51 protein-coding genes, 1 pseudogene and 1 riboswitch (2 of these 53 only partly in view) are annotated in these 56,552 nt (G+C 70.6%); of the genes and pseudogenes, 27 read left to right on the top strand and 25 right to left on the bottom strand.

The genetic code is table 11. The features are described 5' to 3' along the window. The 3 genes in view from JGU66_17385 to JGU66_17375 are tightly spaced (each overlapping or abutting the next) and all read right to left on the bottom strand, a layout consistent with a single transcriptional unit that may run on beyond the window. On the bottom strand, window positions 1-661 hold the 5' portion of the coding sequence (locus JGU66_17385) for a glutaconate CoA-transferase (protein MBJ6762547.1). 83 nt of this gene lie to the left of the window's left edge; the window shows 661 of its 744 coding nt (coding positions 1-661); the start codon lies at window positions 659-661; the stop codon falls past the left edge of the window. Further along, window positions 658-1,458, bottom strand: a complete 801-nt coding sequence (locus JGU66_17380; GenBank protein ID MBJ6762546.1) for a CoA transferase subunit A — start codon at window positions 1,456-1,458, stop codon at window positions 658-660. Before JGU66_17380 ends, JGU66_17385 begins: the two co-directional genes overlap by 4 nt. Further along, on the bottom strand, window positions 1,455-2,129 hold the full coding sequence (locus JGU66_17375; GenBank protein ID MBJ6762545.1) for a TetR family transcriptional regulator: 675 nt from the start codon (window positions 2,127-2,129) through the stop codon (window positions 1,455-1,457). The genes JGU66_17380 and JGU66_17375 overlap by 4 nt, the downstream gene beginning before the upstream one ends. A gap of 176 nt (window positions 2,130-2,305) precedes the next feature. Here JGU66_17375 and JGU66_17370 point away from each other — a divergent pair, with 176 nt between their 5' ends. From JGU66_17370 to JGU66_17350, 5 genes are all read left to right on the top strand, one after another. Further along, on the top strand, window positions 2,306-4,420 hold the full coding sequence (locus JGU66_17370) for a PAS domain-containing protein (GenBank protein MBJ6762544.1): 2,115 nt from the start codon (window positions 2,306-2,308) through the stop codon (window positions 4,418-4,420). Further along, complete coding sequence (locus JGU66_17365; GenBank protein MBJ6762543.1) at window positions 4,410-5,786, top strand: sigma-54-dependent Fis family transcriptional regulator; 1,377 nt, start codon at window positions 4,410-4,412, stop codon at window positions 5,784-5,786. The genes JGU66_17370 and JGU66_17365 overlap by 11 nt, the downstream gene beginning before the upstream one ends. 84 nt (window positions 5,787-5,870) lie before the next feature. After that, window positions 5,871-6,440: a hypothetical protein gene (locus tag JGU66_17360; GenBank protein ID MBJ6762542.1), complete on the top strand. Its 570-nt coding sequence runs from the start codon at window positions 5,871-5,873 to the stop codon at window positions 6,438-6,440. Window positions 6,441-6,554: 114 nt separating this feature from the next. Beyond that, on the top strand, window positions 6,555-6,935 hold the full coding sequence (locus JGU66_17355) for a DNA-binding response regulator (protein MBJ6762541.1): 381 nt from the start codon (window positions 6,555-6,557) through the stop codon (window positions 6,933-6,935). Continuing rightward, the gene (locus tag JGU66_17350; GenBank protein MBJ6762540.1) at window positions 6,932-7,426 is read left to right on the top strand and encodes a hypothetical protein; all 495 of its coding nucleotides are present in this window, start codon (window positions 6,932-6,934) and stop codon (window positions 7,424-7,426) included. The genes JGU66_17355 and JGU66_17350 overlap by 4 nt, the downstream gene beginning before the upstream one ends. On the opposite strand, the gene JGU66_17345 is transcribed toward JGU66_17350, so the two are convergent. The 10 genes from JGU66_17345 to JGU66_17300 form a co-directional block, all read right to left on the bottom strand. Continuing rightward, window positions 7,404-8,432, bottom strand: a complete 1,029-nt coding sequence (locus tag JGU66_17345) for a sulfotransferase family protein (GenBank protein MBJ6762539.1) — start codon at window positions 8,430-8,432, stop codon at window positions 7,404-7,406. The genes JGU66_17350 and JGU66_17345 overlap by 23 nt on opposite strands. After that, window positions 8,429-8,635, bottom strand: a complete 207-nt coding sequence (locus JGU66_17340) for a Nif11 family protein (GenBank protein ID MBJ6762538.1) — start codon at window positions 8,633-8,635, stop codon at window positions 8,429-8,431. Before JGU66_17340 ends, JGU66_17345 begins: the two co-directional genes overlap by 4 nt. Continuing rightward, the gene (locus JGU66_17335) at window positions 8,625-9,206 is read right to left on the bottom strand and encodes an aspartyl/asparaginyl beta-hydroxylase domain-containing protein (protein ID MBJ6762537.1); all 582 of its coding nucleotides are present in this window, start codon (window positions 9,204-9,206) and stop codon (window positions 8,625-8,627) included. Before JGU66_17335 ends, JGU66_17340 begins: the two co-directional genes overlap by 11 nt. A 98-nt stretch (window positions 9,207-9,304) precedes the next feature. Further along, window positions 9,305-11,098 (bottom strand): diguanylate cyclase, encoded by a 1,794-nt coding sequence (locus tag JGU66_17330; GenBank protein MBJ6762536.1) that lies wholly within the window; start codon window positions 11,096-11,098, stop codon window positions 9,305-9,307. Window positions 11,099-11,176: 78 nt separating this feature from the next. Next, complete coding sequence (locus JGU66_17325; GenBank protein MBJ6762535.1) at window positions 11,177-12,598, bottom strand: CHASE2 domain-containing protein; 1,422 nt, start codon at window positions 12,596-12,598, stop codon at window positions 11,177-11,179. Next, complete coding sequence (locus tag JGU66_17320; protein MBJ6762534.1) at window positions 12,595-13,755, bottom strand: FecR domain-containing protein; 1,161 nt, start codon at window positions 13,753-13,755, stop codon at window positions 12,595-12,597. The genes JGU66_17325 and JGU66_17320 overlap by 4 nt, the downstream gene beginning before the upstream one ends. Before the next feature lie 11 nt (window positions 13,756-13,766). After that, window positions 13,767-15,548, bottom strand: coding sequence for an OmpA family protein (locus JGU66_17315; GenBank protein MBJ6762533.1), 1,782 nt, complete (start codon window positions 15,546-15,548; stop codon window positions 13,767-13,769). Window positions 15,549-15,630: 82 nt separating this feature from the next. Further along, entirely contained in the window at window positions 15,631-16,005 is a 375-nt protein-coding gene (locus JGU66_17310; GenBank protein ID MBJ6762532.1) for a response regulator, read from the bottom strand. Between the two features lie 110 nt (window positions 16,006-16,115). Then, window positions 16,116-17,480 (bottom strand): sigma-54-dependent Fis family transcriptional regulator, encoded by a 1,365-nt coding sequence (locus tag JGU66_17305; protein MBJ6762531.1) that lies wholly within the window; start codon window positions 17,478-17,480, stop codon window positions 16,116-16,118. Further along, window positions 17,477-19,597: a PAS domain-containing protein gene (locus JGU66_17300; protein MBJ6762530.1), complete on the bottom strand. Its 2,121-nt coding sequence runs from the start codon at window positions 19,595-19,597 to the stop codon at window positions 17,477-17,479. The genes JGU66_17305 and JGU66_17300 overlap by 4 nt, the downstream gene beginning before the upstream one ends. 217 nt (window positions 19,598-19,814) lie before the next feature. On the opposite strand from JGU66_17300, the gene JGU66_17295 reads away from it, so the two are divergent. Together JGU66_17295 and JGU66_17290 are read left to right on the top strand one after the other, a co-directional pair. Continuing rightward, complete coding sequence (locus JGU66_17295) at window positions 19,815-20,990, top strand: SRPBCC family protein (protein MBJ6762529.1); 1,176 nt, start codon at window positions 19,815-19,817, stop codon at window positions 20,988-20,990. 93 nt (window positions 20,991-21,083) lie between these two features. After that, complete coding sequence (locus JGU66_17290; protein MBJ6762528.1) at window positions 21,084-22,133, top strand: GHKL domain-containing protein; 1,050 nt, start codon at window positions 21,084-21,086, stop codon at window positions 22,131-22,133. Here JGU66_17290 and JGU66_17285 read toward each other — a convergent pair. From JGU66_17285 to JGU66_17265, 5 genes and pseudogenes are all read right to left on the bottom strand, one after another. After that, entirely contained in the window at window positions 22,130-22,393 is a 264-nt protein-coding gene (locus tag JGU66_17285; protein ID MBJ6762527.1) for a FruA-associating protein, FapA, read from the bottom strand. The genes JGU66_17290 and JGU66_17285 overlap by 4 nt on opposite strands. A 176-nt stretch (window positions 22,394-22,569) precedes the next feature. Beyond that, entirely contained in the window at window positions 22,570-25,914 is a 3,345-nt protein-coding gene (locus JGU66_17280; protein MBJ6762526.1) for a DUF4082 domain-containing protein, read from the bottom strand. 181 nt (window positions 25,915-26,095) lie between these two features. After that, window positions 26,096-26,551, bottom strand: a pseudogene (locus JGU66_17275) (hypothetical protein). 109 nt (window positions 26,552-26,660) lie between these two features. Then, entirely contained in the window at window positions 26,661-28,007 is a 1,347-nt protein-coding gene (locus tag JGU66_17270; protein ID MBJ6762525.1) for a universal stress protein, read from the bottom strand. A gap of 46 nt (window positions 28,008-28,053) precedes the next feature. Then, on the bottom strand, window positions 28,054-28,482 hold the full coding sequence (locus JGU66_17265; GenBank protein ID MBJ6762524.1) for a CBS domain-containing protein: 429 nt from the start codon (window positions 28,480-28,482) through the stop codon (window positions 28,054-28,056). Between the two features lie 198 nt (window positions 28,483-28,680). Next, window positions 28,681-28,792: riboswitch (TPP riboswitch) on the top strand. A 37-nt stretch (window positions 28,793-28,829) separates the two neighbouring features. Here JGU66_17265 and thiC point away from each other — a divergent pair. Next, a complete protein-coding gene (gene thiC / locus JGU66_17260; GenBank protein MBJ6762523.1) occupies window positions 28,830-30,704 on the top strand; it encodes a phosphomethylpyrimidine synthase ThiC in 1,875 nt (624 codons plus the stop codon). A gap of 127 nt (window positions 30,705-30,831) precedes the next feature. Beyond that, complete coding sequence (locus JGU66_17255) at window positions 30,832-31,224, top strand: DUF4870 domain-containing protein (protein ID MBJ6762522.1); 393 nt, start codon at window positions 30,832-30,834, stop codon at window positions 31,222-31,224. A 69-nt stretch (window positions 31,225-31,293) separates the two neighbouring features. On the opposite strand, the gene moaA is transcribed toward JGU66_17255, so the two are convergent. Genes moaA through thiO form a run of 3 tightly spaced genes read right to left on the bottom strand, consistent with a single transcriptional unit; the run spans window position 31,294 to window position 34,753 of the window. Continuing rightward, window positions 31,294-32,292 (bottom strand): GTP 3',8-cyclase MoaA, encoded by a 999-nt coding sequence (gene moaA / locus JGU66_17250; protein MBJ6762521.1) that lies wholly within the window; start codon window positions 32,290-32,292, stop codon window positions 31,294-31,296. A 37-nt stretch (window positions 32,293-32,329) separates the two neighbouring features. After that, entirely contained in the window at window positions 32,330-33,574 is a 1,245-nt protein-coding gene (locus tag JGU66_17245) for a response regulator (protein MBJ6762520.1), read from the bottom strand. Window positions 33,575-33,634: 60 nt separating this feature from the next. After that, complete coding sequence (thiO, locus tag JGU66_17240; GenBank protein MBJ6762519.1) at window positions 33,635-34,753, bottom strand: glycine oxidase ThiO; 1,119 nt, start codon at window positions 34,751-34,753, stop codon at window positions 33,635-33,637. Window positions 34,754-35,046: 293 nt separating this feature from the next. Between thiO and JGU66_17235 the strand changes: the two genes are divergently transcribed. The 10 genes from JGU66_17235 to JGU66_17190 all read left to right on the top strand — a co-directional run bounded on the left by JGU66_17235 (window position 35,047) and on the right by JGU66_17190 (window position 42,888). Beyond that, window positions 35,047-35,907, top strand: a complete 861-nt coding sequence (locus JGU66_17235; GenBank protein MBJ6762518.1) for an ATP phosphoribosyltransferase — start codon at window positions 35,047-35,049, stop codon at window positions 35,905-35,907. Next, window positions 35,904-37,205 (top strand): histidinol dehydrogenase, encoded by a 1,302-nt coding sequence (hisD, locus tag JGU66_17230; GenBank protein MBJ6762517.1) that lies wholly within the window; start codon window positions 35,904-35,906, stop codon window positions 37,203-37,205. The genes JGU66_17235 and hisD overlap by 4 nt, the downstream gene beginning before the upstream one ends. After that, window positions 37,202-38,248, top strand: a complete 1,047-nt coding sequence (locus tag JGU66_17225) for an aminotransferase class I/II-fold pyridoxal phosphate-dependent enzyme (GenBank protein ID MBJ6762516.1) — start codon at window positions 37,202-37,204, stop codon at window positions 38,246-38,248. The genes hisD and JGU66_17225 overlap by 4 nt, the downstream gene beginning before the upstream one ends. Next, window positions 38,239-38,832: an imidazole glycerol phosphate synthase subunit HisH gene (gene hisH, locus JGU66_17220; protein ID MBJ6762515.1), complete on the top strand. Its 594-nt coding sequence runs from the start codon at window positions 38,239-38,241 to the stop codon at window positions 38,830-38,832. The genes JGU66_17225 and hisH overlap by 10 nt, the downstream gene beginning before the upstream one ends. Then, entirely contained in the window at window positions 38,829-39,545 is a 717-nt protein-coding gene (locus JGU66_17215) for a 1-(5-phosphoribosyl)-5-[(5-phosphoribosylamino)methylideneamino] imidazole-4-carboxamide isomerase (GenBank protein ID MBJ6762514.1), read from the top strand. The genes hisH and JGU66_17215 overlap by 4 nt, the downstream gene beginning before the upstream one ends. Further along, entirely contained in the window at window positions 39,542-40,096 is a 555-nt protein-coding gene (locus JGU66_17210) for an imidazoleglycerol-phosphate dehydratase (GenBank protein ID MBJ6762513.1), read from the top strand. Before JGU66_17215 ends, JGU66_17210 begins: the two co-directional genes overlap by 4 nt. After that, entirely contained in the window at window positions 40,078-40,839 is a 762-nt protein-coding gene (gene hisF, locus JGU66_17205; protein MBJ6762512.1) for an imidazole glycerol phosphate synthase subunit HisF, read from the top strand. Before JGU66_17210 ends, hisF begins: the two co-directional genes overlap by 19 nt. Further along, a complete protein-coding gene (gene hisN, locus JGU66_17200) occupies window positions 40,836-41,615 on the top strand; it encodes a histidinol-phosphatase (GenBank protein ID MBJ6762511.1) in 780 nt (259 codons plus the stop codon). Before hisF ends, hisN begins: the two co-directional genes overlap by 4 nt. Next, entirely contained in the window at window positions 41,615-42,220 is a 606-nt protein-coding gene (gene hisI / locus JGU66_17195; GenBank protein ID MBJ6762510.1) for a phosphoribosyl-AMP cyclohydrolase, read from the top strand. The genes hisN and hisI overlap by 1 nt, the downstream gene beginning before the upstream one ends. Window positions 42,221-42,441: 221 nt before the next feature. Then, entirely contained in the window at window positions 42,442-42,888 is a 447-nt protein-coding gene (locus JGU66_17190; protein MBJ6762509.1) for a DofB protein, read from the top strand. Window positions 42,889-42,948: 60 nt separating this feature from the next. Here JGU66_17190 and JGU66_17185 read toward each other — a convergent pair whose 3' ends face one another. Further along, a complete protein-coding gene (locus tag JGU66_17185; protein ID MBJ6762508.1) occupies window positions 42,949-44,133 on the bottom strand; it encodes a hypothetical protein in 1,185 nt (394 codons plus the stop codon). A gap of 17 nt (window positions 44,134-44,150) precedes the next feature. On the opposite strand from JGU66_17185, the gene lpdA reads away from it, so the two are divergent. The 6 genes from lpdA to lipB all read left to right on the top strand — a co-directional run bounded on the left by lpdA (window position 44,151) and on the right by lipB (window position 51,810). Then, window positions 44,151-45,548, top strand: coding sequence for a dihydrolipoyl dehydrogenase (lpdA, locus tag JGU66_17180; GenBank protein MBJ6762507.1), 1,398 nt, complete (start codon window positions 44,151-44,153; stop codon window positions 45,546-45,548). A gap of 126 nt (window positions 45,549-45,674) precedes the next feature. Next, complete coding sequence (locus tag JGU66_17175; protein ID MBJ6762506.1) at window positions 45,675-46,646, top strand: hypothetical protein; 972 nt, start codon at window positions 45,675-45,677, stop codon at window positions 46,644-46,646. Between the two features lie 163 nt (window positions 46,647-46,809). Continuing rightward, window positions 46,810-47,739, top strand: a complete 930-nt coding sequence (gene lipA / locus JGU66_17170; protein ID MBJ6762505.1) for a lipoyl synthase — start codon at window positions 46,810-46,812, stop codon at window positions 47,737-47,739. Window positions 47,740-47,787: 48 nt separating this feature from the next. Next, window positions 47,788-49,044 carry a 2-oxo acid dehydrogenase subunit E2 gene (locus JGU66_17165; GenBank protein MBJ6762504.1) on the top strand — a complete coding sequence of 419 codons (1,257 nt, stop codon included), beginning with the start codon at window positions 47,788-47,790 and terminating at the stop codon, window positions 49,042-49,044. Window positions 49,045-49,183: 139 nt separating this feature from the next. After that, the gene (locus tag JGU66_17160) at window positions 49,184-50,722 is read left to right on the top strand and encodes a hypothetical protein (protein ID MBJ6762503.1); all 1,539 of its coding nucleotides are present in this window, start codon (window positions 49,184-49,186) and stop codon (window positions 50,720-50,722) included. Then, window positions 50,719-51,810, top strand: coding sequence for a lipoyl(octanoyl) transferase LipB (lipB, locus tag JGU66_17155; GenBank protein ID MBJ6762502.1), 1,092 nt, complete (start codon window positions 50,719-50,721; stop codon window positions 51,808-51,810). The genes JGU66_17160 and lipB overlap by 4 nt, the downstream gene beginning before the upstream one ends. Here lipB and JGU66_17150 read toward each other — a convergent pair. The 3 genes from JGU66_17150 to JGU66_17140 form a co-directional block, all read right to left on the bottom strand. Further along, entirely contained in the window at window positions 51,800-52,720 is a 921-nt protein-coding gene (locus JGU66_17150; protein MBJ6762501.1) for an MBL fold metallo-hydrolase, read from the bottom strand. The two genes, lipB and JGU66_17150, sit on opposite strands and share 11 nt — an antisense overlap. Continuing rightward, window positions 52,674-53,348, bottom strand: a complete 675-nt coding sequence (ribA, locus tag JGU66_17145) for a GTP cyclohydrolase II (protein MBJ6762500.1) — start codon at window positions 53,346-53,348, stop codon at window positions 52,674-52,676. Before ribA ends, JGU66_17150 begins: the two co-directional genes overlap by 47 nt. Window positions 53,349-53,468: 120 nt before the next feature. Next, the gene (locus JGU66_17140; GenBank protein MBJ6762499.1) at window positions 53,469-54,698 is read right to left on the bottom strand and encodes a molybdopterin molybdotransferase MoeA; all 1,230 of its coding nucleotides are present in this window, start codon (window positions 54,696-54,698) and stop codon (window positions 53,469-53,471) included. A gap of 193 nt (window positions 54,699-54,891) precedes the next feature. Between JGU66_17140 and JGU66_17135 the strand changes: the two genes are divergently transcribed. Both JGU66_17135 and rnr read left to right on the top strand, forming a co-directional pair. Further along, window positions 54,892-56,304 (top strand): protease inhibitor I42 family protein, encoded by a 1,413-nt coding sequence (locus JGU66_17135; GenBank protein MBJ6762498.1) that lies wholly within the window; start codon window positions 54,892-54,894, stop codon window positions 56,302-56,304. A 127-nt stretch (window positions 56,305-56,431) separates the two neighbouring features. Next, window positions 56,432-56,552, top strand: partial view of a ribonuclease R gene (gene rnr / locus JGU66_17130; protein MBJ6762497.1) — the 5' portion only. 2,876 nt of this gene lie beyond the right edge of the window; only the first 121 of its 2,997 coding nucleotides appear in the window; its start codon is at window positions 56,432-56,434; its stop codon lies beyond the right edge, outside the window.

Below are 56,552 nucleotides of genomic sequence, written 5' to 3'. Positions count from 1 at the left end.
TGACGGGCAGCGTGTCCGGCACGGTGAACTCGAAGCCGGTACGCTCGGCGATGGTCTCCACCTGGGCCCAGGGGTGCCGCGCCAGCAGCTTCGCGCCGTCGCTGCCCAGCTCGAACACGCCCAGGTCGGAGATGAGGCGCACGGGCCGGCGCGGGTCGCGCGTGGTGGCCACCTGCACCTCGGGCACCAGGTTGCGCCGCGACTGCCGGGGGACGAGCAGCACCGGCCGGCGCACCCACTGGCGCAAGGTCGCCGCGCCCGCCACGCCCGGGAACTTGCTGCGCGGGCGCTCCAGGCTGCCCGACGCGGTCATGTTGGTGCGGCCCGTGGCATCCACCTCGGCCGCGCCGAAGAAGACGGTGTCCACGCGCCCGCGCCGCGCATGGTCGAAGAGGTCCGGGATGGACACCTCCGCCGAGCGGCCATCCAGGTAGCCCAGGTCCTCGGACGAGGGGAACAGCGAGGGCAGGTCGGGATCCAACGAGCCCACGCAGGCGATGTACGTGAGCCCCGGCGCGTGCGTGGCCTTCGCCACCGCGATGGCCAGGATGGGCAGGGGAGAGGCCACGCCCGTGGCGACCACCGCGTCCTCTTCAATCTCCCGCGCCAGCAACGAGACGACCGTCTCCGCCGGCGTCGCATCCATCATCAAGGCCGTCATGCCGCGCTCCGGGTGGTCCGCATCGCTTGGAGGAACTCCTGCTCCTGGCCGTGCTCGGCGAGCGCCAGGTAGCGCGCGAGGGCCTCGTCGTCATGCGGGTACAGGCCCGTGCAGCCGGTGGGCAGGGCGCCGCCTCGCGCGAGCGCCACGCGCTCCACCTGGAAGCCGGGAATCGTCACGCGCGGCAGGCGCTCCACGCGCTCCTCCGCGGTGGCGATGACTCGCCGGGCCGCGCCCGCCACGAGCAGGTCCGTGGTGGGGTCCTCGATGAAGAGGTTGCCGCGCTCGTCCGCCGCGCGGGCGTGGATCAGCGCCACGTCCGGGTAGTACGCGGGCTCCACCGGAACACTCTCTCCGGTGAACGGATCCACCACGCGCAGCGGCGGCTCCGCGTCCGCGAGCGCGGACACATCCGAGTCCGGCGCGGGCAGGAACGGCACGCCCATGGACGCGGCGCGAAGCCGCTGGACGATGCGGTAGCCGTCATGCTCACGCCACGCGACGGTGCCCTGCTCGATGGCGCGCTTGAGGCACGGCATGGGGCGCACGCGGCCCGCGAGGCTCAGCGCGCCGAAGGGCAGCTCCACGCGCGCCAGACACCCGCCGGCCATGAGGAACTCGGCGGGCAGGGGATTGGGAAGGGAGATGAGGCTCAGGCCGCGCTTGCCCTGGGCGATGAGTTCCATCACCAGCGCCATGGGCGCCCGGCCCAGCATGAATCCACCCGTGGCGAGCGACGCGCCGTCCGGGATGGAGGCCACGGCCTCCGTCAACGTGCACCAGCGAGGCGACTTCACGACGCGTCCCCCGTGGCGGTGCGGGGCACCATGCGAAGCGGCGCGACTCCAGAGTCCGGAGCGGGGGCGGCGGCCTGTGCGGAGAGCCCGGGCAGGAGCAGGTCCACCATCCCGTCGGCGATTTGATCGTCCGTCAGCCGGCCGTCCGGCTTGAACCACTTGTAGACCCAGAGAATCATCCCCAGGAACGAGAACGCCGCCACCGTGGGGTCCACCGGGCGGATGAGGCCCTGGCGCGCGGCCTCGGCGAAGGCCTCCTCGAGGAACCGCACGTAGCGCTTCTTGCGCCGGTCGATGAACTCGCGGGGCTCACCGGTCAGGGTGGCGTGCTCGTGGAGGATGATGATGACCTCCTTGCTGCACCCGCGCGTCACCAGGTGGATGTTGTGCCGCATGCACCCGCGCAGGCGCTCCAGCGGATCCGCCACGTCCTGGACGTGCGCGAGGACCTGCTCCTCGAACACGTCCATCCCGTAGTTCATGATGGCGAAGAGCAGCTGCTCCTTGTTCTGGATGTGGTGGTAGAGCCCCGCCTTCGTCATCCGGCACGCGGCGGCGATCTCCTGCATCGACGTGCCCTCGTAGCCGCGTTCGCAGATGAGGCGCGCCGCCGTCTCCAGGATGGCCCGGTACCGCTCCCCCTCATCTGGCCTGCGCCCCGACTGCGTCATGTGCGTGTCCTCCACTCCCACCGGGCGTTTGCCCCGTGGTGACCAACCGACCGGTAGGTTACCGACCGGTAGGTAGCACTGGCTGACGCGAACCGTCAACGTCCCAATCCGGTGACATGTCGGCCTGGAAACGGGAGAGCAGGCGAGCGGGGTGGTGCGGATAGGCTGCGCGTTCCATGCGGTCGGCGCTGATTCCCGTGTTGCTGTTGTGCGTGGCGCTCACCAGCGTGGGGGCGGGAGTGTTCACCGTCTTGCAGCGCAACCGGGCGGCCCTGGTCCACCAGCTTGCGGTGGAGCGCCGGGCCCAGCTCGACGAGGCGACGCGGGGGGTGGCCGAGGCGCTGGAGGATGTGGGTGACAAGCTCCGCTTCGCCGGGGAGCTGATGTCCCAGCCGGGCAGCGCCGCCGAGCACAAGCGGGAGCTGCGGGCGCTCCTGGAGGCGGTGGGCCAGTACCGGGCGATCGCCACCTATGACGGGGCCGGCACGGAGAAGCTTCGGCTGGTGGACCGGCGCGCGGATGCGCTGGTGAGCCGGGGGACCTACTTCGCCGGCATGGCGGACACGGCGCGGCGTGCCCTCCAGCGGCCTCCTGGTGACGTCACCACGTCCGGGTCGCTGGAAGGGGATGCGGGGCGGCTGCGGGTGCTCGCCACGGCCCTGCCCGCGCCCGAGGGGCGGCCCCAAGGCGCGGTGGCCGTGCTGGTGGATACCGCGGCGTTCTTCGCGCCGCTGCGCATCGTCTCGTCGGATCCGGACGTGCGCCTGTTGTGGGTGGGGACGCACGGCCTGCCCGCGTCGTCGAGCGATCCCTCCCTGGCGGATTGGTTTCGCCGGGTGGGGGAGGGAGACGCGGGCGTGCCTGCGTTCGCGGCGCTGGTGGCGCGTCTTCGCGCGGGGGAGCGCGGCACGGCGCAACTGGGCGAGCGGGAGGCGGAGAAGCTGGGCCTGGGCCGCGCGGACGCCGTGGCCGTCTTCACGCCCATCCGCATGCGGGGCGGTACCACCTGGACCGCGGCGATGCTCGTGTCCACCGCGACGTTGCGCACGCATGAGCGAGGCCTCGTGTGGCGCCTGGCCTTGGCGGCGGCGCTCGTCTCGCTCTTCCTGGTGGCCTTCGCGGTCTACGTGGTGCGTGCGCAGCGTCGCTCCGCTGCCCTGCGCGAGAGCCGCCGACACGCCGAGCAGCTCGCGCACCTGCACGACAAGACGCAGAAGATCCTCGACAACATCCCCACCGGAGTCCTGGCGCTGTCGGCCGATGGGCGCATCAGCACCGTCAACCAGGCGCTGCGCTCGCGCATGCCTCCCTTCGCCACGGGCGCTCCCCTGGAGGCGGCGTTTCCCCAGGCGCCGGAGCCCATGTTGGAGCGGCTGCGCGCGCTGGTGCGAGCGGCCACGGGCGAGTCCCGGCCACGCAGCCTGTTGGGCGAGCCGCTGTCTCTCTTTGGCGAGGAGGCGCCGTACAACGTGCACGCGGTGCCCCTGGAGGTGAGCGACCCCGAGGTGCGCGTGCTGCTGGTGGTGGAGGACCTGAGCGACGTGCGCGCGCTGGAGACGCAGCTGCTGCGCGCCGAGAAGCTCGCGACGGTGGGCGTGCTCGCCGCGGGCATCGCGCATGAGATTGGTACGCCGCTGGGCGTGGTGCGCGGCCGGGCCGAGTACGTGCTGGGAAAGCTGGGCGCGGAGCATCCGCAGTCGCCGGGGGTGGCGGTCATCATCGAGCAGATTGATCGCGTGAGCCGCACGCTCCGGCAGCTCCTGGACTTCTCTCGACTGCGGCCCACGATGCTGCGGCCGGTGTCGCTGGGGCCCATCGCTCGCGATGTCCACGAGCTGCTGCGCGTGGAGGCCGAGCGCCGTCAGCTTCACCTGGAGCTGGAGGTGCCCGAGGCGCTGCCCTCCCTGGCCGCGGATCCGGATCAGCTCCAGCAGGTGCTGGTGAACCTGGCGCTCAATGCCTGTGACGCGTGTTCGGCGGGCGGGACGGTGCGGGTGTCCGCGTCGGTGCCGGACGGCGCGGATGAGGGACCCTGGGGCTTGGTGGCGCTGCGCGTGAGCGACAACGGCTGCGGCATCCCCCGCGAGAGCCTCAATCAGGTGTTCGATCCGTTCTTCACGACGAAGAAGCGCGGGCAAGGCACGGGGCTGGGGCTCACCATGGTGGCCCACGTCGTGCGAAACCATGGGGGCCGCGTGGAGCTGGAGAGCGAGCCAGGTCGGGGCACGCAGGTCAGCGTGTTCTGGCCCGCCGCGCGGCCGCCCGATACCGAGGAACGACATGCCGTCTGAACAGCGCATCCTGGTCGTGGACGACCACGTCGAAATGGGTCGCATGCTCCAGGAGCCGCTCCAGGACGCGGGCTACCGCGTGGAGCTGGCGACCGGCGGCGCCGAGGCGCTCAAGCTCTTGCGCACGCGTCCCTATGACGCCGTGTTGTCCGACCTGCGCATGGCCCAGGTGGATGGCCTGGACGTGCTGGATGGCGCGCGCGCGGTGGACCCCGAGCTGCCCGTGCTGCTGATGACGGCCTTCGGCGGCGTGGAGAGCGCGGTCGAGGCCATGCGTCGCGGGGCCTATCACTACTTCACCAAGCCCTTCCGATTGGACGAGGTGCTGCTGTACCTGCGTCGCGCGCTGGAGGACCGTCAGCTGCGCGCGGAGCACCGGGCCCTGAAGCAGGCGTCCACCGAGCGCCGCGGCGTGGGCGCGCTGGTGGGCAAGGGCGCGGCGATGCGGGGGCTGTACGCGCTCCTGGACCGCGTGGCGCACGCGAGCGCGCCGGTGCTGCTGCGCGGCGAGAGCGGCAGCGGCAAGGAGCTGGTGGCCCGCGCGCTCCACTCGGAAGGCGAGCGCGCGTCGGGTCCATTCGTGGCCGTCAACTGCACGGCGCTGCCCGCGCAGCTCCTGGAGAGCGAGCTGTTCGGCCACCTCAAGGGCGCCTTCACCGGAGCCACCGCCGCGCGGCGCGGCCTCTTCGTGGAGGCCGACGGCGGCACCTTGTTCCTGGACGAGATCGGCGACATGCCCACCGAGCTGCAGGCCCGCCTGCTGCGCGTGCTGGAGAACGGTGAGGTGCGCGCGGTGGGCTCCGACACCAGCCGCACCGTGGACGTGCGCATCGTCGCCGCGACCCACCAGGACCTGGAGACGCGCGTGCGCGAAGGTCGCTTCCGCGCCGACCTCTTCTATCGCCTCAATGTCGTCACGCTCCGCGTCCCACCGCTGCGTGAGCGCAAGGAGGACATCCCGCTTTTGGTGGAGCACTTCATCGCGCGCTCGCGTGCCCGCAATCCGCGCTCCCTCGTGGCGGCGTTCTCACCCGAGGTCGTGGCGCTGCTCGGCGCTCAGTCCTGGCCCGGCAATGTGCGCGAGCTGGAGAACCTGGTGGAGCGGCTGGTGGTGCTCGTGCCGCAGGAGACGGTGGACGTGGACACGCTGCGCCTGCACGCCCCCTCGGCGGGACCGGAGTCCCATCCGCTCGCCGTCGCGCAGGACGAGCTGTGGCCGCTGCGCCGCTTGGAGGGGGAGTACATCGCGTGGATGGTGGCGCGCTGCGGCGGGAACAAGACGCGCGCCGCCGAGGTGCTCGGCATCGATGTCTCCACCATCCACCGCCGAGAGCGGGAAAAAGGGGAGGTCCCGGGGGGCCGGTAGGCGTGGCCGTCGCTCGTCCTGGCGGGTCGATGAGGGTGCAATCTCATGCAGCCACGTCCCGTCGTGGCGGAGGCAGACCCTGTCATGCGTTTTCGTTCGCTCGCGGTCCTCGTCGTGGGGGCGGTGTTGGCGGTTGGCTGTGGAAAGGACCCCGTGGGGACGTCGTCCTCGGTGGGCATCAACCTGAAGTCGAAGGCCAGCGACATCAAGAGTGGCACCATCGAGCAGGACAAGAGCATCACCTCGGAGTCGAGCAATCCCTATGGCGCGTTCGTCAATGACGCGCGCGCGAAGCTGGATGGGCACGACCCGTCGCGCATCACGGTGTCCTCGCTGACGCTGCTCCTGGGAGCCCAGTCCACCGGCGTCACGGCCCTGGAGCAGGTGTTCTCGGGCAAGGTCGAGGTCCTCTTCGTGATGAACGACACCAACAACACCTTCCCGGTGGGCAGCATCCAGGCCCCCACCGGCACTGGCCCGGTGTCTCTCACGGTCGCCTTCGACTCGGACACGATGGGCGCCGAGGACCGCGCCAAGCTGCTGAACGGGAGCTTCAAGACGGTCATCCGTGGGCCGGCCACCGCGGGCTTCACGTCCAGTGGCTCGGCGGTCGCGGACCTCCAGCTCAGCTTCGTCTTCGAGGCGTTCGAGTAGGCCACCCTGGCAAAGCACCACGCCTGCCCTGGCGGAATGCCAGGGTGGGTGGGGTGCCGCCCCCGTCGCTCCGACGGCGAGGCTCCGGGCACGAGGGTTGCTGTACCCCGGCCCGTGGAGCCCGCCCGCAGCGCCCGCGCCCTGTTGCTGGGTGCGGATGACTCACTTGCCGCCCTGATGTCGGATGTCCTCGCGGACCTGGGCATCGCCCTGGCTCCGCGCGAGGAGCCGTCAGGGGGCGGGTGGGATGTGGTGCTCGCGCATGTGGAGCGGGGGGCGGCCATCCTCCCCGTCCTGCAGCGAGCGCGGGCCCAGGCGGCCCAGGCCCCGGTGCTCGTCCTCGTGCCCTTCTCGGATGAGCGGCTCGTGCAGCTCGCGCTCCGGCTCGGGGCGCGGGGGTGCTTCGCGCTGGGGCGTCCCTTGCAGGAGCTGCGCGACATGTTGCGCGCAGAACTTCCCGTTCTCTCTCCGTCCCCGTCCGGAGGCGCACCGTGATTGAACACACCGCCGTTCCCGTGTTTCCCGCCCTGCCATCTTCCGAGCGTCGTGTCGCTCCTGTCGCGGAGCGCGCCGAGGTCGCGCTGTTCCAGGCCCTGGACCTGCGCGTGACGTCGGAGCGGCTCGTGGTGCAGGGGCGTGCCTGGATGCTGGGGGACGTCTTCCAGGTGGAGACCGTACGCCGCTCGCCGCGCATGTGGCCCCTGCTGGTGGCGATGCTCTTCTGCGGCGCGGTGGCGCTTCCCCTGGTCGTGGTCCTGGGGCGCTGGGAGCTGGTGACGGCGGGGGCGCTGGAGGCCGCGCGAGTCCTCGTCGCGCTGACGTTCTTCTCGTCGCTCGCCCGCCTGTTGCTCGCGGAGGACACCTATTCGCTGGTGCTCACGCTGCCGGGGGGCGCGAAGTCCGTGTTCAGCAGCCGGGACTCGCAGCTCGTCGCGCGTCTGGCCGCCGCGGTGAACGAGGCCCTCACGAGCCGTGGGCGCCGCTGAGGCGCGGGCCTCGGCTTCGCCGGCGCTCGGCTTCCAATCGCTCGTAGATGGGGCGCAGGTGGCGCTCTGTCTGCGCGCGAGCCTCAGGGGAGAGGCCTCGCGCCTTCTCCTCCCGGTTCTCCTCGAAGGGCAGCACGGGGTTCTTCGCGTCGCGTCCCGCGACCTCTCGCAGGTGCTCGCGCTCCTCGGTCGTGAGCTTCAAGTCGAACAGCTCGGGCAGCAGGTCCGCCGCGGACGCGTGGAGCTGGGCGAAGTCGACCAGCCTCGCGGGGGCGTCGCGTCGTTGCTGGAAGGATTGGAGCCCGGCTTCGCAGATGCGGGCCAGCATCCGCGCGCCGTACTCGTCCATGGACGTCGTGGGCAGGCCCGAGGCTTCGAGCAGATCCTGCCCCAGCGCGCCCGGCAGCATGTGCGCGCCGCGATGCTTCGCGTGTGAGGCCATCACCTCCAGCGGCTCGCGATAGAGGAACAGCCAGGGCACTCCAGGGAACGCGCGCTGGAACAGCGGCAGCTCCAGCGCATGCCACGCATCCAGCTTGAGGAACACCGCCGACTCCTCCGGGTGACGCCGCTGGCCGAGCGCCGCGACCACCGCCTGGAGCCAGAGGATCCGCTGGTCCTCCGTGATGCCGGGCAGGTCGTGGTGCGCACGCAGCACGGTGTCCACGGGGCCTGCCTCGGAGAGGACGACATGGCGGGGCAGCGCCGCGAGGAGCTGCGCGAGGAGCGTCGAGCCACAGCGGGACATGTGGAAGACGAGCCCGCGCACGGGCAGCCCGGGGCGCACGCGTCGACGCTCGACCAAGGCGTCGATGGACGTCCGGTGCTGGAAGAGCAGGGCGAAGGGATGGCGCAGCCGGTCCTCGATGCTCTGGTCGAAGAACGGGGCCGTGAGGCGCTCGGAGCCCAGGTGGCACCAGTCCACCTGGAGTCCCCCCGCGCCCGCGTGGACGCGGATGGGGGCCCAGTCGTCGTCCAGCGGTGGCACGGTGGCCTTCGGGGTCATATCCACCGCTCGCGCCAGGTGCGGCGCGCTGTGTCCATGGCGTCTCTCAAATCCGACTCGGTGAGAGGACAGCCCTGCTCGGCGCTCAGGCGTTGGGCGAGCACGAGGAACGTGGCGAGGTCCGGTGTGTCCCGCAGGGCGCGCTGAAGGGCGGGGTCCGCGAGGACGCGTGCGTGAAAGTGCTCGAAGGCCTCACGCGACACGGAGGCTCTCGGCGCGGGCCTGCTCGAAGATGCCGCGCAGCCAGTCATCCACGACGCAGTCGAGCACGAGGTGCACGCGGTCCGTGTCGCTGGGGTTGTCCACGCGATGGGGGAGGTTGAGATCCATGTACCAGCACTCGCCTGGCAGGAGGCGCACGCGCTGCCCCGCGACGAAGAAGGCCACCTCCGGGTGCGTGACGATGGGGACGTGCAGGCGCACCTCGCCGTCATCGAAGCCGAGGTTGTAGTCGGTGTGCTCGCGGATGTGCGCGCCCGCCGCGAGCTTGAGCAAGCGCGCCGAGCCAATGGGGCAGGAGAACGCGGAGAGGACATCCTGGAACGCGGGGCATGCCGCCAAGAGCGGCGTGTCCTCGTAGCGCTCCAGTCCCGTCGGGTCCGGGTAGAGGGCCTGCGCGGAGCCCGCCACCGCGCGCAGGGGCACGCCGCTCCACTCCCCCTCGTAGTTCATCGTGTTGAAGTGACGGACCCATGTCCCCACGGGGAGGCTCGCGAGATCCGCTTGGAGCCGAGCGACATCGAACTGGAACGGCAAGCGCAGGCGGTCCGGCATCGTGCGCGACGACGACATGAGGCGGCGCTCCTTTCCGGGCATGCCCGGCGTCCCCGCGTTCTACACCGGGCCGGCCCGCGCGAGCCATGGGTGGAGCCTCAGTCCCCCGAGCGCCCGCGACGCTCCGCCTTGGCCTTGGCCAGCGCCGTCTGCGCGCGCGCCAGGGTGCCTTGGGGATCCTCCTCGCCGTTGAGGCTCACCGCCGCCGAGACGAGTCCAGGTCCACCGGGGGCGTCGTGGAGTTGCTGCCGCACCGCCTCGGTACCCACCGCGTCCACGCCGGGGAGCGCGACCAGCAGCGTTCCTCCCTCCCAGCGCACCGCGAACGCGGGCGCCTGGGACAGGGCCTCCGCGCGCCGCGCGACGTCTCGCAGCGCGGCGTCTCCCGCGTCGAAGCCGCGCGCCGCGTTCAGTCGTCCCAGGCCCACGAGGTCCACGAGCACCACACTGATCGGCAGGCCCTCTCGGCGGCACCGGCCCATCTCCTTCAGCAAGCGCTCCTCGCCCGCGCGGCGCTGGGCCAGCCCTGTCAGCGCATCCACGCGCAGCAGCCGCTCCCGCTCCTCGCGCAGCCCGTGCGGCGCGGCGGCGTCCACGAGCGACAGCAGCTGGGCCACCCCACCCGGGACGAGGAAGGGACGGGCCACCCAGCGCACCACGCGCGGTTGGGGGCGCTCCAGGGCCAGTGTCAGGTGCAACCCGCGCGAGGACTCGGAGGCCAGGTCGAGCTGTCGCACCGTCGCGCTGGGATCCGCGGTGAGATCGGCCACGTGACGACACAGCGCCTCGAAGCCCATGCCCACCAGCCGCTCCGCCGGAAGGCCCAGCAACTCCGCCAGCGCCGAGTTGGCGGCGTAGGGCTTGCGCCCCGGTCCCACGAGGAGCGCGGGCACATCCAGCGCCTGCACCGCGCCACGCACCAGCGCGAGCGCCGTGGCCTGCGTGAGCGGTGGCTCCGTGCGCGCGGGGGCCGCGTCGGTGGGACGTGAGCGCGTGCTCCGCGACTCCAGGTCTCCGGCCACGCGCGCGGCCAGCTCGCGCAGCGCGGCGAGATCCTCCGGCCCGAGCGTCAGCGGGCGCGTGTCCACGACGCACAGCGAGCCCAACACCACGCCTTGCGCGGTGACGAGCGGCGCGCCCGCGAAGCTGCCGAGGACGCCCTCACGCACCAGGGGCTGGTCGCGGAACACGGGGTGTCGCGGGGCATCCGAGACCACCATCGCCTCGCGGCCCTGCACGGCCTGATGACAGAAGGACCAGTCGCGCGGCGCGCCGCGTTCTCTCGCCAGGTTCGCCGGCAGGTCCACGTGGGCCTTGAACCACTGGTGCTTGCCCAGCACGAGCGTCAGCAGCGCCACGGGCACGCCGAAGGCACAGGCCACCTCGGTGACCAGCTCCTGGAGGTGCTCCTCCGGAGGCAGGTCGTCCTCCATCCGCAGGGCCTCGAGGCGGGCTCTCTGCCCGTCGACATCGTCGGGTGCACCGTCCTGCGTGGGCGGCTCGGTGGAGCGTGGCCCTCCCGTCAAGGCGTGGCGCACCGCCTCTCGCACCGAGTCCATCGGGGCCCGGCGCCCGAGCAGCCCGTGGATTCCGAGCGAGTCCTTGAGCTGCCACGCGCGCACGCGCAGCTCGTCGAAGGCGGTGACGACCACCGCGGCGGTGTCCGTCGAGTCCGAGCGCTCGCGCAGCCACGTCAGCAGCGCGAAGCCATCCAGGCGGGGCAGGGCGAGGTCCGTCACCAGCAGGGCCGGTGCCCCGCGCTGCTGGATGGCCTCGCGGGCCTCCTCGCCGTCGCGCGCCACATGTCCCTCCATGCCCTCGCTGGTGACGAGCGAGAGGAGGCTGGCGGCACGATGCGGATCCGGTTCGGCGATGAGGGCGTAGCGCGCCATGGGCTCCTGTCCTGCTTCCACGGACATCGGACTGCTTCGCGACTTCCCCGCCGCCTCGGGTGAGCAGTGGGGGCTCGACTAGCGGACGTCCTCCCGCGCGGGAGGCACGGCCGTCTCCGGGGCCGCTTGCGGATAGCGGACGAACAGCCGCTTGAGGGCGCCGCGCTGGCGCTTCAGGTCCTCGCCCCGAGCCACCGCCTCGGCGCACGACACCAGCGCCAGTCCCACGCACGCCGGCACGAAGGGAAGGACCCAGCCGAGATCCGCCGCGAGCCAGCCCACGAGCGCCGTGTGCAGCGCCCACCCCAGGCCCGCCCATCCCAGCGCGCCGGCCAGGGTCCTCGCGCGGCGGCCTCGCCACAGGAAGAGGCCCAGCAGCGCGGCCGTCTCCAGCAAGCCCGCCGCGGCGACGGCCCCGGAGGAGCGCATCACCCGGCCCGAGCGCAGGTTGTCCAGGGCGAAGGCGTGAATCTCCACGCCTGGCACGGCGATCTGCCCCGGCAGCGTGCTCTGTCCGTGCAGGCCCGTGGCGGTGACGCCCAGGAAGAGCGTCTTGCCGCGCAGGGCAAGGTCCAACCCCACCGACTTTGGATCCGCCTGGAGCACGTCCGACAGGCTCACGCGGGGCAGCCAGTCCACGGTGGGCAGTCGCATCAGCGGAGCACCTGAATCGACCGAGGCCGCGCGCAGCAGCGACTCCGTGCGTTCGGGATACAGATGCAACGCGGTGGCGAGTGCCAGCGCGGGCCACGCTCGGTCCTTCGCTCCCTGGAGGTACGGATACCGGCGAATGACGCCGTCCGGATCCACCAGCATGTTCAGGGTGCCGCCGCCGGCCGAGGCCATGCGCAAGGGCGCGATGCTCGTGGCCATGTCCTGGAACTGAAGTCGCAGCCCCTGCGATGAGAGCGGGAGCGGTTGGCCAGGAGGGCCGTTGGAGGATGCGGAGGGCGGCGCGGGTTCCTGGAGCCCGATGGCGCCGAGGATGACGGTGCCCGTCTCGGAGAACGCCTCCGCCAGCCGTGCGTCTCCGTCCTGGGCACGCAGCCGGGTCTCCAGCTCCGCCGCCAGCGCGGCCCCCGCGGGCGACTGATCCAACCCGGTCGCGCGCAGGCGCTCCAGGATGTCGTCGCCCAGCTCCAGCGCGTCTCGCGGGCCGGGCTGATCGAACAGGATGTCCACCACCACCGCGGAGGGATGGCGCGCGGCCAGTGCCTGGAACACCCGAGCCCAGGTCGCGCGGGACAGGGGCCAGCGCTCTCCCACCGCCGCGAGCGCCCGGTCATCGACCTCCACCAGCACGAGGTCCGCCGTGGGAGGCACCGAGGGCAGGAGCCGGCTCGCGGCGAGGTCATACAGCGCCCGCTCGCCCAGCCCCGGCGCGCCTCCTGTCGCCCACGTCACCGCCGCCAGTCCCACGCCCACCAGCGCGCCCAGCCACCGCAACAGGGCGGGGGAAGGACGCGCGAGGCCGGCGCGAGGGGACGGGGACTGACTCATGGATGGACGTCGAAAGTGTAGATCTTCGAGGGGTAGCCGATGAACCCATCCGCGTCCACTGCGAGCACGCGCCAGAACCACTTGCCCGTGAGCGCGGGGGGCACCGTCAGCTCCAGGCCGGGGGCGACCTGGACCTCGGTCCCCGTCGCGAAGTCCGCGGCGCGCGCCAGCTCCACGCGGTAGCTGCTCGCGCCCTGCACGGCCTTCCACGTCAGCTTCGGCGCGGTGGGGAAGGTGCCCCCGCGTGGCGTGCCGAGCAGCGGCGCGGCCAACAGCGCGCGAGGCGCCTCGGGGGCATGGTCGGGCTTCGCGCGCGAGCCGAAGCCTCCGTTGACGTCCACCTCGCCGCGCTCCGCCGCCAGGGCCACCTTGCCCTCCAGCGTCTCCAGGCGACTGGTGCCGTCTCCCTGCGCCGACACGCGGAAGCGCGTGCCACGGACACCGGCCACCGCGCCGCGCGTGCGCACCTCGAACACGGAGCCCACGCCGCCCTTGGCGGCCTCCGTCTCCACCGTGCCGTGCAGCAGCTCCAGCTGCACCTTGCGCTGCATCTGCGCCGTCAGCTCCAGCGTGCCCAGTCGCACGAGGCTCTCCTGCGCCACGCGCACCACGCTGCCGTCCGCGAGCGCCAGCTCCGCCTGCGCGCCCTTCGCCGTGTTCACCAGCTCGCCCGTGTAGAGGGCATCTCCGGTGACGCGTGGGCGCAGCTCGGCGGGGTTGGGGCCCACCGCCACGTCACCGCTCGCCGCGCGCAGTCGAGCCACGGCCGGCAGCGGCGCCCGCTCGATGTACGCGAGCTGGAGCTGGCCGGGCGCATCGGGCGCGGACGGTGGCGCCACCACGGACACGCGCGTGCGCGGCACGCCCGCGTTCACCAGCACGTCCGCCGCCGCACGGGCCACCGCGAGCCCCTGGCCTTCCAGGCGCTCGGCATCGGGGAGGCGGGCGGCCACCGTGACGGAGCGGATGGCGGGGCGCGCCTTCAGCGCCTCGGCGATCTCCTTCAGGCACGCCTCGGTCTGCGGGCCGCGAGGAGCGAGCACGCTGCCCGTCTCCAGCCGGCCGTTCTCGAAGCGCAGCCCGCCGCATGCGCCCGGAACTGGCGCGGCCAGCGCGGGCGTGGCGAGCAGCCCCAGGGCCAACCCGGCTCCCACCAGGAGCGTCGTCTTCACGGGGTCCCTCCCTCCGCCGAGGGCTCGGCGGTCTTCACGATGTTGAACTCGACGCGGCGGTTGTTCTCACGTCCGCGCGCCGTGGCGTTGGTGTCCACCGGCTTCGACTCGCCGTAGCCCACCGCCTCCAGTCGCTCCGGCGCGATGCCCGTCTTCAGCAGGTGCGCCCGCACGTTGTTGGCGCGCCGCTGCGACAGGTTGAGGTTCTTCGCGTCATCACCCTGGCTGTCCGTGTGGCCCTCGACGCGCACCTTCTCCAACTCCGGGTGGGCCTTGAGGACGGACGCGACCTGCGAGAGCAGTCCGTAGGAGCGCGGCAGGATGACGTCCTTGTTCGTCGCGAAGTACACCTTGTCGAGGATGAGGATGCGCGAGCCCTCGAGCCGCACCTTCGCCTGACCCTTGTCCGGGCACCCGTCCTCGTCCGCGACGCCGTTGATGGTCTCGGCCTCCAGCGGGCACTTGTCCTGGGCGTCGGCGATGCCGTCGCGATCGTTGTCCGGCTCGGGGCAGCCGTCCGCATCCTCGAAGCCGTCCATGTCCTCGGGCACGTTCGGGCAGCGGTCCTCCGAGTCGAGCAAGCCATCCTTGTCGGAGTCCACCGGCGCGGGCGGCAGCGCCATGGGCGGCGGGGCGCTCGTCGAGGCCGACGCCTCGGGGGGCGCTTCGTCCGGGCACCCGTCCTCGTCGCGGTAGCCGTTGCGCGTCTCGGGCTCGGTGGGGCAGATGTCCTCGGTGTCGGGGATGCCGTCGCCGTCGTCATCCGGATCCAGGCAGCCGTCGTCGTCCTGGAACCCGTCGTAGTCCTCGGGGCCCAGCGCGCAGGCGGGCGCCGTGCGCGGAGCGGGAGTCGCGGGCGACCAACCCAGGCCCGCGAGGACGCGGAAGCCCGGGGTGCCATAGCCGCGCGTGAGTCCCGGGCCCGCGCCCAGGTGCGCCGCCAGTCCGTTGGCGAAGCGGTACTTGAGCGCGCCCAGCACCTCCAGCGGGCGCTCCTCGGTGTCCGTCTCCTGGAAGCCCAGCGAGCCCGCGACCGTGGCCGCCGCGGTCAGCGCTTGCGTCAGCGGCACCTCCGCGCCCACGCCGTACGCGAACTCATTGCCCACGTGCAGGTTGCGCAGCTGGGCCTCCTTGCGCAGGTTGACGCCCACGTTGGCCAACAGCCGCACGGACTCACCCAGCCACTCCGCCGCGACCCGCGGCTGGAAGGACGGGCCATCCGAGCCCAGGAAGTTCGAGCCGCCCGCGGTGGGCAGCGTGAAGGGGAGGGCCAGGCCCAGGTGCAGGCCGCTGTCGGTGGACAGCAGCGCCACCTTGGGCACCACACGCAGGTCGCCCACGCCCGTGGCGCCCACGCCGCTCGAAAAGTCCGGCGACACGGCCCCGGAGGGCTGCGACGACGTGGTCGTCACGGGCAGGGACAGGCCCAACTCCACCCGACCGAACAGCGAGACGGAGCCCAGCAGGTCCAACGAGAGCTGGCTCTTCACGATGCGGTACGTGAAGGCGTCCTTGCGCGGATCCAACACGTTGAGCGGATGGTTCGCGTAGTTGAGCGACGCGCCCACGTTCCAGGCGAGGTGCTCCCTCACGCGCGCGCCATGGAGGCTCAGCACGTCGTAGGCACCGGGGCCCGGCTTGTACTGCTGCACGTCAATGGCCTGGGACGCCGTGACTTGCGCCGCCGCGGGGGCCGCCACTCCGAGCGCCGCCGTCAGCGACAGGAGCACCCACCCCCGTGCGCGCCCTCGCTTGTCCAGTGAGCCGTAACCGTTCATGTCCTCGGTCCCATTGAAAAGGCCTGCACCGTCGGCGTTCCCCACGCGCGGCTTGCGTTCCATGTCACTTCGCCCCCCGTGCTCATCGTGGCGCGAGCAGCGCCGAGACATGCTGCGCCAGTGCCGGAAGCGGCTGGGGCTTGGGCAACACCAGGTCCACCCCCGATGCCCGCGCCCTCACCCCCAGCTCCGGGGTGGTGAAGGCGGTGAGTAGCACCACCCGCGTGCGAGGGGTGGACTTCCGCGCGAACTCCGCGATGGCCAGCCCCTCCTCGGATTGAGTCCCGCTCAGCCGCAAATCACTGATGATGAGGTCGTACTGTCCGCGCGTCATCAGTCCCAGTGCCTCGTCCAAGCCCTCGGCCGAATCGACTTGATAGCCCGCCCCGGCGAAGAAGCGCCCCAGCACCCATCGCAGTGACGTCTCATCATCGACAATCAAGAGGTTGAGGGACACGGGCCGGGCGCACCAGCAAGGCCAGGGCCAGCGCGGTGTCTTCCACGCTCCCCCAGGAGATCCGAATACTTACACACGAGGACATGTCCCCGCCTCGGGGGCTGTCCGGATCATGGATCCGATTTCTGGAATCCAGACCGATTGATGCCCAAGCGCTTGAGCCGCTCGTAGAGGGAGGAGCGGGGGATGCCGAGCCGAGTGGCCGCGCGCTCGACGTGGCCATTCTCCCTGCGCAGCACGCGCTCGATGTGTCGGCGCTCCAGCTCCTCCAGGGTGAGGTCATCCTCGGCGGAGGACTCGTCCTCGGAGTGGGGCTCGAAGCGCAGGTCGCCGCGCGACAGGGGCCCGCCGCCCGACAGCAGCACCGCGCGCTCCAGCACGTTGCGCAGCTCGCGGATGTTGCCCGGCCACGGGTAGCGGATGAGGGCGGCCTCGGCGTCGGGTTGGAGCCCCACCTCGCGACGTCCCCGCGGCGCGCCCATCTCCGCGAGGAAGTGGCGCGCGAGCACGGCCACGTCCTCGGGGCGCTCGCGCAGGGGCGGCACGTGGAGGATGAGCGTGCTGATGCGGAAGTACAGGTCGCTGCGGAAGCGCTTCTCGCGCGCGGCGGCGGAGAGGTCCTGGTGCGTGGCGGCGATGAGGCGCACGTCCACGCGGCGATCCCTCACGTCACCCAGGCGGCGGAAGCGCTTCTCCTCCAGCACCTTGAGCAGCTTGGGTTGGACGGCGACGTCCATGTCGCCAATCTCGTCCAGGAACAGGGTCCCCCGGTCCGCCACTTCCAAGAGGCCCTGCTTGGCCGTCACGGCCCCCGTGAACGCGCCCTTCTCGTGACCGAACAGCTCCGAGTCCAGCAGCTCCTTGGAGAGCGCCGCGCAGTTGAGATCCACGAAGGGCGCGTCTCCCCGCGGGCCGCCTTCGTGCAGCCAGCGCGCGAGCACGCTCTTGCCGCTGCCCGTCTCGCCCGTGACGAGCACCGGGCTGTCGCTGCCCACCACGCGCTCGGCCTGCGCTCGCAGCGCCTGGATGGCGGCGCTGGTTCCCAGGAAGGGATCCACCGTGACGCGCTCGTGTCGCGAGCGATCCGCGGCCTGCCGCTGTCGCTCCCGGCGCTGCGTCACCAGCCGCTCCAGCACGACGCGCAGCACCGCCAGCTCCACCGGCTTGGTGAGGAACTGCTCGGCGCCTTCCTTCACGGCCTGCACGGCCAGCTCGATGGAGCCATGGCCCGTGAGGACCACCAGGGGCACCGCCGCGTCGATCTCCTTCAGGCGCGGCAGCAGCTCCAGCGCGGTGCCGTCCGGGAGGCGGTAGTCCACCACGGCCGCGTCGGGGCGATGGGTGCGGAAGGCTTCCTGTGCTTCAGCGAGGCTGGTGGCCTCGTCCACGTCGAAGCCGTGCGCGGTGAGGTAGCCCCGCATGCCCAGCCGGACACCGGGCTCGTCGTCCACGAGAAGGATGCGGGTGCGCGTCATGAGGCCAGGGAGTCTAGGGGCTGCGCCGTGGGATGCGAGGAAACAGCGGGCAGGAGCAGCGTCACCTCGGCGCCCCCGGCCGGATGGTTGCGCAGGCGGATCTGCCCCTGGTGCTCTTCCAGGATGCGCTGGACGATGGCCAGCCCCAGCCCCGTGCCGCCTCGGCGCTTGCTGAAGAACGGCTCGAAGACGTGCGGCAGGTCCTCCTCGCGGAACCCCGGCCCGCCGTCGTGCACCGTGCAGCGCACCCACGCGCGCCCGGCCTCCTCCGCGGTCTCCAGCGCCACCCAGACCGTGGCCCCCGAGGGAGAGTGCTGCACCGCGTTCTCCACGACATTTCGGAACACATGGAAGAGGCGCCGCGAGTCCATGCGCACGGGCGGAAGATCGGGCGCGAGTTCGCGGGCGAGCGCGACGCCCGACTTCTCGCTGACGAGCGCGCAGGCGGACACGGCCTCGGATACCACGGGCTCGACGGGGCCGTTCATCCACTCGCCCTGGCTGGGGCGGCCGTACTCGAACAGCTCCTGGGTGAGGTGGTTGAGGCGCTTCACCTCGCCGCGGAGCACGTCGAGGTAGGGCTGAAGCTCGGCGCGGGTGCCGAAGGTGGCCTCGATGGCGTCCACCACGGCGGAGATGGAGAAGAGGGGATTGCGCACCTCATGGGCCACGCCGCCCACGATGGCGCCCATGGCGGCCATCGTCTCGTTGCGCCGCAGGTTCGCTTGCAGCTCCAGGACGCGGGTCACCTCCGTGACGACGAAGATGATGCGCGCATCCTCGCTGCCGGCCTCATCCACCCAGGCGGCGGACAGCTCCCAGGTGCGTCGCGAGCGAGGATCCTGCACCTGGCGCGCGGTGTTGCCGTGCGTCTGGAGCAGCTCGTCCACCATGGGCAGCGCGCTCGTCCAGGGCTCCACATCGGCCACGGTGGACAGCGGTTGGCCAGAAGGATCCAAGCCGCCGAAGAGGATGCAGGCCGCGGCATTGAGGCGCTGGATGCTGCCGTCCGCGCCCAACACCACCAGGGGGGAGCTGACCGCGTCGAAGGTGCGACGCCACTCTTGAGCCGAGCGACGGAAGCTCTCGCTCAGTCGCTGGCGCAGCTCGTCCGCGAGGCGGCGATCGGTGATGTCGGTGACGACGCAGCCCACGTGCAGCTCGCCGTGGGCGTCGGCGGCGGAGGCCGCCGCGCGGCTGCGAACCCACCGCATGCGGCCGTCCGCGCAGACGAGCCGATGCTCAATCTCCACCTCGGCACCGGGCGCGAGCCCCTCGATGCAGGCGCGGTAGCGGGCCCGGTCACCGGGATGCACCATGTCCGCCCACAGCGGGGGCGGTGAGCCATCCGGGCCCGGTTGGGCGAAGGCGCTCGCGGGATAGCCGGTGGTGCGCTCGATGACGGGCGTGCAGTAGAAGTCGCGCAGCAGCCCGCCGCGCAGCTTGCCGCCCCACAGGTAGTCCGGCAGCGAGCGGGTGAGCACATCCAGGCGGCCCTCGTGCTCCTGGAGGGACTGCTCCGCGCGCATGCGCTCGGTGACTTCGGAGAGCGCCGCGATGACGCCGAGCACCTGCCCTTGTGCGCCGCGCACGCGCGAGAACGTCCCGAACCAATAGCGAGACTCGCCAGGAGCCGCGGGCGTCTCCACGCGCAAGCCCGCGTCCTGCACGGGGCCGTCCGAGTCCAAGGCCCGTCGCAGGCGCGCTTCCAGCACCGTCCCGAGCGCGGGCAGCACCTCGCTGACATGGCGGCCCAGGTGCTCGGCCACGGACACGCCATGCATGGCGGCGAGCGCGGCGTTGACGTGCACGTAGCGCAGCTCCCGGTCGTAGAAGGCGAAGCCCAGGGAGGCGATGTCCATGAAGCCGTCGCGCAGCGTGTGCGAGTCGCGCAGGTTTCCCAGCGCGGCGTCCCGCTCCTTCCGCGCCCGCCTCAGCTCGGTCAGGGCGACGAAGCCACCCGCGCCCGCCATCATGACGAACGCCGCGAGCCACGCGGCGGAGTCGGGCACGGACACGAGGCCGACGAGGCAGGCACCTCCCACGGAGGTCACGGCCAGCGACGCGAGCGTGGCGAGGTCCAGCGGCAGGGAGCGGGAGACGTCCAGTCGTTGCATGAGGGCAGCCGGGCAGCGTACCCGGTTTTGGCGCCGCGACGAGAGCGTCCAGCGGGGAGGGCGGGCGCGCGTCCTGGCGCCCTTCGCCCGAGTGCCGTGCCGAGCGGGGTGCCGAGCCCCTGTCCTCGCAGCGGCGTGGGGTGGCTGTCCCGTGCGAGGTCCGCCGTCACGTTCCCGAGATGGGATTGCACGCGCACGCCAACACGGAGGCCGAACCATGAGAGCAGGCTGGTGGGGACTTGGAGGCCTGGGCCTCGGACTGGGCTTGATGTACTGGACGGATCCACGCAACGGCCGCTGGCGCCGCGCGCATTGGCAGGGCCGCGCGGTGCACGCTGGGCACGAGGCGAGCGATGCGGTGGGCATCGTCTCGCGCGACCTGTCCCACCGCACGCGAGGACTCCTCCGTGAGGCCGTGGCGCGGCTGCGAACGGGCGAGCCCGTGCCCGACACGACGCTGGAGCAGCGGCTGCGCGCGGCGCTGGGGCGCGTCTGCTCCCATCCTGGCGCGGTGCGGGTGACGGCGCTGAACGGGCACGTGGTGCTGGAGGGGGACGTGCTCGCGCCGGAGTCTCGCCGCCTGGTGGCGCGCCTGCGTGCCGTGCGAGGCGTCAAGGACGTGGACGACAAGCTGCTCACGCATGACGAGCCCAGCCGACACCCAGCCCTGCAAGGAGGCGCGATGCGAGCGGGGGCGCGACTGCGAAGCCACTGGTCACCCTCGGCGCGGTTCCTCTCCACGATGGGGGGGCTGGGGCTCCTGTCGTGGGGCGCGCGGCGGGGCGGCGTTCTCGGTGTGGCGGCGGGGCTCGGGGGCGCGCTGCTGGGCGTGCGCGCGCTGACGAACCTGGACCTGCGGAGGCTCACGGGCGTGGGCGCGCGAGGTCGAGGCCTCGTCATGCACAAGGACGTGACGGTGGACGCGCCCGTCGAGGAGGTGTTCGCGTTCTGGGAGGCCATGCACAACTTCCCGCGCTTCATGACGCATGTGGATGAGGTGCGGCTCATCGCGAAGGACCGCTCGCGCTGGAGGGTGAAGGGGCCCGCGGGGACCCACTTCGAGTGGGAGGCGGTGACGGTGCGCAGCGTGCCCAACCGGCTCCTGGCCTGGCGAAGCGAACGCGGCGCCACGGTGCAGAACGAAGGCGTCGTCCGCTTCGAGTCCATGCCCTCGGGCAAGACGCGCGTGGACATCCGGCTCTCGTACCAGCCTCCGGCCGGAGCGCTGGGCCACGCGTTCGCGAAGCTGCTGGGCGCGGATCCGAAGAAGCAGATGGACGATGACCTCTTGCGCTTCAAGTCGCTGCTGGAGCGAGGCAAGGCCACCGGCCGCGAGACGGTGACGCGGGAGCAACTCCTCGGCAACCGTCGCCCCTCGCGCACCACGCATTGAAGGGAGCCGTCCGCGCGAGCCCTCACCCTCGGGCCCGCGCAGGCGCTACCCTGCGCCGCGGTGACGATGAACGACAGCCCCCACGATGAGGCGATGCGACACCTGCACCTCGGGCCCGAGGACGCGCGGGCCCTGAGCGACGTCCGCGCCGCGCTTCAGGCCGAGCTGCCGCGGATCGCGGAGACGCTGGCCACGCGCCTGCGCGCGCATGCGGTGCTGGGAGAGGTGCCCGCCTTGGAGGCAGGGGTCCTCGCTGGATTGGAGGCCCTGCTCAACCCTCCCGCGCCCGCGCCGTGGTGGGACGCGGCCTCCACGTTGTCTCCCGCCGTGTTGTTGAGCGCTGCCTGTCAGGTGCGCGAGTCGCTCGAAGCGCACCTGGGCTCGTTGGCGGAGTCCTCTGGCGCGGTGTTGCGTCGCCGGCTGGACGCAGAACTCGCGTGCGTCCTCCAGCTCCGGCACGGGCAGCACGCGCGGGAAGCCCGGCTGGCGTCGGTGGGCGAGGTGGTCGCGGCCATTGGACATGAGCTGCGCAACCCGCTGGCCGTGCTGGGGACCTCGGTCACCGTGCTGGAGGCCCGCCCGGAGCTGACTCGCGACGAGCGCGTGCGTCGGATCCTCTCGGGGATGGGCGAGCAGGTGAGGCTCGCGGGGCGCATCGTGTCGGGGCTGCTCGGCCTGGTGCGCGACGCGCCCATTGAGCGGCACGAGGTGTCGCTGACAGAGGTCTGGGCCGAATCACGGGAGGCCGTGCCGCGTCCCGAGGGGGTGCGGCTCCACGCCGAGGGCCTGGATGGGCTCGCGTCCGTCGCGGGTGACGCGCTGCTCTTGCGACAGGTGTTCGTGAACCTGTTGGAGAACGCGGTGGCGGCCGTGGGCACGAGCGGCACGGTGACCCTCACGGCGTCGAATGATGGCGCGATGGTTGAGCTTGCGCTGGAGGACTCGGGGCCCGGCGTGGACGCGGCGCTGCGCCATCGCCTGTTCGAGCCGCTGGTGACGAACAAGGCCCGGGGCACGGGCCTGGGGCTCGCGTTGGTCCGCCGCTTGGTCGAACGCCACGGCGGACAGGTGCGCTATGCCCCGCGCGCGGGAGCGGGCGCGCGGTTCGTGCTCCGACTCCCCGCGTGGCGCGGCGCGAACTAGGAGCTCTTCGGCAGCGCCTTGGCGACGCGCAGGGCCCACGCCTCGGCTGAGTCGAGTTCAGCGCGCGCGCTCGCGTAGCGGTCGAGGCTCTCCTCGGAGCCGTCATTCGAGAAGATGGCGGCATGGAGATCCGCCTGGGAACGCGTCAGGCGGATGCTCGCTTGGAGCCACAGCCGGGCCGCGTCCGGAGGTGACGACTCATCCGCGACGGCATCCCACGACTCATCCAGGGCGCTTGTATGCTTGTCGGGTCTGTTCATGCCCGGATGGTCGCCACGTACCCAAGGCATGACACTTGGACTCTCGGGCAATGAGAAGATGAATGCTTGTCATTGCGAACACTCGCCTGTCCTCCAAGGGAGGGACGGTCGAGCCCGGTGCCAGCGTCGCGCACCGGGCTCCGTCCCGGCCCTTTTTCAGAGGGAGCGGGTGGGGCTCACTGGTACGTCGCGACGTAGGTGCCGGCCTGCGCGGCGTTCACGAACGCGTAGGCGACACCCTTGATGGTTTGCTGCGGTGCGCTGACTGCTGAGCCATTGACACTCACCGAGACGAGTGTGCGGCCATTGAACGAGTGCACCGGCACCATCAAGGACAGGTTGCGCGCCGGGGTGGTGACGGTGAAGGAGAGCGCCGTGCCGGTAAAGGCCAGCGTGTTGATGTGCGTCCCCTCGCGCGCGTCGAGCCACTCGAGCAGTTGCTTCGCGCTGATGACGGGCACGCCCTCGCGCTGCGCGGACGCGATGATGGCGTCCGAGCCGGAGGACGGCTGCACGTCCACGTGCATGTTGGCGGTGAAGGCGCCGTAGTAGCCCAGCGGGCCCACGGCGTTGGCGAGCAGCGTGTCGATGTGCAGCGGGAAGGACTGGCCGGACTCGTCGGTCATCTGCGTGGTGGCCTGATAGACGTCGAGCGGCGTGCCGTCCTCATCCGCGAAGCGCATGGGAATGCCCGAGCCCGTGAAGAGGCCCGGACGGTCCAGCACCCACTCGGGCGGCCAGAAGTAGTAGTTGGTGTCGAGCCGGATGCCGTGGCGCAGCGCCACCTTGGGCTGGGTGGACCAGTCGCTCCACACGATGCAGTGCGTGCGGTTGGTGACGGGCGCGGGCAGGGTGGGGTACGTGGCCGCGAAGCTCGCGAGCTGCGGCGTGTACGTGGATGGATCCAGGTTCGTCGCGGTGAAGTCCGTGCAGCCCGTGTCCAGGTGGATGGCGTACTCGAAGCCCTGCGCGACGTAGGACGCCGCCGTCGTCGCGTCGATGCCACCGACGTAGTTGTAGACGGTGGAGCGCACGCACTCCCAATCCGCCACGCTGCACCCGGTGGGGCTCGCCGCGAGGTACTGGTTGAGCCGCGCCACGGTGGCGTTGCCCGGGTGACCATCGCCCGTCATCACCACCACCGCCTTCTTCGCGCGCGGGAAGTACCAGAGGCGCGGCAGGGGGATGGGGCTCGTCAGGTGGAGCATGTTCGCGAGCAGCCGCTGCTGCTCGTCCGCCTGGGGAATCTGGACCTTGCTCAGGTTCACCCAGTCCGGCTGCGGGTCGTACAGCGCGTTGCCGTAGAACATGTCGTCGGAGCGAGCGCGCGGCCCGATGTTGGAGCCGTCCCGGTTCTGGCCCTGCCACGCGGGGTTGCCCTGCCGCGTGTAGACCACGGACTTCGCCAGGTCATACGCGAACGCGATGGCGGTGCCGGCGCCCACCGGACGCAGGCTGACGGCGGCGGCGGTGGAAGGCGTAATCGCGTCGCTGTAGAGCGTGGCGACCACGCGCGTGCCGGACACCACCGTGTGGAGGTCCGCCAAGCCGTGGTACTGCACCGTCTCCACGGTGATGCCCTGGCCGGGCGCCTGCGACGTGTCCGCGCGCAGATAGCCATTGGCCAGCGTGCCCGTGGCCGCGTTGAGGCCCATCAGGCTGTTCAGGTTCGCGCCCGGCCGCATGGCGATGAGCGTGCCGCCCGCGGTCACCCAGTTGGTGAGCAGCGTCACCTGCGCGGCGGAGAGCGCCTGCTCGCCCAGGATCACGACCTTGTAGTCGTTGAGCGAAACGGTCGACCCCAGGTTGCCGGTGTCCGTGGCGGCGAACGTGGTGATGCCCTCGGCCTTGAGGATCTCCTTCAGGTAGTCCGTGAAGGGATTGCCCGGCGCCGTGGCGACGAGCACCGGCCCCGCGCCCGTGACACCTGGGCGCGGCGGCGGACCGTTGGACTGGAAGAGGACGTCCACCCAGTAGTTGGTCGAGCGATAGCTCTGCGTAGGGAAGGTGGACGTGCTCGCATAGGTGAACACGCCGTTGCCGCCGGCCGTGGTGCCGCCGGGCAGCGCGTGCAGGGGCGGGGTGTTCATGCCCGAGACCAGGCCATCCGAGTCATACGAATAGCCGCCCATGGGCGCGAAGTACGAGGCCACGTAGGTGGTGCCCGCGGCGATGTCCACGGGCGTGGCGAACTGCGCGAGCTGCCATCCCGAGGCCGTCTCGGACGTGAACGTGGCGGTGGCGAGCAGCGTGCCGGTGCTGCTCCAGAGGTTGCCCACGTGCGTGCCGGTGTTGCCGCCGCCCTTGAAGAAGCGGATGCCCTTCACCTTGCCGTCCAGGTCGGACGTGAACTTCACGCCCAGCTCGATGGCCTGCGTCTCGGGCGCGGTGGCGACGGCGGGCGTCGCGGACGCGCTCCAGAGGCTGAGTCCCGGAACGGGCGGCTGCGTGGGCGGAGGCGCGCCCGTGGCCTGGAAGACGACGTCCACCCAGTAGTTCGAGTTGTTGAAGCTCTGGGTGGGGAAGCGGGTGGTGGCGCCATAGCCATACACACCATTGCCGCCGTTGGCGTTCCCCGGGAGCGCGTGCAGCGGAGGCGCATCCAGGCCGGTGACGAGCCCGCCGTCGTTGAAGGCATACGCGCCCACGGGCGCGAAGTACGAGGCCACGTACTGCGTGTTCGCGGCGATGGCGACCGGCGCGGCGAAGCGCACCTCTTGCCAACCCGTGGCCGTCTCGGCGCTGAACGTGGCGGTGGCCAGCAGCGTGCCGGAGTTGCTCCACAGGTTGCCCACGTGCGTGCCGGTGTTGCCCGCGCCCTTGTAGAAGCGCACGCCGAGCACGTTGCCGCTCACGTCCGTCTTGAACTTCACGCCCACCTCCACGGCCTGCGCATCGTTCGTCACCGAGGCGACGGCGGGCGTGGCGGTGGAGGGCCAGAGCGTGACGGGCTCGGCGGGGCGGAACACCACGTCCACCCAATAGTTGGAGTTGCGGTAGCTGCTCGTGGGGAACACGGAGCTGGCGGCGTACTGGAACAAGCCATTGCCACCCGAGGTGGTTCCCGCCAGCGCATGCAGGGGCGGATTGTCCAGCCCCGTCGTCAGGCCCGCGTCGGTGAAGCCATACGCGCCCACGGGGGCATGGTACGAGGCCACGTACGTCGTCCCCGGCGTGATGCGCACCGGCGTGGCGAAGCTGACCTGCTGCCAGCCGGTGGCCGTCTCGGACGTGAACGTCGCGGTGGCGAGCAGCGTGCCGGTGCTGCTCCACAGGCTGCCCACGTGGGTGCCCGTGTTGTTCGCGCCTTTGTAGAACCGGATGCCGGTGATGTCGCCCGCGACGTCGGACGTGAACTTCACGCCCAGCTCCACGGATGCGGAATCATTGGTGACGGACGCGACGATGGGGACGTCCGTGGGAAGGAACAGCGAATAGGTCTGCGCTTGCGCGCTGCCTGCGCTGAGGGCCAGCCACGCGGCGGCCAAAACCAGGGCCGCGCGGCACTTCATTCCAGTCATGAGATGTCTCTCCTCGGGTGGATGCGGGCGCATCATCAAGAGGAGGTCCGACCTTCTCAATGAATCCAGAATGAGACGGAATTTTGCTTATGTTGTGAATTCAACGTTCCGGCGTGGGCGCCATCGCGACGCGGAGCGTTTCATCCACGCGGCATCTTTGCGCGGGGCGCGGCTGCGCTGGGCGCGCGTGACTCCAGGTCTCCACCACGGCCTCGATGCGCGGCGCGACGTGGAGCACCGAGCCTGGGAAGCAGCAGCCAGGCAGCTGGGTGAAGATGTCGCGGACGGTCGCGGCCTCGGCGTCGGTGGGGACGGCGACGTGCGGGCGCACGATGAGGTCGGTGAACTGGGGCATTCGCCCCGTCCCGCCAATCACCCGGCCGAGCGCGGAGCTTTGGTAGAAGAGGACGGAGATGTCCGCGGCCCGCGCGTGCTCCAGGAAGGCCAGGAGCGTGCGTCCTTCCACGGCGCCCACCAGCAGCGCCTCGGGCTCCCAGTGTCCCTCGGCCGCGTCCTCGGAGAAGGCGAGCGGTCGGCCGATGGGCACGGGCGTCGCGTGATCACTGGTGAGCACCGCGCTGTGGGCTCCCTGCCAGAAGAGGCGCGTTTCGTACTCGGTGATGGAAATCGATGTCATGAGACACCTCCCAGGTGGCGCTGAGAGGGAGCCTCTTCAATGGCCGTGCCGCGCGGATGGCGGACAGCGGACCTCGCGTCGTCCTCTCGGGAGGGACGCCCGCGCGCGCTCACTCATCGCGGGGAGGCCGGACGACGAAGACAGGGCGGACGCCGTGCATGATCACCTCCTGCGCCACCGAGCCCGCCAGCGCCCGTGACAGGCCCGTGCGTCCATGACTGGCCATGCAGATGAAGTCGCAGTCGAGCCGCTCCGCCGCCTGACCAACGGCCTCCGCGACGCGCCGGCTGGCGACGATCTCCACCTCGGTGGTGACGCGTCGGGCCGCGGCCTCCTCGGGGATGAGGGCGCGCAGGGCCACCTCCACGCGCTCTCGCTGGGCGCGGGCCTCGGGTGTCATGGGCTCGACGAAGCGGCGCGGATCGTACGTCTCGCCGGAGCCGGGCTCGGCCACGTGCAGCAGGCACACGGCGCCGCCCTCGGGGACGAGCGCGTAGGCATACCGCGCGGCGGCCGAGCCCCAGTCGGACAGGTCCGTGGGCACGAGCACGCGTCGCACCGAGGGCAGGGGCAGCGGCTGGAGCGCGCTGACCGGGACGCACAGCACGTTGGTGCTCGAGTTCTGCAGCACGTGCTGAGACACCGAGCCGTACCACCACCGCCGCGCCCCGGTGCGCTGATGCGTGCCCACGACGATGAGGTCCACGGACTCGCGCCCCGCCAGGGACACCAGCGCCTCGGAGGGGCGGCCCAGTCCGGACTGGAGCTGCACCCAGACGGCGCCCGAGCCGGGCATGTCACCCAGCCGCGCGAGCAGGTCGCGGCGCAGGGCCTGCTCCGCTTCGGGGGTCGCTTCAGCGCCCGGCGTGAGCGGCAGGCCGTAGCGCGCGTGCGCGTCCACGCCCCAGTAGTGGTGCGCCGCGATGACCTCACAGGGGCCCAGCGAGCGCATCCGCTTCACCCACGCCACCGCCGCGTCCGAAGGCGGAGAGAACGACAGCCCCAGCAGCACGCGCAGCGAGCCCACGCCGCTGGCCCACGCCTCCATCGACCGCGCGTTCTGGAGCACCAGCACGGGGCAGTGCGCGCTCTCCACCACGCGCTCGGCCACGCTGCCCATGCGCCAGCGCGGCGCCCGCTGGCCGTGTCGCGACAGGACGATGAGGGCGGCGTGTTGGCTCGTGGCCAGGTCCACCAGCACCTCGTCGGGGACACCTTCCAGCAGGTGCGCCTCGACGGCGACGCCACGCGCCCGCAGCGCCTCCGCTTGTTCCTCCAGGCGAGCCCGGGCGCCCTGCTGCAGCGCCTCGTCCGAGGCCTTCGAGCGCCCGCCGCTGCCGTACTCCGTCACGTGCACCAGATGGAGTGACTCCCCCATCCGGTGCGCGAGCGCCGTCGCGGTCTCCGCCGCCTCCATCGCCTGCGAGGAGAAGTCGGTTCCGAAGACGATGGACATGGTTCCCCCGTTCGTGTCTGCCGCCCGTTCGCGCGCCGTGGAGGGCTCACGCGTCGTAGGAGGCCGCCATCTCCCGGCGATCCTGGATGTCGATGAGGTGCTGCGCGTACTTCACGAGGTCCGCCTCGGTGAGGATGCCCAGCAGCGCGTCGTCCTCGTCCACCACGGGGAGGCAGCCGTACTTCTGCGAGAGGATCAGCCGCACCGCGTCGCGCAGCGGCGTGTCCGGCCGCACCGTGGCCACGTCGCGGGTCATGATGTCCGCGGCCCAGATGGGGCGCTCGGTGGGCGGCCCGTGATGCGCCGCCGCGCGCAGCAGGTCGCGGTGCGTGACGAGCCCCACCAGCCGCCCCTGGCGCACCACCGGCAGGTGCCGGATGCGGTGCAGGCGCAGCAGCTCGTCCGCCTTGGCCAGGTTCTGGGTCTCCTTGAGGGTGACCACGGGCCGTGTCATCAGCTCGCCAACGATCTGCATGGGGCCCTCCGCTCGGGCGCGCCGCCGGAGCCATCCCCGGAGGTGCTGCCTAGGACGGTCAGTCCCCCGTCCGGCGCGCGCAAGCCAGCAGGCCGGGCGCACCGCTCGCACGCCCGGGCCCAGCCCGAGTGGTGTCCACCGAACGCGACCTTGCCCGAACGGTGGGTTGAAGGCGGCGATGGCGTGCGCTAGACCGACGCGCGTCGCTAGGGGTGCCCCACCATGGGGGCTGAGACGGCCGCGAGCGGGCGGCCAACCCTTTGAACCTGAACCGGGTCATTCCGGCGGAGGGAAGCGGCGGGCGCTCCACGCCTCGCCTGTCTTCTCTCGTGCCAGAGGAGAATCAGATGAGCGGAGCATCCAAGAGCCTGAAGGTCGATGGAAAGGCGCTCGAGGGCATCACCCGAGGGCCGCTGCCGGCGTCCCGCAAGGTGTACGTCCCGGGCGTGCTGCACCCCGACCTGCGCGTGCCCCTGCGCGAGATTGCCCAGACACCCACGCACCTGGGCCACGGGCCCAACGCGAAGGAGACGCCCAACCCCGCCGTGTTCGTCTACGACTCCAGCGGCCCGTACACGGACCCCTCCGCGGAGATCGATCTGCGCAAGGGCCTGTCCGCGCCGCGCGAGGCGTGGATCCACGCGCGCGGGGACACGCGTGAGCTGACCGGCATCACGTCGGAGTACGGCCGCCAGCGTGAGACCGACGCGCGCCTGGACGGGCTGCGCTTCGCCCACCGCCGCAAGCCCCGCGTGGCCAAGGCGGGCGCCAACGTCAGCCAGATGCACTACGCGCGCAAGGGCATCATCACCCCGGAGATGGAGTACGTGGCCGTGCGCGAGAACCAGCGCCTGGACGCGTCGCTCGCCGCGCAGCACCCGGGGCACTCCTGGGGCGCGTCCATCCCCCGCGTCATCACCCCCGAGTTCGTGCGGGACGAGGTGGCCCGAGGCCGCGCCATCATCCCCGCGAACATCAACCATCCGGAGCTGGAGCCGATGATCATCGGCCGCAACTTCCTGGTGAAGATCAACGCGAACATCGGCAACTCGGCGGTGACGTCTTCCATCGAGGAGGAAGTGGAGAAGATGGTCTGGTCCATCCGCTGGGGCGCGGACACCGTGATGGACCTGTCCACCGGCCGCAACATCCACGAGACGCGCGAGTGGATCCTCCGCAACGCCCCGGTGCCCATCGGCACGGTGCCCATCTACCAGGCGCTGGAGAAGGTGGGCGGCAAGGCCGAGGACCTCACGTGGGAGCTGTTCCGCGACACGCTCATCGAGCAGGCGGAGCAGGGCGTGGACTACTTCACCATCCACGCGGGCGTGCGGCTCCAGTACGTCCCGCTCACCGCGCGTCGCCTCACGGGCATCGTCAGCCGCGGCGGCTCCATCCTGGCCAAGTGGTGCCTGGCCCACCACCGCGAGAACTTCCTCTACACGCACTTCGAAGAGATCTGCGAGATCATGAAGGCGTACGACGTCAGCTTCAGCCTGGGGGACGGGCTGCGGCCGGGCTCCATCGCGGACGCGAACGACGCCGCCCAGTTCGGTGAGCTGGAGACGCTGGGCGAGCTGACCCAGGTGGCCTGGAAGCACGACGTGCAGGTGATGATCGAGGGCCCGGGCCACGTGCCCATGCACCTCATCCAGGAGAACATGACCAAGCAGCTCGCGGTCTGCGGCGAGGCGCCCTTCTACACGCTGGGGCCCCTCACCACGGACATCGCGCCGGGCTACGACCACTTCACCAGCGGCATTGGCGCCGCGATGATCGGTTGGTTCGGCACGGCGATGCTCTGCTACGTCACGCCCAAGGAGCACCTGGGCCTGCCGGATCGCGACGACGTGAAGGAGGGCGTCATCACCTACAAGATCGCCGCCCACGCCGCGGACCTGGCCAAGGGGCACCCAGGCGCCCAGGCCCGCGACAACGCGCTCTCCAAGGCGCGCTTCGAGTTCCGCTGGCAGGATCAGTTCAACCTCTCGCTGGACCCCGAGCGCGCCCGCGCCTTCCACGACGAGACCCTCCCCGCGGAAGGGGCCAAGGTCGCGCACTTCTGCTCCATGTGCGGTCCTCAGTTCTGCTCGATGAAAATCACCCAGGAGGTCCGCGACTACGCCCAGCAGACGGGCGTGGCGGAGACCTCGGTCCTCCAGAGCGGGATGGAAGAGAAGAGCGAGGAATTCAAGAAGGCGGGCGGGCAGCTCTACCGTTGAGGCTCCAAGCAGGTCGTGACGACCTGTCACATCCTCTGTCCTCCTGGTGACAGTGGACGCGGGCGCGTGCCATGGTGTGGCCCGTCAAGGGCGTGGTTCGCGCCCGCGGAAAGCAGGAGGAAGGACGATGGAGTCTCAGCAGCAGGAGATGATGGGCTCGTTCATCACGGGGACCCCGGTGCCCACGCAGGATGAGAAGACGATGGCGATGCTGGCGCACATCGGCACGGTGGTCGCCAACCTCTTCATGGGCTTTGGCTTCCTGGTCCCGCTGTTCCTGATGATGACCAAGGGCAAGGAGTCGTCCTACATCCGGGCGCACGCGGTCGAGTCGCTGAACTTCCAGATCACCTGCGTCATCGCCGGTCTGGTGGGCGGCGCCACGGCGTGCCTGGGCGTGGGCCTGGTGCTGCTGGCCGTGGTGTTCATCGGCGCGGTCGTCTTCGGCATCATCGGTGGCCTGAAGGCGAACGAGGGGCAGCTCTACAAGTACCCCTTCGCGCTGCGACTGGTGAAGTAGTCACGCGGCAATCCGGGCGGGCCCATCGCACTCCCTGAGGCGGTGGCCCGCCCGAGTCGCGTCTGGAGTTCAGCCGCCAATGCCCATCATGGGCAGCAGCGTGGCGCCGTTGCCGGCGTCGGTGAAGCGATGGCCCTCGGGCTTGTCGCCGAGCGCGCGCCGCACCGCCAGCGCCAGCTCCTCGTCGCTGGCACCGCCGCGGATGAGCTGATGCAGCGGCGCCTGGGCACGTCCCCCCAGGCAGCTCCTCAGGTCCCCGTTCGACGCCACGCGCACGCGGTTGCACCCGCCGCAGAAGTTGCGCGTCAGCGGGGAGATGAAGCCCACGCGCCCCGAGTCGGTGCGCCAGTAATGGGCGGGGCCGGCCGTGTCGGACGTGCCGGGCTCCGCGGGCTCGGGCGTGAGCGACAGCCCCGCGTCCTGGAGTCGCTCCAGCAGCTCCGCGGTGGGCACGGGCGTGCCCTGGCCAAAGGGCATGAGCTCGATGAAGCGCGGGGTGATGCCGCGCGCGTGCGCGTAGGCCACCAGCGCGGGGACCTCGGTGTCGTTCACGCCGCGCATCACGACGACGTTGAGCTTGAGCGAGGCGAACCCCGCGTGCGCCGCCGCGTCGATTCCCCGCAGCACCGCGTCCAGGTCTCCCTGCCGGGAGATGCTGCGGAACGTCGCGGCCTCGAGCGTGTCCAGGCTCAGGTTGAGCTGGCTGACGCCCGCCTCACGCAAGGGCAGGGCGAGCGTCTCCAAGCGGCTGGCGTTGGTGGTGATCGCCAGGTGCGCCACGCCGGGCAGCGCCGCGATCCGCTGGGCGATGTCGAGGATGTCGGGCCGGATGAGCGGCTCGCCGCCGGTGAGGCGCACGCGGCGGATGCCCATGCGCGCGAAGACGGAGGCGATGCGCGCGAACTCCTCCGCGGTGAGCAAATCCTTGCGCCCGCCCCATGAGGCCGGTGAGCAGTAGGCGCAGCGGAAGTTGCAGCGGTCCGTGACGCTCAGCCGCAGGTACGTCATGACGCGCCCCTGCGCGTCGCGCAGAGGGGGTGCGAGCGGAGTCGTCTGGAGTTCGGTCATCACGGGCGCTCGTCCGCCGTGCCAGCCGCTGGGGTGCTCAGCCCTTGGTTCCCGTGGCCGAACGCACGGCCACCTTGAGCTGCTCCTCCGCGGAAGTGCCCGCGGGCGGGCGGTTGCCCGGAGCGGTCGTCTCCGCGTCGTCCTCTGTATCCGTCAGCCGCGCCAGCTCCGCCTCGGCCTCCAGGGCCTCCGCCTCCACCTGGAGGGGCTGGAGCTTGCGCTGGGCCATCTCCTCCTTGATGCGGATGAGGCCCTCCTCGCCGATGTCCAGGAAGGCGCGCACCACGTCCGGATCAAACTGGGTGTTGGCGCAGCGCTTGATCTCCTGGATGGCGTTCGCGAACGACGTCCCCTTGCGGTACGGGCGATCGCTCGTCATCGCGTCCAGGGTGTCCGCCACCGCGAAGATGCGCGCGCCCACGTGGATCTCCTGGCGCTGGAGATTGCGAGGGTAGCCCGCTCCGTCGTAGCGCTCCTGATGGGACAGGACGATCTGCGCCGGCGTGGAGAGGAAGGGGATGTTCTGGATCATCTGGAAGCCGATCTCCGGATGCTTCCGCATCTCCAACCACTCGTCGGGAGTCAGCTTGCCGGGCTTGAGCAGCACCGCGTCGGGCACGCCAATCTTCCCGATGTCGTGCAGGAGGGCGCCACGGCCAATCTCATCCAGCTCCTTGCCGTGGATGCCCATGCGATGCGCGATGGCGCTCGTGTAGCTCACCACGCGCAGCGAGTGGTCGCTCGTCTCGTGCTCGCGCGCGTCCAGCGCCGCCACCAGGGCCAAGAGGGTGTTCTGGTACGTGTTCGCGATGTCGCGCAGTGCGGTGCGCAGCTCGGCGGTGCGGTCGCGCACCTTGCGCTCGAGCTTCTTCTGGTAGCGCTTGCGCGCCATCTCGATGCGCCGCTTGGCCAACGCGCGCTCGATGGCGCGGATGAGGTCGGTCAGCTTGGGTGGCTTGAGCAGGTAGTCCACCGCGCCACGGCGCAGACAGTCCACCGCGGACTCGGTGTCGCCGTAGCCGGTGAGCATGATGACGGACGTGTCCGGCAGCCGCTCGCGCAGGTTCTCCAGCAGCCAGAGCCCATCCCGGCCCGGCATCTTCATGTCGCTGATGACGAGCGGCGTGTCCTCTTCGCCCGCGACATCCAGCGCCATCTCGGCGCCGCTGGCCACGACACAGTTGTAGCCCTCCTCCCGGAGGAGGACGGAGATGACGTCCCGGACGGAGTCGTCATCGTCGACGATCAGGATTCGAGGCGGGGCAGGAGGGATGGCTTCCACGGGGGGGATTCTAGAGGTTTCCCGCTTTCAAAGGCGAACGAGTAAGAGAAATTACCACCTTCACGCGGGCAGGCGGGCGGGCGGCCGATCATACCGGAACGGCGCCAGGTCCACGGAAGGAGGCTGTCCCAGCACCGCCTCGGCGACGAGTTTCGCGGTGATGGGGGCCAGGAGGATGCCGTTGCGGAAGTGTCCGGTGGCCAGGAAGAGGCCGGGGGTGGGCCCCCCTCCCAGGTAGGGCAGGTGGTCCTCGGTCCAGGGGCGGAAGCCCGCCCAGGTCTCGGTGATGGGGGCCTGGGCCAGCTCGGGGCACAGCTCCAGGGCCATGTCGAGGATGCGGGCCACACCGGCGGCCGTCACCTGCTTGTCGAAGCCGACCAGCTCCATGGTGCTCCCAGCGATGACACGCCCGTCCACGCGGGGCACCAGGTAGCCCTTCTCCGACGTGACGATGCGCTCCAGCAACGGAAGCCGTGTCTGGAACTGCACCATCTGTCCGCGAGCCGGCCGCACCGCCTGCGCGGCCACGCCCGCGCCGGGAACCAGGGCGGACCACGAGCCAGCCGCGAGCACCACCGCGTCCGCGCGCAGCACCTGGCCATCCAGGTCGACGCCCACCGCGCGCCCGTTCTCGTGCACCACGCCGCGCACGTGGCCGCTCTGGAACGTGGTGCCCACTCGCGCCGCGGCCATGGTGAGGGCGCGCACGAGCAGCCGGTTGTCCACGTGGTGATCATCCGGGAAGTGCGCCGCGGCCACGACCCGAGGCGACAGCTGGGGCTCCAGGGCACGAGCCTGCGCGCCATCGAGTCGCTCGGCGCGCAAGCCCAGTCCGCGCTGCCAACCGACGGTGGCCTCCAGGTGATGCACGCCGGCCTCGTCGAACACCGCCTTGAGCAGGCCGCACGGGCGATAGCCCACGTCCACGCCGGTCAGCTCGCGCAGCTCCGCGGCGAAGCTCCCATAGAGCGCGCGACTTCTCAGGCACAGATCCATGAAGGCTCCGGGGCCCTCGGACTCCCACTGCGGCGCGAGGATTCCGGCCGCGGCGCTCGATGCCTCGGCGCCGGGGATGGAGCGCTCGAGCACGGTGACGCGAGCGCCACCTTGTCGCAGCCGCAGCGCGATGCCGCAGCCCATGACGCCGCCACCCACCACGATGACTTCCGTGTCTTGCATGTGTGCGCTTGTGCTCGCCTCGACAGGGCTTTGCAAGCGAGATGGCGAAGGCGCACCGGGGTCCGGTTGACGACGCGAGGCTTTGGCGCTACCCATGAGTCCGTGCGTTTCGCTTCCATGCATCATCCCCATGCGCATCATCGGCCGGCCCTCGACGGGACCGTTGGCCACGCGCATGCCGGGGTGAACTGCTAGCTCGCACACCCTCGTTCCGGCACCTGCCGCGATGACCGAAGGCCCGTCCCCCCAGGACGGGCCTTTTTTCGTTTTTCCCCTCGCAGCCCCCGAGCCCATTGATGCTGAAGATCGCCCTGCCCAACAAAGGCCGTCTGTCCGAGGAGATCCGCGAGCTGTTCCACGACGCGGGATTGGAGGTGCGCGCCAGGGGAGAGCGCGCGCTGTCCGCGTCGCTGGGCGGCCAGTTCGAGGCCCTCTTCGTGCGGGCCCAGGACATCCCCGAGTTCGTCGCGGATGGCGCGGCGCATGCCGGCGTCACGGGTTGGGACCTCGTGAGTGAGGCGGGACGTCCGGTGGAGCTGCTGCGCGACCTGGAGTTCGGCCGCTGTCGTCTGGTGGTGGCGGCCCGCGAGGACAGCGGCATCGCGACCGAGGCGGACGTGGTGGACGGCATGCGGGTGGCGAGCTGCTTCCCCCGACTGACGCAGGCTCACTTCGACCAGGTGGGGCGCAGCGTGACGGTGGTGCCGGTGTCGGGGGCGGCGGAGATCGCGCCGCGCCTGGGGATCGCGGACCTCGTGGTGGACCTCACGTCCACGGGCTCGACGTTGCGGATGAACGGGCTGCGCGAGGTGTCCACCGTGTTGGAGTCGAGCGCCCGGCTCGTCGCCTGCCAGGGCAATGACGCGGACGCGAGGCAGGCGTTGGATGAGCTGTCGCGAGCGCTGGGCTCGGTGATCGCCGCGCGCTGCCGGCGCTACCTCATGGCGAACGTGCCCAAGCAGGAGCTGGGGCGCGTGCGCGAGGTGCTCCCCGGACTCAACGGGCCCACGGTGGTGGACGTCCTCGATGGGGGGCGCTTCGTGGCGGTGCACGCCGTCGTGCTGGCGCGGACACTCGACGCAACCATCCGCGCGCTGAAGTCACTGGGTTGTGAAGGCATCCTCGTCACCCGCATCGAGAGGCTGATGGCATGAGCACGTCCCTCCTGAAGTATCGCGGTGCCCTCGCGGAACTCGACCCCGAGTCTCGTCGGGCCTTGATGCAGCGCTCCTCCGCGACGGACGCGCACGTGACGGAGCAGGTCCGTTCGGTCATCGCCCGAGTGCGCGCGGAAGGCGACGCGGCCCTCTTCGCGCTCGCGCGCCAGTTCGACCGGGTGGAGCTGGCGGCCCTGGAGGTGCCTCGCGTGCGGTGGGACGCGGCGCTCGCGAGCCTGTCTCAGCCCCTGCGCGCCGCGCTCTCCCGAGCCGTGGGCAACATCGCCCGAGCCCACGCCGCCCAACGTCCTCGCACGGTGGAGGTGGAGACCGAGCCGGGCGTGTTGGTGGGCCGCAGACCGGATCCGTTGGGACGCGTGGGCGTCTACGCGCCGGGCGGTAGGGCCGCGTATCCCAGCAGCGTGCTCATGGGCGTGGTGCCCGCGAAGGTCGCGGGCGTCGGCGAGATCATCGTGTGCTCGCCGCCCGGACCCAATGGCCTGCCGAGCCCCGGAGTGCTCGCGGCAGCGGCCTTGGCGGGAGCGGATCGCGTCTTCGCCTTGGGCGGCGCGGGCGCGGTGGCCGCCATGGCCTACGGCACGAGCACGGTGCCACGGGTGGATCGCATCGTGGGGCCGGGCAATGCCTATGTCGCGGCGGCGAAGCTGCAGGTCGTGGACGCGGTGGGCATCGATGCTCCCGCCGGCCCGAGTGAGCTGCTGGTGGTGGCCGACGCCACCGCGAGCCCTGAGGCCGTCGCGCGAGAGATGGTCGCGCAGGCGGAGCACGACCCGGATGCATGCTGTGTCGCGCTGGCGCTGGGGGACGAGTTGGCGCAAGCGATTGTCGACGCGGTGGATCGCCTGGCGGGAGAGGCGAGGCGGGATGCCATCGTCGCCGCCGCGCTGGCCGGGCAGGGCGCGGTGCTGAGCGTGGCCTCGCTGGATGAAGTCTGGCCCTTCGTGTCGGACTTCGCGCCCGAGCACCTGCTCATCGCCACCGCCGCGCCCCAGGCCGACCTGGCGAGGGTGCGCAACGCGGGGACGGTCTTCCTGGGCGAGCGCTCCTCCGTGGCCTTCGGCGACTACTTGACCGGGGCGAACCATGTGCTGCCCACCGCGGGGTTGGCGCGGGTGTACTCGGGCTTGAGCGCGCTCGATTTCTTCCGATGGACCACCTACCAGCGGGTGGAGCGCTCCGCGGCGGTGTCCCTGGCCGGCGACGTGGGGGCCATGGCGGATGCCGAGGGCCTGTATGCGCACGGCGACGCGGCGCGGGCCTGGAGGCTGGGATGACGGCCGCGAAGGCAGAGTGGCGAGACCTGACTCCCTACCGGCCGACGACGCGCGTGTGTCGCGTGAACCTCGGAGACAACACCAACCTCTTCGGCATGCCTCCCAGCGCGGAGCGAGTGCTGCGCGAGGCGGGCGTCGACAGCGTGGCCCGCTATCCCGCGAGCTATGCCCCGGGCCTGAAGCGCGCGGTGGCGACCTATGCGGGCGTGACGCCGGAGAACGTGACGACGGGGTGTGGCTCCGACGATGTCATCGACTCGGTGCTGCGCGCGCTGTTGGCTCCAGGGGAGGCGGTCGCGTTTGCGGATCCCACCTTCGTCATGGTGCCCGTGTTCGCGCGAGTGAACGGTCTGCGGCCGGCGCCGGTTCCACTTCGCGCGGACTGCTCGCTCGACGTGACGGGCCTGCTCGCGACGGGCGCGCGGGTCATCTACGTGTGCGCGCCGAACAACCCCACGGGCACGGCTGTCTCGCGAGCGTCGCTGGAGATGCTCGTGGCGCAGGCTCCCGGCGTGGTGTTGATCGACGAGGCCTATGCGGAGTTCTCCTCGAGCGGGGGCTTCCTGGACCTCGCTCGCACCTGTCCCAACGTGCTGGTGACGCGGACGATGTCGAAGGCCTTTGGCCTCGCCGGCATGCGCGTGGGGTGGGCCGTGGGAGACGCGGCGCTGGTCGCGGAAGTGGAGAAGGCGCGAGGGCCTTACAAGCACACCGCGATCGCCGAGGCGATGAGCATCGCGGTGCTCTCGGAGGACGTGCCGTGGATGCGGGCGCAGGCCGAGGCGGCGGTCGCGAACCGTGAGCGCTTTCGTGAGGCACTTCAAGGAATGGGCCTGCGTGCGCTGGCTTCGGATGCCAACTTCCTCCTCGTGCCCTTGCCCGGGGCCGTGAGGGTGGCCGAGCGGATGCGCGACGCTGGCGTGAACGTTCGGGTCTTCCAAGGACTGGCGGGGCTGGGAGACGCGCTGCGGGTGAGCGTGGGGCCCTGGCCGTTGCTCGAAGACGCGCTGGCCGCGCTGCGCGAGGCGCTGCGATGCGAGTGACGGTCTTCGACTACGGCGCGGGCAATCTGCACTCGCTCACCAAGGCGCTCGCGCTCGTGGAGGGCGCGGAGGTGCGTGTCCAGGACGATGCCCTGCGTGCGCTCGACACCGACGTGCTCGTGTTGCCGGGCGTGGGAGCCTTTGGCTCGGCGGCGGCACGCCTCGAGCCGGGCCGCGCGCGAATGCGCCAAGCACTCGACGAGGGATTGCCGTGTCTGGGCATCTGCCTGGGCATGCAGCTCTTGTTCGAGGAGAGCGAGGAGGGGGCAGGTGCGGGCCTCGGCTACTTCCGAGGCCGGGTGACGCGGCTGATGGCGCGCCGGGTGCCACAGATGGGATGGAACACGGTGCGGGATGATCCCGTGGTCGAGTCGTCGCGGTTGAGTCACGTGTACTACGCGAACAGCTTCGCGTGCCGCGCCAGCGACCCGCGCGAAGTGACGGGGTGGACGACACACGAGGGGGACACGTTTCCTGCCTCGGTGCGGCGAGGCCGCGTGCTGGGCGTGCAGTTTCATCCAGAGAAGTCCTCGCTGGCGGGCGTGCACTTCCTGCGGACCCTCCTCACGGAGTGGATGTCATGAGGGCCATTCCCGCGATTGATCTGCGAGAAGGCGCGTGTGTCCAACTCGTCGGCGGCTCCTACGCCGAGGAGCGGGTTCGCGTGAAGGATCCGCTGGAGGCGCTGTCTCGCTGGCGAGCCCACGGCTTCACTGCCTTCCATGTGGTGGATCTCGACGCGGCGCTCGGGCGGGGCTCCAACGCGGCGGTCATCGCCCGACTCGTGGCGGCGTCTCCGGAACTGGAGTTCTCGGTGGGGGGCGGCGTGCGCGACAGCGAGCGCGTGGCGACACTGCTTCAGGACGGCGCCTCGACGGTGGTCGTCGGCACGCGCGCCATCGAGGACGTCGCGTGGCTGGGGGACGTGGCGTCTCGGTTCCCCGGTCGCGTGCTCGTGGCCGCCGACGTGAAGGGCCGCGAGGTGGTGACGCGCGGTTGGACGGAGGGCAGTGGCCAGGACATCGCCTTGGTTCTCGGGCTCTGCGCTCGGCTTCCCTTGGCGGGGTTGCTGGTGACGGCGGTGCACAAGGAAGGGCAGATGGGCGGCGTGGACCTCGCGCTGATGCGAGAGGTCGTGAGCAGGAGTCCGCACCCGGTCGTGGCCTCGGGAGGGGTGGCCACGCTGGAGGACCTTCGCGCGTTGGACGCGGCGGGAGTGCACGGCGCGGTCATCGGCATGGCGCTGTACACGGGACGGCTGGATGCGAGCGCGGTGGCTCGGGAGTTCGCGGAATGACCACGGTGGTTCGAGAGACGAAAGAGACGCGGGTGCGCGTGGCGCTCGCACGCGGTGACGGTGCTACGCGGGTGGACACGGGGCTGAAGTTCCTGGACCACATGGTGGCCACGCTGGCGCGCTATGCGGGTTGGGAGCTGTCGCTGGAGGCGCGAGGCGATCTCACGCATCACCTCATGGAGGACGTGGCCATCACGCTGGGCGCGGCGGTGCGGCAGGTGATTCCGGCCACGGCGGCGCGCTACGGCGAGCGCACCGTGCCCATGGACGATGCGCTCGTGCAGGCGTGCCTGGATGCGGGGGGACGGTTCTTCTACCGAGGCCCGTTGAAGAGTCCGCTCTACGAGCACTGGATGCGCTCGTTCAGCGAGCACGCGGGACTGACGCTGCACCTGCGCGTGCTGAGAGGGACGGATCGCCATCACGTCACGGAGGCGGCGTTCAAGGCGCTCGGATTGGCGCTGCGGGACGCGATGGTGGACTCGGGGGCGGTGTTCAGCCTGAAGGGAACGGTCGTGATGGAGGTGAGCGAATGCTCGCGCGGCGGCTGATTGTCTGCCTGGACGTGAAGGACGGTCGGGTCGTGAAGGGCGTTCGCTTCGAGGGACTGCGCGACATGGGGGATCCGGTCTCGCTCGCCCAACGCTACGAAGAGGAGGGCGCGGACGAAGTGACGTTCCTCGACATCTCCGCGACCGAGGAGGGACGCGCGACGCTGTGGGCCCTGGTCCAGCGCACCGCCGAGCGGCTGTTCATCCCGCTCACCGTGGGGGGCGGCGTGCGAACCGTGGAGGACGCGGGCCGGGCGCTGCGCGCGGGCGCGGACAAGGTGTGCCTCAACTCCGCCGCGGTGGCGGACCCCGAAGTGCTCACGGCTTGCGCCGAGCGCTTCGGCTCGCAGGCCGTGGTGGCGAGCATCGACGCGAAGCGAGAGGAGCACGGCTGGCGCGTCTACACGCACGGCGGGCGACGACGGACCGAGTGGGACGCAGTGGGCTGGGCGCGCGAGTGTGTGCGGCGCGGCGTGGGCGAGGTGCTGCTGACCAGCGTGGATCGCGATGGTTCGCGAGAGGGCTATGACGTGGCGCTGACGCGCGCAGTCTCGTCATCGGTCGATGTGCCGGTCATCGCATCGGGTGGCGCGGGAACGGGCGCGCATGTCCGTGACGCACTTCGCGAGGGCGGCGCGGATGCGGCATTGGTCGCGGGCATCCTTCACGAGGGCATCACCACGGTGGGGGCGCTCAAGGCGATGCTGCGCGACAACGGAATCGAGATTCGGAGCCAGACATGAGTGACGGACAGTCGTTGATGCGTGCCGCCGCGGAGGTGGCTCGCAAGGCCGGGGACGTAGCGCTCGGATACTTCCGAGGGGGCATCGCGGTGGACACCAAGCGGGATGGAACACCTGTGACGGTGGCGGATCGCACGGCGGAGCAGGTGGCGCGTCAGTGGCTGGAGGCACGCTTCCCCCAAGATGGAATCCTGGGCGAGGAGTTCGGCGAGACGCGGCCGGGTGCGCCGCGCAGGTGGATCCTCGACCCCATCGATGGAACGAAGACCTTCATCCGCGGTGTCCCGCTGTGGGGCACGTTGGTCGCGGTGGCGGAGGGCGAGCGCGTGGTCGCGGGCGCCGCGTACTTCCCCGCCGTGGGAGAGCTGGTCGTGGCGGCACCGGGGCAGGGGTGCTTCTGGAATGATCAGCGCGCCCGCGTGTCCACGGAAGCCGACCTGTCGAAGGCCGTGGTGCTCTCCACCGACGAGCGCTTCTTCCGCTATCCCGAGCGCGGCGAGGCATGGCGCGAGCTGACGCTGCGCGCGGGCATCTCGCGCACGTGGGGCGACTGCTACGGCTACCTGCTCGTGGCCACCGGACGCGCCGAGGTGATGGTGGACGAGATGCTGTCGCCGTGGGACGCGGCCGCGCTGCAGCCCATCATCGAGGAGGCAGGAGGCGTCTTCACCGACTGGACCGGCGCGCGCACGTCCTTCGGTGGCAGTGGCATCGCCACCAACGCGGTGCTGGCCCAGGACGTCCGCGCTCGACTGGGCGCGACGGGGAACCCGTGATGCTCGACCTCGCGACGCTCGACTTCGACAAGGGCCAAGGCATGGTGACGGTCGTGACCCAGGACGCGCACACGGGCGACGTGCTCATGGTCGCGCACGCGGATCGCGAGGCGCTCGAGGCGACGCTGCGCACGGGCCAGATGCATTACCGCTCTCGGACCCGAGGGCTGTGGCACAAGGGCGCCACGAGTGGGAACACGCAGCGGGTGGTGTCCCTGCGCGCCGACTGTGACGGTGACGCGGTGCTCGCGCGTGTGGAGAAGGCGGGACCCGCGTGCCATACCCAGACCGAGACGTGCTTCGGCCCTGGGCTGGATGATCCGCTGGCGCACCTGGACGCCTTGCTCGCGGCCCGCGCCACTCGACCTGCCGAGGCGGGCGAGCCCCCGGGCTACACCCGCCGGCTGCTGGGGGATCGGAACCTTCGCCTGAAGAAACTGGGAGAAGAAGCCGCGGAGCTCGTGACGGCCTGCGCCGATGGTGATCGGACCCGCGCGGTCGAGGAGGCGGCCGACGTGCTGTACCACGTCCTCGTCGCGCTGCTTCCGCTCGGCCTCAGCGGGAACGACGTGAAGGCGGTCCTTGCCGCCCGAGCTCGGCGCTGATCCATCCTCCCAAGGGCGGATGTGTCATTTGTGACCCCGGCGGGATTATCCAGCCTTGTTGTACCTGGACAGTCCAATTGACTCCGCCAACCCTCACTTGGGGGATGTGTGTCTCCTCCTCTTCAACGCTCACAGTGATCCTGCTACAGAGTCCGACCACGGGGGCACGGGGGCATGCTGATGGAGTGCCCCCAGTCCAACGCGACCGTTTCACCGGAGGCATCGTGACTCCCACGTACCAGTCCGAAGTCATCGACCGCATCATCTTCTCCCGCTGGCACAACCCGCCGACGAAGGACGATGTGGCGGCGATGATGGCGCAGATGGAGGAGGCGGCTCGGCGGCTCGGGCAGAACCTGCTCTACATCGCGTCCATCAGCCCGAAGGCGAAGGTTCCGGACGCGCAGGAGCGCGCGTATCTCAACCAGATGGTCGCCGAGGGTCGCCGCTTCTGCGAGCAGTCCTGGCTCGTCTACGAAGGCACCGATCTCCAGCACAACCTGCAGCGCGTCATCATCTCGGGCGTGCTCATCCTCACGCGCACCTTCGACAACTACCTGTCGGTGGCGAAGTCCGCGGACGCCATCGTCAAGGATGTGGGCACCGCGCTGAAGAAGGACGCGAGCCCCATCTTCAAGGTGGCCCGCGAGCGCGGCCTGATCGCCTGAGCACCCGCGAGGCAGGGCCCCACGCGGGTGCCCTGCCATGTCGGCCGGTGGCCCGGCGTCCTAGCGGGCGCCCACCACTTCCAACTCGTTGAGCACCAGCTCCGAGCGCTCCGGGAACACGCTGAGGCCGTCCACGTCGAGCAACGGGGCCACCAGCGGGCAGTCCTCCCAGGCGCCTGTGCCCTGGAAGCGGCACACCGTCGGGTTGACGAACGCGAAGCCGCGCTCAGGGTCTTCCATCATCCCCGCGCTGCGAGGCGTGCGCACGATGGCGCGCACCGAACCCGCCCCCTTCGCCCGGATGCGCAGCGACGCCACCTGCTTGAGCGGCGGGGCGTACTCGGCACGCAGCGCGCCGTCCGCGTCCCAGCGCACCGTCCGCGCGGCATCCTTGAGCGGAACTCCCGTGGCCGCGTCGCCATCGAAGGCGAGCGTCCCATTGAGCGCCCCCGTCAGGTGATCGGGCTTCAAGAGCTGGGTCGTGCCCGCGGGACGGACGGCCAGCGTCGCCAGCACGGGCGCCTGACGCCCCTGCTGGACGGCGGCGGCGTTGAGCACCGCGGCTGGAAGGTGATTCCCCTTCGCGCACAAGGGCGCCAGGTCCTGGAGGATGTCGAGCACGGCGCGGGAGAGGGTCCCCTCCGTCACGGCGGCGGCGCCCAGCGTCGAGCCAATGACGCGCTCGCACGTGGTCGCGGTGGTCGGCCCCGCGTGCTCCAGGCTCCAGTGCAGCTCCGCCAGGTCCGGGGGCCGTCCGGCGGCGGACTCCAGCAGCCCTCGGCCCACCGCGTCGGCGCAGGTGTTCTGGCCCTCGCCACAGCGCCCGCACAGGTCTCCGAGCAGTTCACGCAGCGGTGACGCGCCCGCCGCGAGGGGCGCGCGAGCGGCCAGGGCGGTGCCCAGCTCACAGGCCCGCGAGGGTGGGTGGGCGCACTCTCCCAGTTGCCGCCGTGCGTCGGAGACGGCGCGCGCGTCCTCGGGGGCTCGCAGCGCGGACTCCAGGGCGCGGTCGAGTGTCCGACACTCGGTGGCCACGGGGGCGCTGGGGACTGGGGCCACGGGGGAAGCGGGCCGCCCGCTGGGCGGGGAGGCGGGGCTCTGATGGGACACGTACCAGAAGCGCGCGAAGGCAAGCAGCGCGACGAGCATCAGAGCGATGCGGTGAAGAGGGAAGCGGCGCACGAGCAAACTCCTTGATTCCGACCGGTAGCGGGGGTTATCAGCGCCCGCGAGTTCCATCCGCAAAAATGACGGAGGCGTGTGTGGCTGAGACTTTCGACGTGGTGATCATCGGCTCGGGGCCTGGCGGCTACGTGGGGGCCATCCGCGCGGCGCAGCTCGGGCTGAAGACGGCCATCATCGAGAAGGACAAGCGCCTGGGTGGCACCTGCCTCCACCGAGGCTGCATTCCCACCAAGTCCCTCCTGTGGACGGCCGAGCTGTTCCACCACATCAAGGAGTCCTCGGACTTCGGTATCGATGTGGCGAACCCGACCGTCAACTGGGCCAACGCCCAGAAGCACAAGGACAAGGTCGTCACCAAGGGTGCCAACGGCATCGACTTCCTGATGAAGAAGAACAAGGTCACGGTCATCAAGGGCCATGGCCGGATCGCGGGGAAGGGCAAGGTCGAGGTCACGGCCGAGGACGGCTCCAAGCAGACGCTGGACGCCAAGAACATCATCATCGCCACGGGCTCGGTTCCCAAGTCGCTGCCGAACGTGACGGTGGACCACAAGCGCGTGATGAACAGTGATTCCATCCTGGGCATCGACCGCATCCCCAAGAGCATCATCGTCCTGGGCGCTGGCGCGGTGGGCTGCGAGTTCGCCTCCGTGTTCAACCACGTCGGCAGCAAGACGGCCATCGTGGAGTACATGCCCAACCTGCTGCCCATCGAGGACGTGGACGTCTCCAAGGAGCTGGAGAAGATCTACAAGCGCCGCGGCATCGACGTGCACACGGGCGCCAAGGTGGAGAAGGTCGAGCACACCGCGGACGGCGTGCGCGTCACCATGTCGGTGGGCACCGAGACGAAGACGCTCGAGGCCGAGCTGCTCCTGTCGGCCGTGGGCCGCGCTCCGGTGACCGAGGACATCGGGCTGAACAAGACGAGCATCCAGACCGACCGGGGCTTCATCAAGGTCGACTCGATGAACCGCACCAGCGAGCCCAACGTCTACGCCATCGGCGACGTCATCCCCACGCCGATGCTGGCGCACATGGCCAGCGCCGAGTGCGTCCTGGCCGTGGAGCACATCGCGGGCAAGAACCCGGCGCCCATCAACTACGACCTCACCCCGTCCGCCACGTACTGCTACCCCGAGGTGGCGTCCGTGGGTCTCACGGAGAAGAAGGCCAAGGAGCGCGGCTACGACGTCAAGGCGTCCACCGCCCCGTTCGGCGCCGTCACCAAGTCGGCCATCTCCAATGAGTCCATCGGCCTCATCAAGATCGTCGCGGACAAGAAGTACGACGAGGTCCTCGGAATCCACATCATCGGGCCGCACGCCACGGAGCTGCTCGCCGAGGCCTGCGTGGCGATGAAGCTGGAGATCACCACCGAGGAGCTGGCGCACACCATCCACGCCCACCCGACGCTCTCCGAGATCATGCACGAGGGCGCCGAGGCCACCCTGGGCCACCCGCTGCACTTCTAGTCGCGCCCCGCGCTCGCGCGGTCATCGGACAAGCCGTCCCGGCAAGGCACCTCGCCTTGTCGTGGGCGGCTTTTCCACGTTTGACGAGACAGGCGCTATTGTCACCGTCTTCACGAGGATGCGCGCATGTCGAGTGGATACAGGAAAGCGGGAGCTTCGAGTCGTCCGGAGGAGACTCGGATGGCGCCACCGGACCCGGAGGAGGTTCCAGAGGACGGCCCCGACATGCGAACCGAGGAGATCCAGCTCCTGATCCCCACCGAGGTGCGGCCCAAGTCCGGCGCACCGGCGAAGTCCCCACCGCCGCCCGCGTCGCTGCGTGCGCCGTCTCCTCCACCGCCGCCCTCGCCGCTGCGTGCGCCTTCTCCTCCGCCACCTCCGCGCGCGCCGCAGGCACCTTCGCCCCTGCGCGCTCCGCCCCGTGCCCCCGTGGCGGGGAGCACGCGTGGGAGCACGCCGGTCCCCGTCACACGCATGGCCCCGTTGGAGGTGGGATTGCCGGGCCCGAGCCGGAACGCGGGCGCGCCGGTGCTCGCGCCGCTGCAAGGTCCCGGGGCCGGACCGGGGGAGGACGAGCCCGCGTTCCGGACGATGTTCGCGACCCACTCGGCGCTGCTCGCGGACCGACTGAAAGGCGAGCTGGCGACGAAGATGTACGGCCGCACGCCGCACCGAATCCTGCGCGTGGAGGAGCCCGAGGGGCCGAGCACGGCGGGGGGCTTGCTGGCTCGGCAGGCGCTGTCCTTGGTGCCGCGCAAGGGGACCGGGCCCGCGCTGGTGTGCGGCTGGGTGGACGTGGCGAAGGGGCAGGCGGCGCTGCGCAACTTCGACGCGGTGGCCCGGCGCCATGAGGCGCAGCATGGGGAGCCGCTGGAGCTGGCACCCGAGGAGTACGAGCGGTTCCTCCAGGACGTGGAGCACGTGCTCGCCACCGCGGCCATCAAGGTGCGCGTGCTCGTGCCGGACGAGTCGGTGCCCGCGCGTCCGAGCGTGGCGCAGGCCGCCCCCCCGCCCTCGGGGCTGCCGGCACGTTGGGTGTGGGTGTTCGTCACGTTCGCGTTTGGCGCGGGGATGTGGGCGGGACACGTGCTGCGCTGAGGCCTGGGCCGGTCGGCTGACTGCTCGCGCGAGGGGAGCGACGTGGCGCGCCCTTCGTTATCTGAGGGGCAGTCCCGAGAGCAGGTAGCGGGAGCTGACGCCTCGCGTTAGTGGCTTCGCGCTTGACCCTGCTTTCGCCCAACCCTTAGAAGGCCCGCGACCCATGGCGACTCCCGACAGGTTTCCCCTCCCACAGGTCTCTGAGTCCACCCGGAAGCCCGAGTGGCTCAAGGTGCGCCTCCCGCATGGAGAGGGATACGAGCGGGTCAAGGCCATCGTGAAGCGCACGAAGCTGGCCACGGTGTGCGAAGAGGCCCGCTGCCCGAACATCGCGGAGTGCTGGGGCGGGGGTACCGCCACGGTGATGTTGATGGGCGAGGTCTGCACGCGCGCGTGCCGCTTCTGCCACGTGAAGGTGGGCGCGCCTCCGCCGCTGGATCCGATGGAGCCCATCCATCTGGCCCAGGCCGTGAAGGAGATGAACCTCGAGTACATCGTGGTCACCTCGGTGAACCGCGATGATCGCCCGGACGGCGGCGCCAGCCACTTCGCGTCGGCCATCCGCGAGCTGCGCCGCGAGAGCCCGCGCACCCTCGTCGAGGTGCTCATCCCCGACTTCAAGGGCGTGGAGAAGGACCTCACGACGGTGGCCGAGGCCCGGCCGCACGTGGTGGCGCACAACGTGGAGACGGTGGAGCGCCTCACGCCCACCGTGAGAGATCGCCGCGCGACGTACCGCCAGTCCCTGCGCGTGCTGGAGTTCCTGAAGCACCGCCCCGAGGGCCTCTACACCAAGACGTCCGTCATGGTGGGCCTGGGCGAGACCGACGCCGAACTGGAGCAGACGTTCAAGGACCTGCGCAGCGTGGGCGTGGACGTGCTGACGCTGGGCCAGTACCTCCAGCCGTCGCAGTACCACCTGCGGGTGGAGCGCTTCGTGTCGCCGGCCCAGTTCGCGGAGTACAAGGCGCTGGCCGAGTCGATGGGTTTCCTCTACGTCGCGTCGGGTCCGCTGGTCCGCTCCAGCTACCGGGCGGCCGAGTTCTTCATGAAGGGCCTCATGGAGCGCGAGCGCATTGAGCGCCTGGGCTGAGTCCCGCCGCATTCCTTTTCTCTCGTCACGGAAAGAAACACCCCACACATGGCGACTTTCGAATTCAAGCTCCCCGACCTTGGTGAAGGCGTGATGGAGGGGGAGCTGGTGAAGTGGCACGTGAAGGAGGGCGATCTGGTCAAGGAGGACCAGGTGCTCGCCGAGGTGATGACCGACAAGGCCACCGTCACGGTCCCCAGCCCCAAGGCCGGCCGCGTCATGAAGACGTTCGGCAAGGAAGGGGAGATGGCGAAGGTGCACCAGCTCCTCGCCATCCTGGAGATCGAGGGCGCGGCTCCGGCTCAGGCTGCCTCTTCGCACGGCGCGGCGCCCGTGGCGGCGACGCCGGCGGCGGCCCCTGCAGCGGTGGCGAGTGCTCCTGCGGCGGCCTCGAAGGTGCTCGCCACGCCGGTCACTCGGCGCATGGCGCGTGAGCATGGCCTCAACCTGGCGGAGATCTCCGGCACGGGTCCGCAGGGGCGGGTGACGAAGGCGGATGTCGTCGCGGCCCTCGAGGGTGGCGCGCAGAAGAACGAGGTCTCGGCTCCCGCTGTGCAGCAGTCGCGTCCCGCGGCCGCGCCGGTGGCCTCGGGCCGTGCCGATGAGCGCATCGCGCTCCGGGGCCTGCGCAAGAAGATCGCGGAGAAGATGGTCCGCTCGAAGTTCACCATGCCGCACTTCGCCTTCGTCGAGGAGGTGGACGCGACGGACCTGGTGACGCTGCGCACGCGGCTCAACGCGCAGCTCGCGTCCTCGGGCGATGGCACGAAGCTGACGTACCTGCCGTTCATCGTGAAGGCGACCATCGCCGCGCTGAAGAAGTTCCCGCACCTGAACTCCAACTTCGACGAGTCCACGCAGGAACTCGTGGTGCGCGGCGACTTCAACATCGGCATCGCGGTGGCGACGCCGGACGGGCTCACCGTGGCGGTGGTTCGGCACGCGGATCGCCTGACGCTGGGCGAGCTGGCGAAGGAGATCTCCCGCCTGAGCAATGCCGCGCGCGATCGGAAGCTCAAGATGGAGGAGCTGACGGGCGGCACGTTCACCATCACCTCGCTCGGCCAGAGCGGCGGCCTGTTCGCCACGCCCATCATCAACCACCCCGAGGTGGGCATCATGGGCGTGCACAAGCTGAAGAAGCGCCCGGCGGTGAAGGATGATCAGATCGTCATCCGCGACATGATGAACCTGTCGCTGTCGTGCGATCACCGCGTCATCGACGGCGACGTGGCCGCGAGCTTCGTCTACGAGGTCATCAAGTATCTGGAGAAGCCGGACCTGCTCTTCCTCGCGATGTCGTGAGGTGACGTGCGTTGTTCCCGCGCGCTCGGGTGATTCCGGGCGCGCGCCAGCCCGCCTGCCGGGAGACCGGGAGGCGAGGCCCCCGTTTCGCGTCGGAGAGCGCGCGGCGGCGAACCGGGACGGTTAGTCTGTCTCTCGTATGTCCGAGAACCCTCGCGACCTCCTTCGCGCCGCGCAGTCCGCCGAGAGCCAGGGCAACACGGCTCACGCTGTCGATTGCCTCCAGCGGGCGGCCGAGATCTATCAGCGAGCGGGCATGGCCTCGCGGGCCGCACAGTTGCTCCGGCATGCAGAGCGGCTGGACGCGGTGCGAAGCGTGAGCGCGGCCGCTGCGGAGGCGGTTACGTCGCGCGTGGTGTCACCGGATCAAGTGGCGATGCGCCCAGGGCTAGATGAGTTTTCGGGACACGCCGTGCAGTTGAACCGCGTGGAGGGAACTTCCGCTCTGGATTCGGTTGCGCCGCGCTCGCCGGAGTCGGAGCACGCGGAGTCGCATTCCGAGGGGGAAGAGGAGCGCCCCCGCGTGGTGCAGGCTGAGCGCGAAGAATTGCCTTCCGAACTGGATCCGCTGACGGAGTCTCCAGCGGAGGCCCTGCTACGCCAGCGCCTCATTGAGGAAGCCCTGCTCGCAGTCTCCGTTGTCGATGCGCGGAGCGACGAGCCGATCGAAGAGTCGCGCTGGGTGCTCGATGCGCCGGTCGAGGCGGACCTCCAGCGATTGGAGGCGGTGCTGGCGTCGGAGCCTGCTCGGCGCGAAGGTCGCGGGCGTCGAGGCACGCCTCGCCTCATCGAGCGCGGACCCGTTCGTGCACCCGATGACGTCGAGGCGTGGTGCTCCTTCTGCTGTCGTCCTCGTGGCGAAGTGGGGGCGCTCGTCGCGAGCCCCGCGGGCGCGTTCATCTGTCGTGCCTGTCTGGAGGAGTCCACCCACCTCCTGTCCGAAGTGCCCGCGGTGCCTCGAGCAGGGGCTGCGCAAGGTGCCGCTCCATCGGTGGCTGTTGAGCCCGTGGGCGTGGGCCAGGAGCAACCGCGCGCCCAGATCACAGAGGCCCTGCGCGCAGGGGCTCGCTGCCTCCTGCTCGTCGGCCCCGAAGGGAGCGGCAAGAGCACGTTGCTTCAGTCCTTCGCGAAGGCGGGCCAGGGCGTCTTCTCCACCGTGGACTCGCTGGAGGAGGGGACTTCCGCGGCATGTCTCCTGGTGGAGGACGTGGACCGCTTGGACGAGGCTTCGCAGCGCGCGTTGTCAGCGTTCCTGTCGAAGGCGTCCCGGGCACCGGTTGTTCTCAGCGCGCGTGGGGCGCCCAAGTCAGCGGGATGGGCACTGCGCGGCGAAGCGGGCCGACTGTTCGTGCCCAGTACCGCGGGCTTGTCTGAATCGGTCGAGGGACGCGTGCACCTCGCTGTGCTCGAACAGGTTCAGGGCTACGTTCCGCTGCCCGGGCCCTCAAGGGCGGATTTCGTGGAGATGGCGAAGCAGTGGCTGGCACGGCACTCGCCCGCGATCTCCTTGTCCGAGGACGTGCTGTCGGCCTTCGCGGCCGAGGCCCTGCGCTCACCGCGCGCGGGCCATGAACTGCACGCTCTCTTGTCTCGTGTCATCGCGGGCTCCTGGCGACTGGAGCCCCGCGTCAAGCCAGCCCGTGCCCGAGGCAGGGGGCGGCGGAAGGGCTCGTCGTGAACACCATCACCGTCTACCGGCTCGGCCGGGTTGAGTATGAGGACGGCCTGCGCCTCATGCAGTTGCTGGGTGAAGCCCGCTTGCAGGGACAGGTGTCGGACTCACTGTTGCTGCTCGAGCATCCGCCGGTCCTCACGCTCGGGCGCGCCGCGAAGCGCGAGAACATCACCGCGAGCGATGCGGATCTCGCGGCGGAGGGCGTGACGACCTTCGACACCAATCGCGGTGGCGACGTCACGTACCACGGGCCTGGGCAGATCGTCGGCTACCCCATCTTCCTCTTGCCCCCAGAGCGCCAGGACGTGCGCCGCTACGTGCGCGACGTCGAGCGCTGCATCATCCAGTCGCTCGCCACCTTCGGCATCACGTCGGGCACCATTCCCAAGTGGCCGGGGGTCTGGGTCGGTGGCGAGGGTTCACCGGATGCGCGGAAGATCGCCGCCATTGGCGTGCACCTGTCACGCTGGCTCACCACGCACGGCTTCGCGCTGAACGTGAACACGCGGCTGGAGCACTTTCAGCTCATCGTCCCCTGCGGCATTCGCGAGGCGGGGGTCACCTCCATGCAGCGCGAGCTGGGCCATGCGCTCGCCATTCCTGACGTGGAGGAGGTGCTCGCGCGCAACTTCTGCGAGGTGTTCGAGAGCCAGCGCGTCGATGCGCTCGCTCCCGCGCGCACCGTGAGCGTGGCGGCCCTGCGCGGTCATGGCTCGGAGCTTCAAGTCCTGCTCCTGCGACGGAGGCCCGAGCGCGGAGGCTTCTGGCAAGTCGTGACCGGCAAGGTCGAAGCAGGGGAGACTCCCGCCCAGGCCGCGGCTCGCGAACTCGCGGAGGAGACGGGCCTGGTGCTCACGCCGCAGGATCTCGACTACCGCCACGCGTTCGCGGTGGGGAACGCAGCGCCCCTGCGGCTCGTCCAGGAGCACGGCTTCGGCGCCCAGGGCGCGCCCGATGTGAGCGTCCGCCTGGGGCCGGAGCACGATGCTTTCGAGTGGGTGAACATCCCCACCGCGCTGGAGCGACTGCCTTTCGAGGGGCTGCGCGAGACCGTGCGTCGCACGGTGGCGCGCTTCGCCCTCAGAGCTTGATGACCATCGACTCCTTGGCCGCGATGGCCTCGGGGCGATGCTTGCGCACCTGGCGCACCAGTTTGTCCATCTTCGCGTCGTCCCGCGTGGGATCGTGATGGAAGAGGACGAGCGTCTTCACGTCGCTGGCGTTGGCGGCCTGCACGGCCGCCTCCCAGGTGGAGTGGCCCCAGCCCGTGCGCGCTGGCCCGGTGCGGCCGTGGTACTCGTCCTCGGTGTACATCGAGTCGTAGATGAGCAGGTCGGCGCCGCGCGCGAAGTCGAAGAGGCGTGAGTCCAACTCGCTGCCGTGCTCGACATCCGTGGCGTAGACGAGCGACCGCCCCTGGTAGTCCACGCGATAGCCGAGGTTGCCACCCGGGTGGTTGAGTTCCAGCGTGCGCACGCGCGCGGGGCCCACTTCGAGGACCTCGCCCGCCACCACGTCTCGGTACTCCACCCGCGCGCGGAAGACCGCCTCGGCCGTCACCGGGAAGTACGGAGGCATCATCTGCCCGGCGAGGATCTGCTTCACCGACTGCCCATTGCGGGGCGAGCCGAACAGCGTGATGGCGTTGTCCGGCCCGAACATGGGCGCGAAGAACGGCAGGCCCTGCAGGTGATCGTAGTGGTAGTGCGAAATGAAAATGGAGGCGTTGAGCGGCTTGAAGCCCAGCTCATCGCCCAGCGCGCGGGCGCCAGAGCCCAAGTCGAAGATGAGCAGCTCACCTCCGCACCGCACCTCCACGCAGGGCGTGTTGCCGCCGTAGCGCTTCGTCGTCGGGCCCGGAGCGGGGATGGAGCCACGCACGCCCCAGAACCGGACCTCGAAGGGACCTCGGGCCTTGTTGCGCGCCAGCGTGTTGCGTCCCTTCGCCGGGCGCTCAGCCGGTCTGGGCTTCCGTGTCGTCGTCCTCGGCGAAGAGCTCAATCAGGTGCCCCGTACGCTCACGCTTCGTCTTCAAGTAGTCGACGTTATGCGGATTGTGCTCGGTCCGGGAAGGGATTCGGCGACGTACCGGGATGCCTTCCTCCACCAGCCCCGCGATCTTCAGCGGGTTGTTGGTGATCAGGTCCACGGAGCGTACATCCAGGCCGCGCAGCATCTCCGCCGCGATGTCGTAGGTGCGCAGATCATCCGCGAAGCCGAGCTGCCGGTTGGCCTCGTAGGTGTCCAGACCCTTGGCCTGCAGCGCATAGGCCTTGATCTTGTTGCCCAGGCCGATCCCTCGGCCCTCCTGCCGCAGGTACAGCACCACGCCGAGTCCCTGCTGGGCGATGAAGTCCAGCGACCGGTCGAGCTGCTGCCGGCAGTCGCACTTGAGGCTGCCAAAGACTTCGCTCGTGAGGCACTCGGAGTGGATCCGCACCGGGACGCCCTCCAGGCCCGTCACGTTGCCCACCGTCAGCGCCACGTGCTCCCGGCCATTGCGCTTGTCCCGGAACACGATGGTCCGCAGGACACCCCGCGCCGTCGGCACGTCCGCCTCGGAATATCGCTCGAGGAACTGGGTCGGCTTGCGCGTCGGCAGGACCTGTGGTGAGCGCGTGTCAGACATGGTGTGTCTTCTCCCGTTGCCGGACTCTCTTTGGGGTCGCCCTGGAATCATGTCAAGGCGACTGGGGAGGGCCCTTCGAACAAATCACGAGGTCAGATGCAACGCCCGGTTGTGTGTTCCTCATCCCACCCAGGACAGCGGGAGCAATTCCACATGGGCGCCATGAGCCAGGCTGTTGGCTACCTGGGGGAAGTGGAGCAGGTGTGTGGCCAGGGCTGCCGATCTCAGAACACCCGAGGTCTGGGTGGCCAATGGCCGCACCCATAGCTCGCCCTCTCGCCAGGCCGCCGAGACCCGGATGAAGTGGGCCAGGCCCAGGGGCTTGGAGAGCTGGCCATCCAAGCGGCCGGACACCCGGGGCGGATCCACCTGGGCGTGGCCGAGCATGCGGCGCAGCGCGGGCCGGACGAACAGCTCGAACGTCACCAGGGAAGACGTGGGGTTGCCGGGCAGGCCCAGGAAGAGGGTGGCCCCCCGCGTGCCCACCAGCAGCGGCTTGCCGGGCTTGATGGCCACGCGCCAGAAGCGCCGCTCTACGCCCAGGGCCTCCAGGGCGTCCTTGACGAAGTCCCGCTCGCCCACGGAGACGCCCGCGCTGGTGAGGACGACGTCGAAGCCCACGGCCCGCGCGAGGGCGGCCTCCACGTCCGCGCGCGTGTCCCGGGCGATTCCCAGCAGGCTGGGAACCCCTCCCGCGCGCCGCACGGCGAGCGCCAGCGCGGGGGCGTTGGTGTCGACGATGCGACCCTCCGGCGGCTCGTCCGGGCGGCACAGCTCGTCGCCGGTGGAGAGGATGGCCACCCGCGGGCGGCGTGGCACCCATGCCGCGCCAAGCCCCTGCGCCCACAAGAGCCCCAGCTCCGGGATGCCCAGGGGCGTGCCGCGCGGGAGGAGGACCTCGCCAGCGCGGGCCTCCTCACCCTGGGGGCGCACGAAGGTCCCCGCGGTCACGGCTTCCAGGATGTCCACCGCGTCCCCCGGCCCTGGGGCGGTCCGGGTCTTCTCGCGCATCACCACCGCGTCCGTGCCCGGGGGGAGCGGTGCACCGGTCATGATGCGAGCGCACTCACCGGCGTGGATGGCCCGCGTGGGCACGTGGCCGGCATAGACCGTCTCGCCCACGGAGAGCCGGACGGGGAGGGGACGGGCGAGGTCCGCGGCGCGCACGGCATAGCCGTCCATGGCCGAGTTGTGCCAGGGCGGGAGCGTGCGGCGCGCGACCACGTCCTCGGCCAAGGCGCGCCCCAGCGCATCGTCCAGCGGAACCCACTCGGGGGAGAGCGGGGCCACCTGCTCCAGCACGTGGGCTCGGGCGTCCTCCACGGGCATGAGGGCGGGGGCATCAGTCATGGCGGATTTATAGCCCCGCGAGCGCGCCACGGGGGCGTTTTCACGACCAAAGTCCGTGGGAAAATCAAGTGTTAGTTTGACAGCCCTCCTGATCATCGTTACAAGCAATCGTGATCGCGAGGCCCGCGTCCCACTCGGGGGCGTCCCGCCAACCCGTTGATAAGACACGGGAACTTTCAAGGAGACGGCGTCGATGGCCAAGCCCAAGTCCGGGGCGAAGAAGGCGACTCCCGCTGCCAAGGCAGGTGCCAAGCCCGCCGCAAAGAAGGACAAGGCAGCCCGGCTGGACCTGATCAAGAACGCCTCCAAGAAGGTGGCGAAGGTCGAGGCAAAGCCGGCGAAGTCGCCCCCCGAGGGAACGAAGGGCAAGGCCGCAGCGGCGAAGAAGGCTCCCGCCGAGAAAGCCAAGCCAGAGAAGGCCGAGAAGGTCGTCGAGGCCAAGGGCAAGGCGAAGGTCGCGTCGGGGACGAAGGCCGCCGCGCCCGCTGCCAAGGCGGTGGGCAAGACCCCCGCGGCCAAGGCCGCTCCCGCCGAGGCCCCCGCTGGCAAGAAGGCGACGGGCAAGGGCGCCAAGGGCGCTGCTTCAGCCCCTGCCGCTCCGGCCGTGGATCGCCCCCGGCCTCGCGCCACCAAGCTTCCTCCTCCCGGCGAGCCCCTGACCAAGCGTGAGATGGAGCAGCTCCTCACGGCTGGCGAGGGCCGGGGTGTGATGGGCGAGGGCAGCCTCAAGGGCCGCCTCATCGTCAACGGCGAGATGCCACACCTGGTCGTGATTGGCCGGGACAAGCGCGAGCTGCTGTTCCTGCTCCAGGGGCCGGACCAGGAAGTGCTGCCGGCGTATGTGGACCACAAGGTCTCCGTCAGCGGTCTCATCCGCAAGACCACCAACCACAGCGGCGTGGTGGACGTGCGGAAGTACTCGGCGAAGAAGCCGGAGGTCGAGGTTCCGGAGGTCGTCCCGGTCGAGACCGAGCCGAAGCTGCGCTACCTGTCGCCGGGCGAGGTGTCGATGCTGGTGGCCGCGGGCATGGGCGCCGGCATCAAGGGCTTCGCCAGCATCCGCGGCAACCTGGAGATGACGGGCGAGGAGTACGTGCTCGTCGTGTCCAACGGTGGCACGCGCCAGCAGGTGTCCTTCATCGTGGAGGGCAAGGCCGCCAGCAAGGGGCTGCGCAAGTTCGTCGGTCAGACGCTGCAGGTGACGGGCGTCGTGGACAAGCTCGCTGGCTGGGGTGGCCGCATCGGCGCGGAGACCGTGGAGCCTCGGCCCTCCGAAGCGCGCGCGGTCCTTCGCGACGAGATGGAGATCGTTCACATCGAGGGCGAGGTGCCCACGAGCGTGGACGTGAAGCTCAACCACGGCCTCACCGTGCGCCTGCCCGAGCAGCCCGGCGCCACCTGGGCCATCGAGCCCACCATCGCCAAGCGCGTGGGGCTGCGCGAGGCGAATTTTGAGTCGGGCCCCAGCGGTGGCCCGGCAACCCGAGAATTCTTTTTCACGCCGCGAAACCCCGGCACCTTCGAAGTGGAGTTCTTCCTGGCCAAGGCCTTCATGCCCGGCCAGGTCGAGCGCTCCTTCAAGATCAACGTGACGGTCAAACCCTGAGAAGTGGAAATGCCGCACGCCCCCACCCGGACCGTATGGGACCGGGGGGGCGAGCGTTCGCCGGGGGGTTCTCGCCCGGCCACTCCGGGCCTACCCGTTCCCGTAGCGGCCGAGCCGCATCCCTCCCGTGACTCTTACTCCCGAACATCTCAAGCAACTCCTCGCTGATGCCGATCACCCCCTTGGGGTGAAGGAACTCCTGCGCCTCGCGGGCCTGCACCCAGGCCAGCAGACCGCGCTCAAGCGCG

This window comes from Myxococcaceae bacterium JPH2, from assembly GCA_016458225.1.
Taxonomy (GTDB): domain Bacteria; phylum Myxococcota; class Myxococcia; order Myxococcales; family Myxococcaceae; genus Citreicoccus.
Note: the sequence above shows the minus strand (reverse complement) of the source record. Positions and strands in the feature narration are given on the sequence as shown.

Bases quoted from the DNA above. Each gene is read 5' to 3' on its own strand.
- JGU66_17345 (MBJ6762539.1), bottom strand. From the start codon at position 8,432: ATGACCCCGAAGGCCACCGTGCCACCGCTGGACGACGACTGGGCCCCC.
- moaA (MBJ6762521.1), bottom strand. From the start codon at position 32,292: ATGACCGAACTCCAGACGACTCCGCTCGCACCCCCTCTGCGCGACGCG.
- hisI (MBJ6762510.1), top strand. From the start codon at position 41,615: ATGCTCGACCTCGCGACGCTCGACTTCGACAAGGGCCAAGGCATGGTG.
- JGU66_17370 (MBJ6762544.1), top strand. From the start codon at position 2,306: ATGCGGTCGGCGCTGATTCCCGTGTTGCTGTTGTGCGTGGCGCTCACC.
- hisH (MBJ6762515.1), top strand. From the start codon at position 38,239: ATGCGAGTGACGGTCTTCGACTACGGCGCGGGCAATCTGCACTCGCTC.
- JGU66_17325 (MBJ6762535.1), bottom strand. From the start codon at position 12,598: ATGAGTCAGTCCCCGTCCCCTCGCGCCGGCCTCGCGCGTCCTTCCCCC.
- JGU66_17175 (MBJ6762506.1), top strand. From the start codon at position 45,675: ATGTCGAGTGGATACAGGAAAGCGGGAGCTTCGAGTCGTCCGGAGGAG.
- thiO (MBJ6762519.1), bottom strand. From the start codon at position 34,753: ATGCAAGACACGGAAGTCATCGTGGTGGGTGGCGGCGTCATGGGCTGC.
- lipA (MBJ6762505.1), top strand. From the start codon at position 46,810: ATGGCGACTCCCGACAGGTTTCCCCTCCCACAGGTCTCTGAGTCCACC.
- hisF (MBJ6762512.1), top strand. From the start codon at position 40,078: ATGCTCGCGCGGCGGCTGATTGTCTGCCTGGACGTGAAGGACGGTCGG.
- ribA (MBJ6762500.1), bottom strand. From the start codon at position 53,348: ATGTCTGACACGCGCTCACCACAGGTCCTGCCGACGCGCAAGCCGACC.
- hisD (MBJ6762517.1), top strand. From the start codon at position 35,904: ATGAGCACGTCCCTCCTGAAGTATCGCGGTGCCCTCGCGGAACTCGAC.
- JGU66_17225 (MBJ6762516.1), top strand. From the start codon at position 37,202: ATGACGGCCGCGAAGGCAGAGTGGCGAGACCTGACTCCCTACCGGCCG.
- JGU66_17255 (MBJ6762522.1), top strand. From the start codon at position 30,832: ATGGAGTCTCAGCAGCAGGAGATGATGGGCTCGTTCATCACGGGGACC.
- JGU66_17315 (MBJ6762533.1), bottom strand. From the start codon at position 15,548: ATGAACGGTTACGGCTCACTGGACAAGCGAGGGCGCGCACGGGGGTGG.
- JGU66_17375 (MBJ6762545.1), bottom strand. From the start codon at position 2,129: ATGACGCAGTCGGGGCGCAGGCCAGATGAGGGGGAGCGGTACCGGGCC.
- JGU66_17135 (MBJ6762498.1), top strand. From the start codon at position 54,892: ATGGCCAAGCCCAAGTCCGGGGCGAAGAAGGCGACTCCCGCTGCCAAG.
- JGU66_17335 (MBJ6762537.1), bottom strand. From the start codon at position 9,206: ATGCCGGACCGCCTGCGCTTGCCGTTCCAGTTCGATGTCGCTCGGCTC.
- JGU66_17305 (MBJ6762531.1), bottom strand. From the start codon at position 17,480: ATGACGCGCACCCGCATCCTTCTCGTGGACGACGAGCCCGGTGTCCGG.
- JGU66_17210 (MBJ6762513.1), top strand. From the start codon at position 39,542: ATGACCACGGTGGTTCGAGAGACGAAAGAGACGCGGGTGCGCGTGGCG.
- JGU66_17295 (MBJ6762529.1), top strand. From the start codon at position 19,815: ATGAGAGCAGGCTGGTGGGGACTTGGAGGCCTGGGCCTCGGACTGGGC.
- JGU66_17140 (MBJ6762499.1), bottom strand. From the start codon at position 54,698: ATGACTGATGCCCCCGCCCTCATGCCCGTGGAGGACGCCCGAGCCCAC.
- JGU66_17160 (MBJ6762503.1), top strand. From the start codon at position 49,184: ATGTCCGAGAACCCTCGCGACCTCCTTCGCGCCGCGCAGTCCGCCGAG.
- JGU66_17330 (MBJ6762536.1), bottom strand. From the start codon at position 11,098: ATGGCGCGCTACGCCCTCATCGCCGAACCGGATCCGCATCGTGCCGCC.
- JGU66_17215 (MBJ6762514.1), top strand. From the start codon at position 38,829: ATGAGGGCCATTCCCGCGATTGATCTGCGAGAAGGCGCGTGTGTCCAA.
- JGU66_17270 (MBJ6762525.1), bottom strand. From the start codon at position 28,007: ATGTCCATCGTCTTCGGAACCGACTTCTCCTCGCAGGCGATGGAGGCG.
- JGU66_17365 (MBJ6762543.1), top strand. From the start codon at position 4,410: ATGCCGTCTGAACAGCGCATCCTGGTCGTGGACGACCACGTCGAAATG.
- JGU66_17165 (MBJ6762504.1), top strand. From the start codon at position 47,788: ATGGCGACTTTCGAATTCAAGCTCCCCGACCTTGGTGAAGGCGTGATG.
- JGU66_17285 (MBJ6762527.1), bottom strand. From the start codon at position 22,393: ATGAACAGACCCGACAAGCATACAAGCGCCCTGGATGAGTCGTGGGAT.
- hisN (MBJ6762511.1), top strand. From the start codon at position 40,836: ATGAGTGACGGACAGTCGTTGATGCGTGCCGCCGCGGAGGTGGCTCGC.
- JGU66_17360 (MBJ6762542.1), top strand. From the start codon at position 5,871: ATGCGTTTTCGTTCGCTCGCGGTCCTCGTCGTGGGGGCGGTGTTGGCG.
- JGU66_17280 (MBJ6762526.1), bottom strand. From the start codon at position 25,914: ATGACTGGAATGAAGTGCCGCGCGGCCCTGGTTTTGGCCGCCGCGTGG.
- JGU66_17265 (MBJ6762524.1), bottom strand. From the start codon at position 28,482: ATGCAGATCGTTGGCGAGCTGATGACACGGCCCGTGGTCACCCTCAAG.
- JGU66_17300 (MBJ6762530.1), bottom strand. From the start codon at position 19,597: ATGCAACGACTGGACGTCTCCCGCTCCCTGCCGCTGGACCTCGCCACG.
- thiC (MBJ6762523.1), top strand. From the start codon at position 28,830: ATGAGCGGAGCATCCAAGAGCCTGAAGGTCGATGGAAAGGCGCTCGAG.
- JGU66_17290 (MBJ6762528.1), top strand. From the start codon at position 21,084: ATGCGACACCTGCACCTCGGGCCCGAGGACGCGCGGGCCCTGAGCGAC.